The following is a 57,356-nucleotide window of genomic DNA, read 5'->3' on the forward strand; positions in this document are numbered from 1 at the left end:
AGCTGATACCGCCGGCCGTTGCACCAACGCCCCCCCCCCCCGAACCAGACGGGGGCCGGGCGGGCCTCGGCCGCCCGGGGCGGGGCCGGGCCCGCGACCCGGGGGTGAGCGGGCCCCCCCCCCCCCCCGGGACCGTGTGCCGCGTTCCGCGACCCGTCAGCCGCCGGTGGCGGGGGACTTCTTGGCCGCGGGCGGGATCGGCTGGTCGCTCCGCAGGGCCTCCCACAGCTGGCCGGCCTGCGGCTCCGCGACGATGACGCGGTTCGGGTCCACCTTGTCGTAGGCGACCGGCATCATGATCGTCTCCATGGTGTCCGGATCGACGCCCTTCATGCTCCGGGCGAAGTCCGAGAGGCCCCCCAGCGAGCCGAGTTGCGAGTCGGTGGTCAGCGCCTTGGTCCCGGCGTCGGCGAGCTTGTAGAGCCGGGCCGGGTTCCCGAGGGCGTCCTGCTTCTTGATCTCCGCCAGCATCGCCATCATGAACTGCTGCTGCAGCCCTATGCGCCCGAGGTCGCTGCCGTCGCCGTAGCCGTACCGGGTGCGGACGAACTTGAGCGAGTCCGTGCCGTTGAGGCGGTGGGTGCCGGCGTCCAGCCGCAGGCCGCCCTTGCCGCCGCTGATCGGCTTGTCGAGGGTGACCGTCACCCCGCCGAGCGCGTCCACCAGGTCCTTGAACCCGGCGAAGTCCACCTCGACGAAGTGGTCGACGCGGATGCCCGATATCTGTTCGACGGTCTTGACGACGCAGGCGGGGCCGGCGAGGGAGTAGACGGAGTTGAACATGACCCGGTTCGCGCTCCGCACCGTCTTGCCGTCGGCGTCCTTGCACTCGGGCCGGGTCACGAGGGTGTCGCGCGGGATGCTCACGGCGGTGGCCTTCTTGCGGCCCTCGGGGATGTGCACGAGCATCGCGGTGTCCGAGCGGGCGCCGCTGACGTCGCCGTGGTCGAGCTCGGCGTTGGCGCCCGCGCGCGAGTCGGAACCGATGACGAGGATGTTCTGCGCGTTCGGGGCGACCTTCGCGGGCCGGTTGTCCACACCGATCGCCTGGTCCAGGTCGACGCTGTCGATGTTGCCGTTGAGGTGGCTGTACGCCCACCAGCCGGAGCCGCCGGCGACGAGCAGCAGGGCGAGCAGGGACAGGGACAGGACGAGGAGCACCCGCTTCCTGCGGCTGCTCCTGCGCGGGGCCTTGCGGGAACGCGGCGTTTCGTCGGTTGCCTGAGTCATGCCGTTGGTGTCCTCTGATCCCGGGTGGGCGGCGGTCGTGAGATGGTGCCCGCCGTCAAAGGGAGGCGCGGCCGGCCGGTCTGTACGTGCGGCGGACCCGGAGCCGGGTGGTGAGATCGCCCGCGCGGCGTGTTGCCGGGGCCACTATAGGCAAACGCGTACGTCGAACGGGAGTGCCCGAAAACAGCTGCCCGTCCGTGAAGGGTCCACGGACGGGCAGCCGGATGCGCCGGGGTACGGCGCCGAAGGGTTACGCGGGAACGCTGGCCACGCCCGGGGCCAGGAACTTCTTGCCGTTCACGCGCTCCGAGACGCCCTCGCGGTCCAGGTACGGCGTGACGCCGCCCAGGTGGAAGGGCCAGCCGGCGCCCGTGATGAGGCAGAGGTCGATGTCCTGGGCCTCGGCCACGACACCCTCCTCGAGCATCAGGCCGATCTCCTGCGCCACCGCGTCCAGGACGCGGTCGCGGACCTGCTCCTCGGTCAGGACGGTGTCGCCCTGGACGAGGAGCGCGGCGACCTCGGGGTCGAGCTCCGGCTTGAAACCGTTCTCCGCCTTGTAGACGTAGAAGCCGCGCTTGCCGGCCTTGACCACGGCGGCCAGGTTCGGCGAGACGGTGAAGCGCTCCGGGAAGGCGCGGTTGAGGGTCTCGGAGACGTGCAGACCGATCGCCGGGCCCACGAGCTCGAGGAGCACCAGCGGGGACATCGGCAGACCGAGCGGCTCGATGGCCTTCTCGGCGGTGACCACCGGGGTGCCCTCGTCGATGACGTTCTGGATCTCGCCCATGAAGCGGGTCAGGATGCGGTTCACGACGAACGCCGGGGCGTCCTTGGTGAGGACCGCGGTCTTCTTCAGCTTCCGTGCGACACCGAAGGCCGTGGCCAGCGAGGCGTCGTCGGTCTGCTCGCCGCGGACGATCTCCAGCAGCGGGAGGATCGCGACCGGGTTGAAGAAGTGGAAGCCGACCACGCGCTCCGGGTGCTGGAGCTTGGAGGCCATCTCCGAGACCGACAGCGAGGAGGTGTTGGTGGCGAGGATCGCGTGCGCCGGGGCGACCGCCTCGACCTCCGCGAACACCTTCTGCTTGACCGACATCTCCTCGAACACGGCCTCGATGATGAAGTCCGCGTCCGCGAAGCCCTCGGCCTTGTCCAGGACGCCCGTCACCAGGGCGGTCAGGCGGTTGGCCTTGTCCTGGTTGATGCGGCCCTTGCCCAGCAGCTTCTCGATCTCGGCGTGGACGTAGCCCACGCCCTTGTCCACGCGCTCCTGGTCGATGTCGGTGAGGACCACCGGCACCTCCAGGCGGCGCAGGAAGAGCAGCGCCAGCTGCGAGGCCATCAGGCCCGCACCGACGACGCCGACCTTCGTGACCGGGCGCGCCAGCGCCTTGTCCGGGGCGCCGGCGGGGCGCTTGGCGCGCTTCTGGACCAGGTTGAAGGCGTAGATGCCGGAGCGCAGTTCGCCGCCCATGATGAGGTCGGCCAGGGCCGTGTCCTCGGCGTCGAAGCCCTTCTGCAGGTCGCCGTCCTTGGCCGCCTCGATGATCTCCAGCGCGCGGTAGGCGGCCGGGGCCGCGCCGTGCACCTTGGAGTCGGCGATGGCACGGCCGCGGGCGACCGCGGTGTCCCAGGCCTCGCCGCGGTCGACCTCGGCGCGTACGACCTCGGTCTCGCCCTTGAGCACGCGGGCCGTCCACAGGAGCGACTGCTCCAGGAAGTCCGCGCCGTCGAACAGCGCGTCCGCGATGCCGAGTTCGAAGACCTGCTTGCCCTTGAGCTGGCGGTTCTGGTTCAGCGAGTTCTCGATGATCACCGAGACCGCGCGGTCCGCGCCGATCAGGTTCGGCAGCAGGGCGCAGCCGCCCCAGCCGGGAACCAGGCCGAGGAAGACCTCGGGCAGGGAGAACGCCGGGATGGCCTTGGAGACGGTGCGGTAGGTGCAGTGCAGACCGACCTCGACACCGCCGCCCATCGCCGCGCCGTTGTAGTACGCGAAGGTCGGGACCGCCAGCGCCGCGAGGCGCTTGAAGACGTCGTGGCCGCCCTTGCCGATGGCGAGCGCGTCGTCGTGCGTCTTCAGCAGCTCGACGCCCTTGAGGTCGGCGCCGACCGCGAAGATGAACGGCTTGCCGGTCAGGCCCGCACCGACGATGGAGCCCGCGAGGGCCTCCTGCTCGACCTGGTCGACCGCCGCGTTCAGGTTGGCGAGCGACTGCGGGCCGAAGGTGGTCGGCTTGGTGTGGTCCAGGCCGTTGTCCAGCGTGATGAGCGCGAAGCGCCCGGCGCCGAAGGGCAGGTCCAGGTGGCGGACGAGCGCGCGCGTGACGACCTCGTCCGGGAACAGCTCGGCCGCGCCCTTCAGGAGTTCAGTGGTGGTGCTCACTTGCTGTCTCCCTCGGCGGTGAAGTTCGGGTTCTCCCAGATGACCGTGGCGCCCATGCCGAAGCCGACGCACATGGTGGTCAGGCCGTAGCGGACCTCCGGCTGCTCCTCGAACTGGCGGGCCAGCTGGGTCATCAGGCGGACGCCGGAGGAGGCGAGCGGGTGGCCGAAGGCGATGGCCCCGCCGTACTGGTTGACGCGGGCGTCGTCGTCGGCGATGCCGTAGTGCTCCAGGAACGCGAGGACCTGGACCGCGAAGGCCTCGTTGACCTCGAAGAGGCCGATGTCGTCGATCGTCAGGCCGGCCTGGGCGAGCGCCTTCTCGGTGGCCGGGATCGGGCCGTAGCCCATGACCTCCGGCTCGACACCCGCGAAGGAGTACGAGACCAGGCGCATCTTGACCGGGAGGTTGTTCTCGCGGGCGAAGTCCTCGGACGCGATGATCGCGGCGGTGGCACCGTCGTTGAGACCGGCGGCGTTGCCCGCGGTGACCTTGCCGTGGGTACGGAAGGGGGTCTTGAGGTTCGCCAGGTTCTCCAGGGTGGTCCCCGGACGCATCGGCTCGTCGGCGGTGACCAGGCCCCAGCCCGTCTCACCCGCCGCCTCGTTGTTGTTGCGCACCGAGATCGGCACCAGGTCCAGCTGGATCTTGCCGTCGGCGTACGCCTTGGCGGCCTTCTCCTGCGAGCGCACGGCGTACTCGTCGACGCGGAGCTTGGTGATCGACGGGTACCGGTCGTGCAGGTTCTCGGCGGTCATGCCCATGAACAGGGCGGACTCGTCGACCAGCTTCTCGGAGACGAAGCGCGGGTTCGGGTCGACGCCCTCGCCCATGGGGTGGCGGCCCATGTGCTCGACACCGCCGGCGAGGGCGACGTCGTACGCGCCGAAGGCCACGCCGCCCGCGACGGCGGTCACGGCGGTGAGCGCGCCGGCGCACATGCGGTCGATGGAGTACCCGGGCACGGACTGCGGGAGGCCCGCGAGAATGCCGGCGGTACGGCCCAGCGTCAGGCCCTGGTCGCCGATCTGCGTGGTCGCGGCGATGGCGACCTCGTCGATCTTCGCGGGGTCCAGGTCCGGGTTGCGGCGCAGCAGCTCCCGGATCGCCTTGACGACGAGATCGTCGGCGCGGGTCTCGTTGTAGATGCCCTTCGGGCCCGCCTTGCCGAACGGGGTGCGGACGCCGTCGACGAAGACGACGTCCCTGACGGTACGAGGCACGTTGGCTCTCCTCCAGGTGCGGGTGTGCACTGCTGCGCGGGGGCGTGCTCATTACTGAGCGCCCGCTCACCTCTCCATGCTACTTGTCGGTAACCGGCATGCACAGCCCTCCCGGGAGGAGCGGCGAAGGTCACACTCCGCCGCGGCGGCGGGACGCGGCCCCACGGTGCGGCCGGGAGGCGGCCCGGGGGCGGGCGGCGCCCCGCACGGCGGCCGCGATGGGGGAGGAGGTGCGGACCGTGTCCGCCAGGAAGGCGAGGCGGCGGACGCCCAGGGTGCGCAGCGCCGGGCCGTGGTCCACGGCGACCACGGCGGCGGCGCCGGCGAGCAGGACCTGCCAGGCGAGCGTGGCCGCACGGCGCGCGGGTACGGGGAGCGGGGCCAGCGCCTCCCGCAGCCGCAGGCAGTGGAAGGGGACGTGGCGCTCCTCGTCGGCCAGGATGCGGCCCGCGACCTCCGAGGTCAGAGGATCCGCGCTGCCGTCCCGCACGGCCCGGTAGTACCGCAGGGCCACCACCTCCGCGATCATCAGCACCAGCAGCTCCACCCGCAGCCCCAGCAGGCGCCGCAGCCGGACGAAGGCCGTGTCGCTCCAGTGCCCGGTCAGGGTCCCGGCGCCCCCGGCGGCCAGCAGCAGGGCGAGCATCCGCGCGTGGTTCTGTTCCTCGGCCACGAAGAGCCGTACGGCCCGCGCGTACACCGGATCGCCCGCGCGGTCGGCCTTGCCGGTCAGTGCGGAGCCGTCCCCGTCCTCACCCACCTGGAACCGCTGCAGGCTGCGTACGAGTTCCGGAGGCAGCGCGGCGCCGCGGCTCCAGTCCGGATCTCCCCGGGCGGCCCGCCGCTCCCGTTCGGCCTCGAAGTCGGCCAGCCACGCCTCGTGTCCCCACCCCTGTTTGATCACGTTCAAAACCTAGTTGGTGTTGAGCGTGTTCAAAAGGAGGCCCGGACGGCTGTAGCGGAACCGGGACACGGCGGAGCCCCCGGCCGCGGGGCCGGGGGCTCTCGGTTCAGGCGCGTGCGTGCCGCGCGGGACGGCCGGCCCCGGTCGGTGGACCGGCCGGCCGGCGCGTCACTCGGTCGTCGCCAGCGCCGTGACCAGCGCCGTCGTGACCTGCTCGATCTGCCACGGGCGGGCGCCGTAGCCGGCCAGGGCCTCCGCCACCGCGTCGGCCTCCAGCCGCAGCGGCGGCTCCCAGCACAGCCTGCGGACGGTGTCGGGGGTGATCAGGTTCTCCTGCGGCAGGTTCAGGCCCTCCGCCAGCGCCGACACGGCCGTCCGGGCGGCCGCCAGCCGGGCCGCGGCCTCCGGGTCCTTGTCGGCCCAGGAGCGGGGCGGCGGCGGACCCGCGGGGGTCGCGCCCGGCTGCGGCAGTTCGCTCTCGGGCAGGGCCTTCGCCCGGTCCACGGCGGCCATCCACTGGTCCAGCTGGCGCCGGCCCATGCGCTGCCCGTAGCCGGGCAGCGCGGCGAGCGCCTGCACGTTCAGCGGCAGCGCGAGCGCGGCCTCGACGATCGCCCCGTCGCCCAGCACCTTGCCCGGCGACACGTCGCGCCGCTGGGCGATCCGGTCGCGGGACTCCCACAGCTCCCGGACGACGGCCATCTGCCGGCGCCGGCGCACCTTGTGCATGCCGGACGTGCGGCGCCAGGGGTCCTTGCGGGGCGGCGCGGGCGGCGCGGCCGCGATGGCGTCGAACTCCTGGTGGGCCCACTCCAGCTTGCCCTGCCGGTCCAGCTCCTTCTCCAGGGCGTCCCGCAGGTCCACGAGCAGTTCCACGTCGAGCGCGGCGTAGCGCAGCCAGGGCTCGGGCAGCGGCCGGGTGGACCAGTCGACGGCGGAGTGGCCCTTCTCCAGCACGTAGCCGAGGACGCCCTCGACCATCGCGCCGAGTCCGACCCGGGGGAAGCCGGCGAGGCGGCCGGCGAGCTCGGTGTCGAAGAGGGAGGTGGGCGCCATGCCTATTTCGCGCAGGCAGGGCAGGTCCTGGGTGGCCGCGTGCAGGATCCACTCGGTACCGGACAGGGCCTCGCCGAGGGTGGAGAGGTCGGGGCAGCCCACCGGGTCGATCAGCGCCGAGCCCGCGCCTTCGCGGCGCAGCTGCACGAGGTACGCGCGCTGGCCGTAGCGGTAGCCGGAGGCGCGCTCGGCGTCCACGGCGACGGGGCCGGTGCCCGCGGCGAAGGCCGCGACCACCTCGGCGAGCGCCGCGGCGTCGGCGACCACCGGGGGGATGCCCTCACGGGGTTCTAGCAGGGGAATCGGCAGCCCGTCGGACGAAACCTCGTCGTCCGGGGGGCCGCCCCCGGTGGTGGTGCGCAGGTCTGCTGCGGTTTCTTGGGCATCGGTCACCGGTCAAGGGTATCCATGGATGCAACGCGCCCGTCGCCGGTACGTTCCGGCGACGGGCGCGAGGAGGAAGGGCGGACGTTCCCCCGGGTTCTCCGGGTGTTGGCCCGGGGTCCCCCGGGCGGTATCGGCCGGGTCAGTGGATGATCCCGGTGCGCAGGGCGACGGCGACCATCCCGGCCCGGTCGCCGGTGCCCAGCTTGCGGGCGATCCGGGCGAGGTGGGACTTGACGGTCAGGGCGGACAGGCCCATCGAGACGCCGATGGCCTTGTTGGACTGGCCCTCCGCGACGAGGCGCAGGACCTCGACCTCGCGGCCGGAGAGCTCTCGGTAGCCGCCCGGGTGGCTCGGGGCACCCGGGGGGCGGCGGTGCATGCGGGCGGCGGCAGCGCCGATGGGGGCGGCGCCGGGCCGGGAAGGGAGCCCGATGTTGGTGCGGGTGCCGGTGACGACGTAGCCCTTCACTCCGCCCGCGAGGGCGTTGCGCACGGCGCCGATGTCGTCGGCGGCGGACAGGGCCAGGCCGTTCGGCCACCCGGCGGCGCGGGTCTCGGAGAGCAGGGTGAGACCGGAACCGTCGGGCAGGTGTACGTCGGCCACGCAGATGTCGCGCGGGCTGCCGATGCGTGGACGGGCCTCCGCGATGGACGACGCCTCGATCACGTCACGTACTCCGAGGGCCCACAAATGGCGGGTCACGGTGGAACGCACGCGCGGGTCGGCCACGACGACCATGGCCGTCGGCTTGTTCGGGCGGTAGGCGACCAGGCTTGCGGGCTGCTCGAGAAGAACGGACACCTAGGCCTCCTGGGGGGAGTGGCGGGACGGCCGGCTCGGGGAAGTGAGCCGGTGCGAACCGTGCGGATGGTCACTGACTCCTTCGGCACGTCACCCGCCCGGCTTTAGGGAATGATCACGATTTGGTGAGTAACAATTCGGGCAATTCGGACGCATGATCGATCATAGGGTGATCAGAAGCCCGCAACGGACGCCCTGTTCTGACACCCCGTCACGGGTTTGACCCCGCCTCCTGCGGTTTTCCGGATGCCCGGGGAGCCCGGTGCGGTCCGCGGGGCCCGGGTGGGGCCCGAAAGGGCTCACGGGGGCTCGCCAGGGCTCACGGGGGCTCGCGGAGCCCCGCGGCACTACCCCTGCGGGTGGTGCGGGCCGCGCCGCTGCGGCAGGGAGACCACGCCCGTCACCGCCTCCGTCGGCCCGACCGGCGGCAGGCCCGCGATCTGGCACAGCAGTTCGCACCAGGCGGCCAGGTGGGACGAGGTGTCCGGCACCCCGCCCACGCCCTCGCGCGGCGTCCACGAGGCCCTGATCTCGATCTGCGTCGCCGGCCGCCGCTCGCCCAGTCCGCCGAAGTAGTGCGACGCGGCCATGGTCACGGTCCCGCTCGCCTCCCCGTACGTCAGCCCGCGCGCGTCCAGCGCCCCCTTGAGCCAGGACCAGCACACCTCGGGCAGGAGCGGGTCCACGGCCATCTCCGGCTCCAGTTCCGCCCGTACGAGCGTCACCAGCCGGAAGGTGCCCTGCCAGGCGTCGTGCCCCGCCGGGTCGTGCAGCAGGATGAGCCGGCCGTCGGCCAGGTCCTCCTCGCCGTCCACCACCGCCGCCTCCAGCGCGTAGGCGTGGGGTGCCAGTCTCTGCGGCGGCTTGGTGGGGTCGATCTCGATCCCGGGCCGTAGCCTCGCCTTCTTCAAGCCGTCGACCGCCCGCCGGAACGGGAGCGGGACCGAGCTCTCCTTCGCGCTGTCCGTACCGTCAGCGCCATCTGAAAATCGTCCCTGAGCCGCAGCCATGCGGGGAAGACTAGGCGGAACGAGCGCCCCCGCGGCGCAGGGACACCCGCGCCGGGCCGGGCACTTCTTCATACGTGCGAAGATTTGAGTCGTGAGCGCCAACACCCGCCCCACGGGCACGCCGAGCCAGACGTACGATTCCGCCTTCCTCAAGGCGTGCCGGCGCGAGCCGGTGCCGCACACCCCCGTGTGGTTCATGCGACAGGCGGGCCGCTCGCTTCCCGAGTACCGCAAGGTGCGCGAGGGCACGCAGATGCTGGAATCCTGCATGCGCCCCGACCTGGTCACCGAGATCACCCTGCAGCCGGTCCGGCGCCACGGCGTGGACGCCGCGATCTTCTTCTCCGACATCGTGGTCCCGCTGAAGGCCATCGGCATCGACCTGGACATCAAGCCGGGCATCGGCCCGGTCGTGGCCCAGCCGATCCGCCGCCGCGAAGACCTCGCACAGCTGCGCGACCTCACCCCTGAGGACGTCTCGTACGTCACCGAGGCGATCGGCATGCTCACGGGTGAACTGGGCTCCACGCCGTTGATCGGCTTCGCCGGCGCGCCCTTCACCCTCGCGAGCTACCTGGTCGAGGGCGGACCGTCCAAGAACCACGAGCACACCAAGGCCCTCATGTACGGGGACCCGCAGCTGTGGGCCGACCTGCTGGACCGCCTCGCGGAGATCACCTCGGCCTTCCTGAAGGTCCAGATCGAGGCCGGTGCCTCGGCCGTCCAGCTCTTCGACTCCTGGGTCGGCGCGCTGGCCCCGGCGGACTACCGCCGCTCCGTGATGCCGGCGTCGGCGAAGGTCCTGGAGTCCGTCGCCTCGTACGGGGTCCCGCGCATCCACTTCGGCGTGGGCACGGGCGAGCTCCTCGGCCTCATGGGCGAGGCCGGCGCGGACGTCATGGGCGTCGACTACCGGGTCTCGCTGGCCGATGCCGTGCACCGCGTCGGCCCCGGCAAGGCGCTCCAGGGCAACCTGGACCCGGCCGTCCTCTTCTCCACCGAAGAGGCCGTCCGCACGAAGACGGACGAGGTCCTCGCCGCGGCGGCCGGCCTGGAGGGCCACATCTTCAACCTGGGCCACGGCGTCCTCCCGACGACCGACCCGGACGCCCTGACCCGCCTGGTGGACTACGTCCACACCCGGACGGCCCGCTGACCCCGGGCTCCGACGACGTCGGCACCGTGCCGCGCATCGCACGGCACGGACCGGCGGCCTCGTGCCGCGTCAGGCAACGTTCGCCCCGTCGGGGCAAACCTTGCCCGACGCGGCACTAGACCCCCGCCGAGCGGACCGCGGCGACCGCCTTGCGGGCCGCCACCAGGACCGGGTCCCAGACCGGGGAGAACGGCGGGGCGTAGCCCAGGTCCAGGGAGACGAGCTGGTCCACCGTCATGCCGGCCGTCAAGGCCACCGCCGCGATGTCGACCCGCTTCGCGGAGCCCGCGCCGCCCACGATCTGGACGCCCAGCAGGCGGCCCGTGCGCCGCTCCGCCAGCATCTTGACCGTCATCTCCTGCGCCCCCGGGTAGTACCCGGCCGTGTTCGTCGAGCGGATGGTGGCGGTGACGAAGCGGAGACCGACCGCCAGCGCGTCGCGCTCGCGCAGCCCCGTACGGGCGATCTCCAGGTCGCAGACCTTGCTCACGGCCGTGCAGACCACGCCGGGGAAGGTCGCGTAGCCGCCGCCCACGCCCGAGCCGATGACCTGGCCGTGCTTGTTGGCGTGCGTGCCCAGCGCGATGTGCCGCATGCGGCCCGACACCAGGTCGAGGACCTCCACGCAGTCGCCGCCCGCCCAGATGTTCTCGTGCCCCCGCACCCGCATCGACAGGTCCGTCAGCAGACCGCCCGACTCGCCCAGCGGCAGGCCCGCCGCGCGGGCCAGCGCCGTGCGCGGCTCCACGCCGATGCCGAGGACGACGACGTCCGCCGGGTACCGCGTGCCCGAGGCCGTGGCCACCGCGCGCGCCCGGCCCTCCTCGTCGGTGAGGATCCCGGTCACCTCGGCGCGCGCGACCGTACGGATCCCCATGCCGTTCATCGCGCCGTGCACCAGGCCGCCCATGTCCGGGTCCAGCGTGGACATCGGCTGCTCGCCCCGGTGCAGCACGGTGACCTCGAAGCCCCGCCCGACCAGCGCCTCCGCCATCTCCACCCCGATGTACCCGGCGCCCACGACGACGGCCCGGCGGCCGGCCGTCCGCTCCAGATCGGCCATCAGGCGCTGCCCGTCGTCGAGCGTCTGCACGCCGTGCACCCCGTGCGCCCCGATGCCGGGCAGCCGGGGACGGACCGGGCGGGCGCCGGTCGCCAGGACGAGCTGGTCGTACTCCGTCCAGTACGCGGCGCCCGAGTCCAGATCGCGGGCCCGCACCCGCTGCCCCGCGACGTCGAGCTCGACGACCTCCGTCCGCGTCCGCAGGTCGATGTCCCGCGCGCGGTGCTCCTCGGGCGTACGGGCGATCAGATCGTCGGGCCCGGCGACCAGACCGCCGATCCAGTACGGGATCCCGCACGCGGAGTAGGAGGTGAAGTGCCCGCGCTCGAAGGCGGTGATCTCCAGCTCCGCCGGGCCCTTGAGCCGGCGGGCCTGTGACGCGGCGGACATGCCCGCCGCGTCACCGCCGACCACCACCAGCCGCTGCGTGCCGTTCGCCATCGCCCGTACCGCCCTTCCCCGCCGCCGTCGTCTGCGGGGCCCAGGCTACGGGCGAACGGGTGTTCAGTCCCGAACCTCGCCCGGAGGGGCGGGCGGGGACGAGGCGGACGTCGCAGACGGAGATGGAGAGGGAGACGGCGTCGGCGTCGGCGCCGGGGAGCCGGCCGCCGGGGGACGCGCCGGCCACAGCGCCCCGGTCTGCGCCGGGACCCGGCGCCCCGCGGCCGTGTCCGGCTTCTCCTTGGCCGGCCGCCACCTGCGGACCTGCCGGAAGACGACCAGCAGCACGGCGCCCGCCAGCAGGAAGGGAGAGGACGCGGCGAGCGCCATCAGCAGGAACGTGACCAGCGTCCCGAAGGCGCGCCAGCCGCCGAACAGGGCGTCCAGGAAGCCGGGCTCCGCCTTCTCGGGTGCCTTCTCCCGCGCCTTCGCCGGCTCCGAGAACGTCAGCGTGATCGTGCCGAGCGAGGTCTGGTCCTTCAGCGCCGTCTGCTGCGCGAGCAGCGACTCCAGATCGGACTGGCGCTTGCTGAGCTCGGCCTCCAGCGTGACCACGTCCGCGAGCCCCGAGGCCTTCTCCATCATCTCCCGCACCCGGGCCACGCTCGCCTGCTGCGTCCTGACCCGGCTGTCGACGTCCGTGACCTTCTGCGTCACGTCCTGCGCCTCGACCTTGCGGCCGAGCAGCTTTCCGCTGCCCTCCATCGCGCCGAGCACCGCGTCGAAGCGGTCGGCGGGCACCCGCAGGGTCACCGTCGAGGTCATCGCCCCGTCGCCGTCGCGCTTGGTGGTCTCGTTGCCCACGTACCCGCCGGCGTTCTCCGCCGCCGTCCGGGCCCCGGCCGTCGCCTTCTGCGCGTCCGCCGTCTCGACCTCCAGCGTCGCCGTGCGGATGACCTGCGCGCGTACGGGGGCCTGCTGGTTCTTGTCCGAGGACGGCGCCGGCGCGCCCGACGCGGCCGCCGCCGGTCCCTGCCCGACGGCCTCCTGCTGCCGGGGGGCCGCCGCGTCCGCCGCCCCCGCCGCCGAGGTCCCGTCGCTCCCGGCGCAGCCGGCGAGGGCGAGCGCCCCCGCCAGCGAGAGTGCGGCCAGGACGGCCACGGGCCGCCGCCGCCCGTACCGTCCCGCCCCGCGCCGTCTGCCGGCGTGCTGTTCTTCGCGCTGGGTGTGCATCGCTGGGTACCCCCGAGGTGTGGACTGCCGCGCTCCTGTCGCCGTTGTGACGCACGGGTCCGCCCCCGGGTTTCGCACGCCCCGTTGCGAGACGGTGCCGAAGCGGTCACGGCCGGGCCTCGGTGATCGCCCGGTGCGCGGTCTGAGACGATGTGTCCATGCACGGAGCGGACACGCGTTCGGACACGCGTACGGACCGGCCGGCCCCGACCGGTCACATCGTCGTCATCGGCGGCGGGATCGCCGGCCTCGCGACGGCCCACCGGCTGCTCGCCGAGGGGGTCCGCGTCACCCTCCTCGAGGCCGGTCCGCACCTCGGTGGCAAGCTGCGCGCGGGCGAACTGGCCGGTCTGCCCGTCGACCTCGGCGCGGAGTCCGTGCTCGCCCGCCGCCCCGAAGCCCTCGAACTGGCCCGCGCCGTGGGCCTCGGCGAAGACCTGCAGCCGCCCGCCACCGCCACCGCCCACCTGTGGACCCGGGGTGCGCTGCGGCCCATGCCGCGCGGCCACGTGATGGGCGTCCCCGGCGACCTGGGTCCGCTCGCGGCCTCCGGGGTGCTCTCCGCCGAAGGCCTCGCCCGGATCGGGGCCGAGGCCGCACTGCCGCCCGCGGAGCTCGGCGAGGACGTGGCCGTCGGCGCGTACGTCGCCGCCCGGCTCGGCCACGAGGTCGTCGACCGGCTCGTGGAACCGCTCCTCGGCGGGGTCTACGCCGGCAACGCCTACCGCATCTCGATGCGGGCCGCCGTGCCCCAGCTCTTCGAGGCCGCCCGCACCCACGCCTCCCTGGGCGAGGGCGTACGGGAACTGCAGCGCCGGGCCGCCGCGGCGGAGCCGGCCGGGGCGGGCCGCCCCGTCTTCTCCGGCATCGACGGCGGCATCGGGCGGCTCCCGGCCGCCGTGGCCGAGGCCTGCCGCGCGGCCGGGGCCCGGATCCTCACCGACACCCCCGCGCGCGAGCTGACCCGTACGGCCACCGGCTGGCGCGTGGTCGCCGGCACCCGGGACGGCACCGAGGTCCTCGAGGCCGACGGGGTGGTCCTGGCCACCCAGGCCGGGCCCGCCGCCCGGCTGCTGGACGGGCTCGCGCCCGCGGCCGCCGCCGAGCTGCGCGGGGTCGAGTACGCCTCCATGGCCCTGGTCACCATGGCGTGGCGGCGCTCCGACCTGCCCGCCGCGGTCACCGAGGGCGGCGCGAGCGGTTTCCTCGTACCGCCCGTCGACGGCCGGACCATCAAGGCGTCGACCTTCTCCAGCAACAAGTGGGCCTGGGCCGGGGCCGATCCCGAGCTCTTCCTGCTGCGCACCTCCGTCGGCCGCCACGGCGACGACGCCGATCTCGAACGCTCCGACGAGGACCTGGTCGGCGTCTCGCTCCGTGATCTCGGCGGGGCCGTGGGCCTCGCGTCCGCCGCCCGTCCCGTCGCCTCCACCGTCACCCGCTGGGACGGCGGCCTGCCGCAGTACCCCGTAGGCCACCTCGACCGGGTGGCCCGGATCCGCACCGCCGTGGCGGCCCTGCCGGGGCTCGCGGTGTGCGGAGCGCTGTACGACGGGGTCGGCATCCCGGCGTGCATCGCCAGTGCCGGCAAGGCCGCCGACGTGGTGATCGCCACGTTGGGCACCCGTGGGGCACCCCTGGCACGGACCACTGATCAGCGCACGGGACAATAGACACATGACTGCACCAGAGAAGATTCCCAACGCGGGGAAGAAGGCGAAGGACCTCAACGAGGTCATCCGCTACACCCTGTGGTCCGTCTTCAAGCTGAAGGACGTCCTGCCGGAAGACCGCGCCGGCTTCGCCGACGAGGTCCAGGAGCTGTTCGACCAGCTGGGCGCCAAGGACATCACCGTCCGCGGCACCTACGACGTCTCCGGCCTGCGCGCCGACGCCGACGTCATGATCTGGTGGCACGCGGAAACGGCGGACGAGCTGCAGGGCGCGTACAACCTGTTCCGCCGTACCAAGCTGGGCCGCGCGCTGGAGCCGGTGTGGTCGAACATGGCCCTGCACCGCCCGGCCGAGTTCAACAAGTCGCACATCCCGGCCTTCCTGGCCGACGAGACGCCGCGCGACTACGTCAGCGTCTACCCCTTCGTGCGCAGCTACGACTGGTACCTGCTGCCCGACGAGGACCGTCGCCGCATGCTCAAGGACCACGGCATGATGGCCCGCGGCTACCCCGACGTGCGCGCCAACACCGTCGCCTCGTTCTCGCTCGGCGACTACGAGTGGATGCTGGCCTTCGAGGCCGACGAGCTGTACCGCATCGTCGACCTCATGCGTCACCTGCGCGCCTCCGAGGCCCGGATGCACGTCCGTGAAGAGGTGCCCTTCTACACCGGGCGCCGCAAGTCCGTCGCCGATCTGGTGGCCGGACTCGCCTGAGACCTCCCCTGGGGGGAAGAGCCGGAGGACCGCTGACCGCGGTTCCGCCGGTGGATCGGGAGGCACTGCCCCCGAATCGACGCAGCCGGAGATCCCGCCCGGAAGTTCAGACGACTGGCGGCAGCAAGGCCCTGGGGTGCCCCTCGGCGTTGGCTGCCCGGTCGTCCAGCGACACCGGTGCGGGCTCCGGATGCGGCGCACACGTGACACGCCGTCCCGGGGTGTCACCCGTCAGCAAGTACCGCTCCACGTGCCGGTCCACGCAGCCGTTGCGTCCGCCGGCCACTCCGTGGGTGCCGGCCCCCTCTTCCGTCACCAGCGCCGCCTCGGATCCGAGCCGCCGCTGGAGCTCCAGCGCGCCCGGGTACGGGGTCGCGCCGTCCCGCTCGGCCGCGACGACGAGCGTACGGGGGAGCAGCGCGGCCGCCGGGCCGCCCACGTCCACCGGCCGCTGCCGCTCGCGCACCGGCCAGTGGGCGCAGGGCAGGTTGAGGAAGGCGTTGGCCCAGGTCTCGAAGGGGGCCGTGCGCGCCAGTTCGGTGTTGTCGCGGTCCCAGGTCTCCCAGTCGGCGGGCCACGGGGCGTCGTTGCACAGGGTCGCCGTGTACGCGGCCGTCGCGTTCTCGCCCTCGGCGGCCGCCGCCGGATCCGGGGCGGCGAGCGCGATCAGCGGACCCGGATCGCCGCGCAGGAACGCCGCCAGCGCCGCCGCGCGGTCAGGCCACACCTCGTCGTAGTACGCGGCCCGCAGGTACGCCGCGTGCAGCTGCCCGCTGCCCACGGTCCCGCCCGTCGGTTCGCGGTCCAGTGCCGCGCGGACGCGCTCGTAGCTCGCCAGCACGGCCCCGGGGGTGGTCCCCAGCCCGTACGCGGCGTGGTGGCGGGCCACCCAGGCGCGGAAGTCGCCCCACCGCCGCTCGAATCCGGCCGCCTGGGCCAGATTGTTCCGGTACCAGACGTGGTCGGGGTCCGGGTCGACGGCCGAGTCGAAGACCATCCGGCGGACGTGCGCGGGGTGGAGCGTGGCGTAGACGGCGCCCAGGTAGGTGCCGTACGAGGCCCCCATGAAGTTCAGCTTCGGCTCGCCGAGCGCGGCGCGCAGCACGTGCAGGTCGCGGACGTTGTTCAGGGTGGTGTAGTACGCCAGGCGGTCCGGGCCGGTCCGGGCGGCGCAGCCGAGGGCGTACGCCGCGGCGGCGGCGGCGCGTTCCGCCTTGTCCGCGGCGTCCGGGGTCCCGGACGGGGCCTTCGTCGGCGCGGACGCGTACCGCGCCGGGTCCTGGCAGGACAGCGGGGGACCGGAACGGCCGATCCCGCGCGGCGCGTAGCCGACGAGGTCGTAGGCGGCGTGGACGCGCCGCCACTCGGGCAGGCCGGCGACGAGCGGGAAGAACATCCCGTTCCCGCCGGGCCCCCCGGGGTTGTACACGAGCGCACCCTGCCGCGCGGCTCCGCCGGCTCCGGTGGCGCGGACCCGGCTGACGGTGATGCCGATCTGGGTTCCGTCCGGCCGCGCGTAGTCGAGGGGGACCCGCAGCGTGGCGCACCGCACGTCCGGGCCGAGCCCCTCGGCGACCGGGCAGGGGCCGAACCGCAGTCCCCCTGCCGTGATCCGGCCGCCGGGGCGGCCCGCCGTCCCGGCGGGGGAGACGGAGGCGTGGGCGGCGGAGGCGGCGGCCGCGGCGTGGGCGGCGGCCGCCCGCCCGGCGACGAGCTCGGCTCCGGCGTCCTCGGCGAGGGTCCCGGCCGGGGCCGGGGCCGGGGGTGCGGCCGGGGGTGCGGCTCCGGCGGCGGGCGGGGCCGGGGCCGGGCCCCCCGGCAGGGCGCGTGCGGCGGGCAGCGCCGGTAGTGACACGGCCAGCCCGAGGACCAGTGCGGCCCGGAGCGCGCGGGGGCTCGATCGGCGCATGACGGACCCTCATCTCATCGGATGCTCCGATGAGATCCGGCCGGCGGCCCCCTGTACAGGATCACCGGCAGGTGTCGCGCTCAATAGCCCCGATGCCGCGCCCCGCGCCCCCGCCTGCCGTACGCGAGCGCCGCCCGGAGCTCCGGTTCGGCGACCGCGCGCAGCCCCCGGAGGGCGACCGCGGTGAGCGAGCCCCGCACGCCCCGCTCCCGCGCCAGGTCCACGAGCAGCCGCTGCCCGGCGGGGGAGGCCCACGGGGAGTGCGCGGGCCCCTCGAAGCGGGCTATGGCCAGACAGCCCAGCGTCAGGATCAGCGGCAGCGCGAACCAGCACAGGATCATCCCCGTCGTGGCCCGCGGCGCCGGCACGCAGAGCGCCGCCGCCGTCATGGCCACGACGAGCCAGCAGGCCTGCCGGACCGACCGGATCCCCTCGCCCATCCCCTGCTTGGCCCCGGCGCGCAGCGCCAGGCCGGCGTCACCCAGCCGTTCCGCGAGGGCCCGGACCGCCGGATCCCGCTCCGCCGCCGTCCGTACGCACACCACCTGTTCCTGCCCGTCCGGCCCGAACGCGCCGAGCACGGACCGCTCGTGCGGATCGCGCCCGACCGGATCGACCACGGTGACCCAGCCGGTGTGCGCGAGCAGCAGCCGCCGCTGACGCTGCATCGACAGCAGCGTCAGGTCGGCCACCCGCTCCGGGCCGCCGGCGAGGTACGCGGCCTCGTACAGGCTCAGCTCGTCGTGGTGGTGAGGGTGCGAGGCGGCGGGCTCCGCGGCCTCGTCGGCGGCCCTCAGGAGGCGGGCGCACGCGAGCAGCGCACCCGCCCAGGCCAGGAGGAGGAACACGACCCAGAACATGCCCGCTTTCTACAAGATGTGGAAGGGCCCGGCATAGGGGTCTGCCGCAGGTGTGAGCAGCTCGTCACGGGTCCGTGATGGACGGTCACGAACTGCTGGAGCAGCTGGAACCGGACGAACTGCTACAACTCGATCCACTGGAACAGCTCGAGGAGCTGCTCCCGCAGCTGCTCCCGGAGGACCCGCAGCTCGACCCCGAGGAGCAGCCGGCCCCGGAAGAACCGCAGCTCGAACCGGATCCGCAGCTCGAACCGGATCCGCAGCTCGCCCCTCCGGATCCGCCGCCGTCGCCGCCCGCGCACCAGACGACGGGGATCGCCTCGGCGCCCGTCGCCCAGACGGTGTCCGTGCCCACGTGACCGGAACTCCTCGTACGCGCACCGGCCTGGGCCGCCGCCAGCCGCGTCCCGCGGACCGCCGGCACCAGTTGCTCGCGCAGATACGGATCGCGCAGGCCGCGCAGCCCGAACAACGAGGTCTGGACGTACGGGCTCTGGTCGGTCCGGTAGTGGGCGCGGATGTCGCGCAGCGCCGCGGCGCCCGGCCGGGTGACGCGCCGGCGGGTGCGGGAGGTACCGGCGATGCCCAGGGCGATCCCGCCCAGCAGGACGGGGAACACCTCGACGATGAACGGCAGGTGGAAGGTCTCGGACTCCTCCTGCAGGGAGAGGGCGAGGGCGACGAAGGTGAGCGGCAGGGACAGCATCAGCAGGACACCGCACGCCACCGCCTGGATCACCCCGTGGCGGCGCCGCGCGCGCCGGCCGACGGGCGGGGCGATCAGCCCGCGGGCGGCCAGCGCGTCGCCGATCTCCTGGACGGCGGGGTCGCGCATGGCGGCGTAGCGGATCTGGTAGAGCCACCCCGACGGAGCGCCCTGCTGGGCCTGGAGCACGGCCCGCTCGGCGGGATCGCCGGCCCGCACCCCCGGTCGTACCTGGACGATCCCCGGTCCGCCGACCACCATCCGGCCGTCGCAGAGCAAGGAGACGAGCGCCGCGTCGACCACGGAGCCGGGGCCGCCCGCCATGAACGCGGCCTCGGACAGGTCGTGCAGGCGGGGGGCCGGGCCGAGGGTGGACGGCCGCGACCGCCGCAGGCCGCGCAGGAGCCGCACGCTGGAGAGGATGACGCCGGCCCAGATGGCGACGGCGCACCAGTCGAAGAAGGTCATGCGGCTCTCCCCGTCAGCGCGCGGGCCCAGCGCACCACGCGGTGCGTCGGCCGCGGCCCGGCCCGGTCCTGCCACCAGCGCGTGAGCCGGCGCCGGGCGGCGCGATCGGCGGGCAGGTCCTGGATCAGCAGGTGCTCGGCGAAGTCGAGTGCGTCGCGCCGGTATCCGGCGGTCAGGGGCCGGTTCCGGGCGTAGCCGAGGAAGGCCTTCCGGTAGGGCTCCTCGCCGCCCAGGATCTCGGGGAGCTCCGGGGCCAGCCGGGCCACGACCCCGGCCCGCTTGGCCGCGAGCGCCCGCGCCTGCACGCGGACGCGCTGCCGGTCGAACCCCTCGGGGACGGGGGTGCCGGCGACGAGCGCCGACAGCAGGGCCGCCTGTCCGATCGCGACCCGTGTCCGGGCCCGTTCGAGGCCCGGCTCCGGCCCGGCGGAGGCGTCCCCGGGTGCGGGATCCGCCGTCGCCGATACCGTCGCCGTCGCCGTCGACCCCGCCGTTGCCGTCGCGCGTCGTTCCCCGGTCCGCGCCGCGGACGCCGCCGCGGCCGCGGTACGGGTGGGGGAGGGGCGGGCGGGCCCCGCGGAGTCCAGGACCCGGCGGATCGCCGCGAGTTCACCCTCCAGCTCCCCGTCCGGCGGGAAGTTGTCGTCCCGTTCCAGCAGCGCCCCCGGCGGGTCCACCCTGGAGCGGAGCTCCGCCAGCACGTCGAGCACGACGTCCGGCACCGGGTGCGCGTGCGTGTCGTGCCAGACCCCGCCCCGCTCCACGCCACCGGCGACGTGGACGTACGCCAGCGCCTCCAGCGGGATGCCGGCCAGGACGGCCGCCGGGTCCTCGCCCCGGTTCACCCGGTTCGTGTGCAGGTTGGCCACGTCGATCAGCAGCCGCACGCCCGTACGCTCCACCAGCTCCGTCAGGAACTGCCCCTCCGTGAGCTCCTCCCCGGGCCAGGACACCAGCGCGGCGATGTTCTCCAGCGCGAGCGGCACCGGCAGCGCGTCCTGCGCGATCCGCACGTTCTCGCAGAGCACGTGCAGCGCGTCCCAGGTCCGTGCCACGGGCAGCAGGTGTCCGGCCTCGAGCGCCGGCCCCGGCACGGCCGAGGACGTCCGTACGAAGGCGATGTGCTCGGTGACGACCGGCGCCCCCAGCACCACCGCCCGCTCGGCGAGCGCGGCCAGCTTCCCCGGGTCCGGGCGGTCGGCGCCGCCCAGCCCGAGGGAGACCCCGTGGGGCACCACGCGGACCCCGCGCTCCAGCAGCCGCCGCAGCGGCTCCGGGAGGTGGCCGGGGCAGATGTTCTCGGCCACCACCTCGACCCAGTCCAGGCCGGGCAGGCCTTCCACGGCGTCCGCGATCTCCGGCCGCCAGCCGATGCCCACCCCCAGGTGTGCCATGGGCTTCATGTCCCCTCGCCCCCCTCATCGGTCCGTCTGCCGATGTCATGGCCCCAGCGGAGTCGAGCCAACCGCCCGGGGAGACGTTCAGAGCAACATTTGAGGTTCCCGTCCCGGCCCGGTCCGAAGGGAACGAGATCCGACCGGGATCAGGCCGGGATCCGACGGGACGGCGCCCGGAAGGCGGAGCCGGGGGCCGAGCCGCGTGAGGGGCGGTCCGCTCAGAGCCGCGCGCGCAGCGCGGGATGGTCCGCGACCACCGTGCACGAGCCCGGTGCGATCTCCGTGAACCCCGCGTCCCGCACCACCGGGAGCCCGCTCCCGGACAGCTCCGCCCACCGCTCGCGCGCCGCCGTCCTCACGGCCAGCCGGAAGCCGCCGTCCCGCCACGCGGCACGTTCCGCGCCGGTCAGCTCCCACCACGCCAGCTGCGCCGCGTGGCCGGCCTGGGCCATGGACTTCCCGGCGGACATGTCCAGGTCCGGGTTGAGCCACAGCACGGGCAGTCCGGCCTCCGGCGGACCGGCCGGCTCCGGGTCGTCCAGATCGGTGCCCGACACCTGGAGCTTGGCCAGCTCCTTGGGCCAGCCGTCGAGCGGGACCGGCGGGAAGACCCGTACCTCCGACACGTCACCCAGCACCGTGAGGCCCGGCAGCGTCCCGGCCTTGCGCCACTCCGCGCCGCGCGCCCGGCGCACCACCTTGCGGATCCGGGCGTCCTGCCAGTCCCGCACCGCCTCGGCCCACTCGCCCTCGCCCGTCGACCGCTCGTCCGTGAGCAGCACCAGCACCGCGCGCGCCGCCGTCTCCAGCGCGTCGGTCCGGGCCGGCGGCGCGGTCTTCTCGATGCGCACGACCAGGGGCAGCACGAACTGCGGCGCCTCGTCGCGTGCGATCCGCTCCGGCCGGAACGGGCTGTCCGACCCGACCGCGGGCACGGGCACGGGCACGGGAGAAGGGGCCGGGGCGGGTGACCCGGCCGGTTCGGAGGCGTCCGCGGAGGGGTGCGTGTGCTCGGTGCTCATCCGGCCAAGGATGCCAGCCCCCGCCCCCGGGGCGCGGCCGCGGGGGTCCCGGCCGGGCGGGGCCGGGCGCGGTGCGCCGCGCACCGACCGGCCCCGGCCCCGGGGCGCCGCGGAGGTGAGTAGGCTCGTGGTCATGGAGCGGACTGAGCACAGGGAACAGGGCGCGCAGGACACCTCGTACTGCCCCGCCCCCGCGGCCCCCGCCGGGCGGGTGGCCGGGCCGCCGTACGCGGACTGCGTGGAGTGCGGCAAGCCCACCGAGTACGGGGTCGCGACACCGGGCGTGGTGCTGTGCCCGGTGTGCGAGTGGCAGGACGCGCAGCGCACGGCCTGCTCCGGCTGAGGACCGCCTCGCTTCCCCGCCTTCCCGCCGCGCGCCGCCGGGCTACTTCCCGATGAGCTCGGACACCTTGACGAAGCGGTAGCCGCGCTTGCGCAGCTCGGGCACGATCGTCCGGACGGCCTCCTCGGTGACGGGCGCCGCGCTGCGCGTGCAGTGCATGACCACGACCGAGCCGGGCTTGACCCCGGACAGCACCTGTTCCGCGACCGCGACCGGATCCTTCGCGAAGGCGTCCCCGCTGACCACGTCCCACTGGACGGCCGTGACCTTGGCGGTGGAGAGGGCGCGCAGCGCCTGGTCGTCGTAGCAGCCGCCGGGGAAGCGGAAGTACGGGACGGTGTTGACGGCCCCGGCCTTGCGGAACGCTTCGAAGGCCCGGTCCACGTCGGCGCGGGCGGCGGCCTCGTCGAGGGTGGGGAGCCCGTAGCAGGGAGCCTTGAAGGCGTGGTGGCTGTACGAGTGGTTCGCGATCTCGAAGTTCGGATCGGTGCCGATGGACTTCGCCTGGTCCGGGTACTCCTCGGCCCAACGGCCCGTCATGAAGACCGTCGAGGGCACCTTGAGCGTGCGGAGCGTGGAGATCAGCTGGGGGTTGTCGAAGTGCTCGCCGTTCGCCGCGCGCGGTCCCTGGTCGGAGGTCATGTCGGCGTCGAAGGTCAGCGCCACCGTCTTGTCGGTGTGCTGCTTCGCCCGCTCGAAGACGGGGGTCAGCCCGCCCGGACCGGGCGCCATGGTCGGCGCCTTGCCCGGAGCGCCGGCCTGCGGGGCCGCCGCCGAGCCGCTCGGGGGGCTCGACCGCGGGGCCGCGGACGCGGAGTCCGCGGCCGGGGCGGAGGCCGCACCGGAGGGCGCCGCGGAGGCTCCCATCCGGGCCCGGCCGCCGGGGTCCGACGTACCGGTGCCGCCCCCGCACGCGGTGAGGGCGGCACTGAGAGCTGCTAGGGCCGCGACGGCAGCCGTCCTACGCACTGAGATGGTCACATAAGCAAAATATATGACTAAGTGGCGGGCCAGCGTGTGCGGCACTCCTTCACGCCGAAGTCACCCTTCGGGTACCGCGGCGCGATGTCCTCCAGATGCTCCAGCGGCGGTGTGCGGACCGCCTACCGCCACGGTCCCGTCACCGCGAAGGTGGTCCCCGGCGCGTACGCGTTGACGTACATCGTCCGGGCGTCGGGGGAGAAGGTGACGCCCGCGAACTCCCCCCACTCCGGGGCGCCCGGCGTGCCGATGTCGTCCGCGTTGCGGGCCACCGGGTAGACCTCGCCGCCCGGGGTCACGCCGAAGACGTACTGCGCGCCGCCGCCGTCCTCACACACCATCAGCCCGCCGTCCGGCGCCAGGCAGATGTTGTCGGGGGAGTCGCCGGGCAGCTGGACGTCGGTGGCCGGGCCGAACACCACGTCGAGCCGGATCCGGGCGCGCAGCGGGTCGTAGAACCAGACCTGCCCGTGGTGGTCGGCGGGGGATCCCTCGCTGCTGCGGGAGTAGCTGGAGACGAAGTGCACGCCGGTGCCGCCCCAGTAACAGCCCTCGAGCTTCTGCGCGTGGGTGATCCCGCCGGGTCCGAAGTCCTGGAGCCGGATCGGGGTCCCGGACGCCGAGGGGTCCGGTACGGGGACCCACTCCACCGGGAACTGGGCCCCGGGCTCGTCCACCACCGCCAGGTTCGGCAGGCCGGGGACCCGCAGGGCCTCCAGCGCGCCGCCCGCGCGCAGGGAGCCGAGGCCGCCGAGGGGGCGGGCCGGCAGGAAGCGGTAGAAGAGGCCGAAGGGTTCGACGAAGGCGTCCTCGGTCTCGTAGACCACGCCGAGGTACGGGTCCACGGCGACGGCCTCGTGCGCGAAGCGGCCCATCGCGGTGAGCGGGACGGCCCCCGAACGGCGCGGGTCGGCCGGGTCGACCTCGAAGACGAAGCCGTGGTCGCGGGTGTAGCCGGCGGTGCCCGCCCGGTCCTCGGTCTCCTCGCAGGTCAGCCAGGTGTTCCAAGGGGTGCGGCCGCCCGCGCAGTTGACGGCCGTACCGGCGAGGGCGACGCGCTCGCCGGTGACCCGGCCGGCCGGGTCGAGATCGAGGACGGTGCAGCCGCCGCGTGCGTGCGGGTCGTACGTGAGCCCTTCGACGAGGGGTACCCGCAGGGCGGCCGTGGTCCGGTTCTCGTGGTTGCGCACGAGCCGGACGCCGCTTCCGCGGTCTCGCTCGTGTCCGCCGTGTCCGCCGTGTCCGGCGTCTCCCGCGGCGAAGGCGGCCATGCCGTCGCAGTTGGCGGGGACGGTGCCCTCGCCGGAGCGCAGCGGGTCCCCGGCGCGGGAGAGCACCCGGTAGCCGAACCCGGCGGGCAGGTCGAGCAGCCCGGTGGGATCGGGTACGAGCGGGCCGTAACCGCGGGCGGCGGCCGGTGCGGCGGCTCCGCCGGAGGGGAAGAGCGCGCCGAGTGCTCCGCTGAAGGCGATGCCGCCGGCGGCGAGCAGGCTGCGCCGGCTGAGCGCGTTCGGCGGCATCGGCGGCATCGGACGGACGGCGCGCATCGGCAACTCCCGGCGGTGGGGCAGGACGTACGACCGGGCCGTGGTATCACGCGGCGCGGTGGCGGGAGCCGCGACGCGGTGGCGGGGTCACTCCGTCGGCGGCAGGGGTACGGGAGCCGGGTGCAGTTGTTCGAGTCCGTGGACGAGGAGGGCGAGGCCGAAGCGGAATTCCTCGTCGACGGGGACGGAGGTGAGGGCCGGGGCGGCTTCGGTCAGGGCGGGGTAGGCGGCGGGGTCGAGGCGCCCGTAGAAGGCGGCGAGCCGCGGACCGTTCTCGGGGGCCGCCGCGGGGCCGTGCTGCTGCGCGGCGAAGCCGATGACGTAGTGGCCGACGGCGGTGAACGCGCGGGCGGCGAGGTCCACGGGCAGGCCGTGCCCGAGGAGGGCGCCCAGGACGCGCTCGCGCTGGGCGAGGCCGTGCGGGCCGACCGGCACCTGGGCCATGAGCAGGGGCAGGACGTCGGGGTGCCGGCGCAGGGCCCCGTAGAGCCGGTGCGCCGTCGCCGTCAGGGCCCCCTGCCAGGTGGCGCCGGGGCCGGCGTCCGTGTCGGCGTCGGTGTCGGCGTCGCGGCCGGAGCCTGCCGCGGGGGCCGCCGCGCCGGACAGGTCCGTCAGGTCGGCTTCGCCGAGTACGCGGTCGACCACGTACGCCAGGATCTCGTCCTTGCCGGCGAAGTGGCGGTAGAGCGTGGCGGTTCCGGAGCCGAGGGCGTCGGCGAGCATGCGCAGGGAGAACTGCTGGGCGCCGTGTTCGTCGACGAGGCGCAGCGCGGTGTCGATGACCCGGCCGGTGTCGAGTGCGGGCCGTCCACGGCGGGGGCCCTCCGGGGTGGCGGGAGGGACGGGGCGCGTGGCCCACCAGTCCGGGCTGCCCGGAAGGGCCGGCGGGTCGGCAGCCATGGAGCCGGCGCCTTTCGGTGGTGTGCGGGCGGTGTCCCGGCCACCGTACCGGCAGGACCGTGCCGGGCCGGTCCGGGGGCGGTCCGGGGGCGGTCCGGGGCGGCCGGGGGAGCGGCCCGCCCGGGGCCGCCCACCGGGGCGGAGCCCGTGTCAGGCCGCCCGGCCACCCGGCGTCATGGAGCGGACGGCGGCGCTCAGGCCCGGCTCGGCGCCCGGGGCGGAGGTGTGCCCGATGGAGCCGATGTAGCCGTCGGGCCGGACGAGCACCAGGGTGTCCTCGGTGATGCCGTAGAGGGCGAGCAGGGCCGCCTCCTCGGGGGTGCGGGCGGAGGTGTGCGCCACGGCGGTGCGGCGCAGCAGCGGAGCGCCCTGGGCGGGCCAGGCCAGGCGGTCCAGCCCGGCCGCGGCGCGCGCGCCGAAGGCGAGGGCGGTGAAATGGGGGCCCCTGAACAGGTCGAACAGCCGTCCCCGTCCCGGTCCCGCCGCGCCGACGGGGTCCGCGGGGCCGGGCAGGAGGGCGTCGGGGGCGCGGTCGCCGCAGCGCAGGGTGGCGGTCCGGGGGCCGTCGGCCGGGGCCAGCGGACCGCCGGCGACGGAGAGGTACAACTGGTGCTCTTCCTGGCCGCGGGTGAGCTGGCTCGGACGGACCCGGCGCAGGCCCTCGTACAGCTCGCTGGAGCGTCCCAGGACGCGCGCGGCGACGGGCCGGCGCTCGCCCTCGTAGCTGTCCAGGAGCGGCTCGGGAGCCCCGGCCAGCACCTGCTGGAGCTTCCAGCCGAGGTTGTGGGCGTCCTGGACGCCGGTGTTCAGGCCCTGTGCCCCGGCGGGGGTGTGGACGTGGGCGGCGTCCCCGCACAGCAGGAGGCGGCCCCGGCGGTAGTGCTCGGCGAGGCGGACGTTCGGGCGGAAGACGGAGGACCAGGTGACGTCGCGCAGGGTGAGGGAGCGGCTCACGCGGCGGCGCAGGAGGGCGGCGAGGGCGGTCTCGGTGAGGTCGGCGGGTCCGGCGGGGTCCTCGGGACGCAGGTGGAACATCAGCTGGAAGCGGTCGCCGCCGGGCAGCGGACAGGCGGCGACGGTGCGACCGCCCGGACGGGGCCACACGTGCCAGCGGTCGCGGGACAGGCCGTCGACGGCCGCGTCCGCGACGATCATGCGGTCGGTCTCGTCGGTGGAGCCCTCGAAGCGGATGCCCGCGGCCTTGCGGACGGTGGAGGCGCCGCCGTCGGCGCCCACGACGTAGCGGGCCCGCAGGGGCCGGCCGGCGTCGGGCGTCACCACGGCCGTCCCGGCGCCCTGGTCGATCCGCGTGACGCCGGTGCCGAAGGCGATGCGCACGCCGAGGCGTTCGACGGCGTCGCGCAGCAGCGCGGTGGTGGCGTACTGCGGCAGCAGCAGGATGTCGGGGTAGGGGGTGGCGGCGCTCTCGGGAGCGGACCGGTGCATGCGCCAGGTCTTGGTGAAGGGGCCCAGGTGGAGGCCCATCGGCGGATAGGGGGCCCCGGCGGCGCGGGCCCCGTCCGCGATGCCGAGGTCGTCGAACACCTCCAGCGTCCGCGGCTGGATCCCCTTGGCGCGCGATCCCCCGAAGGTCCCCGGCGACCGCTCCAGGAGCCGTACCGCGACTCCGCGGCGGGCCAGGTCGAGGGTGAGGGCCAGGCCGACGGGCCCGGCGCCGACGACGATCACATCGGCGTCCACGGTCGCGTTCGTAGCGTTCACTGCGCTGCCTTCCGTTCGGTGCGTCACCCACGCGGTAATAACGGCAACACTGTATCCATAATTATCGCCCAGGACGGCCGCGCGCGGATCCGGCCCCGCACGCACCCCGGCCCCGGAGGCGGAGCCTCCGGGGCCGGGACGGTGGAACGGGGTGGCGGCGGTACGGCGCCGCCGGGGGTCAGACGAGGGTGGCCGTCAGGGTGATGGTCGTCCCCGTCAGGGCCTGGCTGACCGGGCAGTTCTTCTTCGCGTCCTCGGCGGCGGCGACGAACGCGTCGCTGTCCAGGCCCGGGACCTCACCCTCGACGGTGAGGTGGATCCCCGTGATGCCCTTGCCCGGCACGAAGGTGACGGCGGCCGAGGTGGTCAGCTTGGCGGGCGGGTTGCCCGCCTTGGCGAGGCCGTTGGAGAAGGCCATGTTGAAGCAGCTGGAGTGCGCGGCGGCGATGAGCTCCTCCGGGCTGGTGCGCCCGTTCGCCTCCTCGTCGGTCCGCGCGGGCCAGGAGACGGGGTAGCTGCCGAGGCCGGACGAGTCGAGCGTGACGACGCCCTTGCCTTCGAACAGGTCGCCTTCCCAGACGGCGTGGGCGTTGCGTGTGGCAGCCATGGTGGATCCCTTCACGGAAGTGGAAACGGCCGGCCCGGAAAGCGGGCCGGCGTTCCCCAACTTACTGGGACACCAGGGGCTTCGCGTCGCGTGCCAGGGCGGTGAGCCGCGAGATGGCCCGGAAGTACTTCTTGCGGTAGCCGCCGTTCAGCATCTCGTCACTGAACAGTTCGTCGAAGGGGACGCCGGAGGCCAGGACCGGTACCTCGCGGTCGTAGAGCCGGTCGGCGAGGACCACGAGGCGCAGCGCCGTCGACTGGTCCGGGACCGGGCCGACGTCGGTCAGGCAGACGGCCGTGATGCCGTCGGTCAGGGCCCCGTAGCGGCTGGGGTGGACCCGGGCCAGGTGCTCGAGGAGGCCGGGGAAGTCGTCGAGGCTCGCTCCGTCGGTGGCGTACGCGGCCTTCGCCACCTGCTCGTCGGAGAAGGGCGCCGGGGCCTCGGGCAGGCCGCGGTGGCGGTAGTCCTGGCCGTCGATGCGCAGCGGCCGGAAGTGGGCGGAGAGCCCCTGGATCTCCCGCAGGAAGTCGGCGGAGGCGAACCGGCCCTCGCCGAGCTTGCCGGGCAGGGTGTTGGAGGTGGCGGCCAGCGCCACGCCCTGCTCGACCAGGCGGCTGAGCAGGGAGGAGACGAGGACGGTGTCGCCCGGGTCGTCGAGCTCGAACTCGTCGATGCACAGGAGGCGGTGTCCGCCCAGGGTCTGCACGGTCTGCTGGAAGCCGAGCGCGCCGACGAGGTTGGTCAGCTCCACGAAGGTGCCGAAGGCCTTGAGTGCGGGCTCGGCCGGGGTGGCGTGCCAGAGGGAGGCGAGGAGGTGGGTCTTGCCCACGCCGTAGCCGCCGTCGAGGTAGACCCCGCGCGGGGCGGTGGGGGCCATCGGCTTCTTCGCGAACCAGCGGCGCTTGCCCGCGCCGGTGGCGTGGGCGCCGCCCAGTCCCGCGGCGAAGCCGGCGAGGACGGAGACGGCCTCGGACTGGCTCGGCTGGGCCGGGTCCGGGTCGTAGGTGTCGAAGCGCACCGAGTCGAAGCGCGGCGGCGGCACCATCTCGGCCACCAGCCGTTCGGCGGGCACCCGCGGCTCACGGGCGCACAGGGACTGCGGTCCCGCGTCGGCTATCGGGGGCCGCCCGGAGGCTGACGCTGAGGGCGAGAGTGATGTTGACACAGCTCATCACTCTACGGGGCGTGGCACACTGCACCGATGCGACGCCTGTTCCCTGTGACCGATCAGACATCAGCAGACCAGACCGACCGGGAGTGGTCGCTGGACGAGCTCGCCGAGGCGTACGCGTACCCCTCCCTCGGCCCGGACGGCCACTGGACCCGGGCCAACATGGTGTCCACGCTCGACGGCGCGGCCCAGCACGACGGGCGTTCGCAGCCCATCTCCGGCGAGACCGATATGAAGATCTTCGGCACCCTGCGGGCGCTGGCCGATGTGGTGGTCGTCGGCGCGGAAACGGTTCGCCAGGAGGGGTACCGCCCCGCGCGGGCCCGGGAGGCCTTCGCGGACCGCCGCGCGGCCTCCGGCCAGGGGCCCGCCCCCGCCATCGCCGTGATCACCGCCAGCCTGGAGCTGGACTTCTCGCTGCCCCTGTTCACCTCCCCGCTCGTGCCCACCCTGGTGGTCACCGGGGCCGCCGCCCCGGCGGGGCGCGTGGCCGAGGCCGTCAAGGCCGGGGCCGAGGTGGTGGTGGCCGGCGACGGGACCGCGGTGGATCCGGCCCGGGCCGTACGGGAGCTCGCGGACCGCGGGCTGCGCCGCCAGCTCACCGAGGGCGGACCCCGGCTGCTGGGCCAGTTCGTGGCCGCCGACGCACTGGACGAGCTCTGCCTGACGATCTCGCCGATGCTCACCGCCGGCGACGCCCAGAGGATCTCCGGCGGGCCGTCCGTCACGGTTCCGCACCGGCTCGCGCCGGCCTGCGTACTGGAAGAGGCCGGGTTCCTTTTCACGCGTTACCGTCGGATCTGAGGCAAGAAGCGGAATTTGTTGTTCCGCTTGGCTTCCGCGGGGCAGATGACTGGGCAGGTATATCCGCGCAAGGCTCCGTGCGACAGCGGGGCAGGATGGTTTCCGCAGGGGCCGCCGGCCGGCCGGCCCCGGCCCACGAAGGAGAGGGCGTCCGTGTTCACGAGCGTTTTGATGATCGAGCAGCCGCTGACCCCGGTCGACGTGGACTTCGTCACGACCCTTCACGGAGACGAGTCGGTCTCCTTCGTCGTCCTCATGCAACCCCGCGGCGACCGTGACCGGCTGCTGCGCGCCATCGACGACGTAGCGCTCGGTGAGCTGCCCGAGGCCATCCGCGAGGGTGACGAACCGGAGGGCGACGCCGCCCGGGGACCCGCCGAACTGGCTCTCGAACACTCCCTCGCGTCGCTGCGCACCAAGGGCGCCAAGGCCGTCGGGCAGATCATCGAGGACCACCCCCTCGACAAGCTGAAGGCGGTGGTGGACGAGACCGGCGCCGACGAGGTGATCGTTCTGACCGCCCCGCACTACGTGGAGGAGTTCTTCCACCGGGACTGGGCTTCGCGGGCGCGGCACAAGGTCGGCGTTCCGGTGCTCAAGCTCTTCGCCCACAAGGAATAGGGTGGGCAGCAGCCGGACCGCCGTGTCCGGCTGCCCGCACGCACTCGAACCTGGAGCTACCTGAATGAAGCCCGGCCTGCCGACCGCCATGGAACGGCCCCACTTCATCGGCATCGGCGGCGCCGGCATGTCCGGCATCGCGAAGATCCTCGCGCAGCGCGGCGCGAAGGTGGCCGGCAGCGACTCCCGTGACTCCGAGACCGCCCAGGCGCTGCGCGTCCACGGCGCCACGGTCCACATCGGGCACGAGGCCGGTCACCTCGCCGACGACGCCACCTGCGTGGTCGTCTCGAGCGCGATCCGCGCCGACAACCCGGAGCTGGCCCGCGCCGCCGAGCTCGGCATCCCGGTCGTGCACCGTTCCGACGCCCTGGCCGGCCTGATGGACGGCCTGCGGCCGATCGCCGTCGCCGGCACCCACGGCAAGACGACCACCACCTCGATGCTGGCCGTCTCCCTCTCGGCGCTGGGGCTGGACCCCTCGTACGCCATCGGCGGGGACCTGGACGCCCCCGGCTCCAACGCCCACCACGGCGAGGGCGACATCTTCGTCGCCGAGGCCGACGAGAGCGACCGCAGCTTCCACACGTACACGCCGCAGGTCGCGATCATCCTCAACGCCGAGCTCGACCACCACGCCAACTACGCGTCGGTGGAGGAGATCTACGCGTCCTTCGAGACCTTCGTCGGCAAGATCCCCGACGGCGGCACCCTGGTCATCGCCCACGGCCAGGCCGGAGCCGCCGAGATCGCGGGCCGGGTCCGCGGCAAGGACGGGCTGAACGTCGTCACGTACGGCGAGGAGCCCGAGGCCGACGTCCGGATCGCGAAGATCACCCCGCGCGGCCTGACCAGCGAGGTCACCGTCGTCATCGACGGCCGGATGCTCACCTTCACCGTCTCGGTGCCCGGCCGCCACTACGCGCACAATGCCGTCGCGGCCCTCGCCGCCGGTGTCGCGCTCGGCATCCCGGCGCACAACCTGGCCTCCGCCCTCGGCAAGTACACCGGGGTCAAGCGCCGCCTCCAGCTCAAGGGCGAAGCGGCCGGCGTCCAGGTGATCGACTCCTACGCGCACCACCCCACGGAGATGACCGCCGACCTGGAGGCCATCCGCGGCGCCGCCGGGGACTCCCGCATCCTGGTCGTCTTCCAGCCGCACCTCTTCTCCCGCACCCAGGAGCTCGGCACGGAGATGGGCACGGCCCTCGCCCTCGCCGACGCCTCCGTCGTGCTCGACATCTACCCCGCGCGCGAGGACCCGGTCCCCGGGATCACGAGCGAGATCATCATCGACGCCGCCCGGGCCGCGGGCGCCGACGTCACCCCCGAGCACGACAAGGACGCCGTCGCCGACGTCATCGCGGGAATGGCCAAGCCCGGCGATCTCGTTCTCACCATGGGTGCGGGCGACGTCACGGACCTCGGGCCGGTCATCCTGGCCCGTCTGGCGGGCTGACGGGCCCCGAGCGGTGCCCGGTCGGTTCCGAGTCGGTTTCGAGGGAGCGGGAGAGTCATGTCGTACGAGGTAGAGAAGACGGACGAGCAGTGGCAGGCCGAGCTGACCCCGGCCGAGTACCAGGTGCTGCGCCTGGCCGGTACCGAGCCCGCCTTCCGCGGTGAGTACACGGACACCAAGACCGAGGGCGTCTACGCCTGCCGCGGCTGCGGCTCCGAGCTGTTCCGCTCCACGGAGAAGTTCGAGTCGCACTGCGGCTGGCCGTCCTTCTTCGACCCGAAGGACTCCGACGCGGTCGAACTGAAGGCGGACGTCGCGCACGGCATGGTCCGCACCGAGGTGCTCTGCGCGACGTGCGGCTCCCACCTGGGCCACGTCTTCGAGGGCGAGGGCTACCCGACGCCCACGGACCAGCGCTACTGCATCAACAGCATCTCCCTGCGGCTCACCCCCGCGGGCGGGACCGCGGGAGCCTGAGCGGAGCGGCGGCCCGCCGGTCCGCACGGCTCACCGGAGCCGGGACGGCCCGCCGCGGCAGCCAGTCCTGGATCTCCGGGTCCGGCAGGCCGGCGCCGGGCACGGGGGAGAACCCGCCGAGGCACGGCAGGAGCCGGCCCGGCGGGTTCCGTGCGTCCGCGCGGAGCTGGTGCTCGGCGGCGGCGATGGCCCAGGGCCGGGTGCGCCGGCAGTCCAGAAGGGCGCTGCGCGGCGCCCACGGGGCGGTGCCCCCGGAGAGCCGGTCCACTGCGTGGGCGACGTCGACCGCACCACGCACCGTGCGAAAGGCCCGGAGCACGTCCAGCTCCTGCCGGGTGAACCCGTCGCGGCCCCTGCGGACGGCCTCCTCGAGGACCACGAGGATCTGATCTCCCGGATGCGTACGGCGTCCTCGGCGGCGGCCCGGTGCGGATCCCGGTAGGCCTTGCCCGTCTCGCCCTGCCATCCCGCCTCGATCCGGTCGGCGAGCGCGTCCGTGCGCCGCACCTGGCCGTCGAGGTGTCGCCGCACCGCGTCCAGGCCGGCATCGCGTGCCACGGCCGCCGCCTCCCCTCGCTCGCTCCGGCCTCACGACAACGCCGACACGCGTGCCCGTGAGGCGAGTTGACGCAGCCGGGGCGGGTGTGCGGCACGGGACGAAAGGCGATCCCGGAGCCATGAAACGCCCTACGAGGTCTTCCGTTCTCCAGGTGTACGGCCCACTGTCACGCAAGCAATGCCGACCGGTACCCCGGGGCCGCTGTCCTTGGGGCGCCCCGGGCGCTGCCGCACAGCTTCCCTCCAGCCCCGCACCGTCTCACCCCGCAGAGGTCGTCGACACCATGGCAGAACTGAACCGCCGCAGGTTCCTGCAGATAGCGGGCGGCTCGGCCGCCGTCGCGATGCTGAACGAGAGCATCGCGCGCGCCGCCGCCATCCCGGCGCAGGGCAGCACCGGAACGATCCAGGACATCGAGCACATCGTCGTGCTCATGCAGGAGAACCGTTCCTTCGACCAGTACTTCGGCTCGATGAAGGGCGTACGGGGCTTCGGCGACCCGCGTCCGGTCCTGCAGGACAACGGCAAGTCCGTCTTCTACCAGTCCAACGGGGTGAAGGACGTCCTCCCCTTCAACCCGCAGGTCAACGACCTCGGCATGCAGTTCGTCGAGGGCCTCAACCACGACTGGGCCGGAGGCCACGCGGCGTACAACAACGGCAAGTACGACAAGTGGGTCCCGGCCAAGACGGCCACGACCATGTCGTACATGACGCGGAACGACATCCCGTTCCACTACGCCCTCGCCGACGCCTTCACGGTCTGCGACGCCTACCACTGCTCCTTCATCGGCGCCACCGACCCCAACCGCTACTACCTGTGGTCGGGTCACACGGGCAACGACGGCGTCGGGGGCGGCCCGGTCCTCGGCAACCAGGAGGCCGGCTACGGCTGGAAGACCTACCCCGAGCGCCTGGAGTCGGCCGGGGTGTCCTGGAAGATCTACCAGGACATCGGCGACGGCCTGAACGCGGCCGGTTCGTGGGGCTGGATCAGCGACGCCTTCCGGGGCAACTACGGCGACAACTCGCTGCTGTACTTCAACGCGTACCGCAACGCCCAGCCGGGCAGCGCCCTGTACGAGAAGGCGCGGACGGGCACCAACGCCAAGGCGGGCGAAGGCTACTTCGACAAGCTGCGCGCCGACGTGGTGAACGGCACCCTGCCCCAGGTCTCGTGGATCGCGGCGCCCGAGGCGTTCAGCGAGCACCCGAACTGGCCGACGAACTTCGGCGCCTGGTACATCGCGCAGGTGCTCGACGCGCTGACCGCGAACCCGGCGGTATGGGCGAAGACGGCCTTCTTCATCACCTACGACGAGAACGACGGCTTCTTCGACCACGTCGTGCCGCCGTACCCGCCGGCCTCCTCGGCCTGGGGCCTGTCGACCGCGGACGTCACCAAGGACCTCTACGCGGGCGGCGGCGGGTACGCGGCCGGCCCCTACGGGCTCGGCCCGCGCGTCCCGATGATCGTGGTCTCCCCCTGGAGCAAGGGCGGCTACGTCTGCTCCGAGACCTTCGACCACACCTCGGTGATCCGCTTCATGGAGAAGCGGTTCGGGGTGCAGGAGCCCAACATCTCGCCGTGGCGGCGCGCGGTGTGCGGCGACCTGACCTCGGCCTTCGACTTCAGCAGGGCCGACGCGTCCCCGGCGGCCCTGCCGCCCACGGCCGGGTACCTCCCGCGGGACCACAACGCCCACCCGTCCTACCACCCGGTCCCGCCGGTCACGGGCACCCTGCCCAAGCAGGAGGCCGGCGCCAAGCCGACGCGCGCGCTGGGCTACGTCCCCTTCGTGGACGGCAAGGCCACGGTCTCCACGGGCCAGTTCACCCTGACCTTCTCCTCGGGGCCCTCCCTCGGCGCCCACTTCCACAGCACCTCGGGCAACCGCACGGACGGCCCGTGGCCCTACACGGTCGAGGCGGGCAAGACCCTCGCCGACACCTGGAGCACGAGCGGCTCCACCGGCAACCAGGTCAACCTCACGGTCTGGGGCCCGAACGGCTTCCTGCGCACCTGGAAGGGCCCGGCGAAGAAGGCCGGCCCCGAGGTCACCGCCCGCCACGACGGGACCTCCGGCAACCTGGTCCTGTCCCTGGCCAACGGCGGCACGACGGCCGTCAACCTGACCGTCACCAACGCCTACGGCGGTTCGGCCCAGACCTTCAAGGTCAACCCGGGCGCGACGGTCCCGTACACGGTGGACCTGCGCGCCACGGCCCGCTGGTACGACGTGAAGGTCGTCTCCGACGCGGACACCACCTTCCTGCGCCGCTTCGCCGGGCACGTCGAAACGGGCGCCACGGGCGTCTCGGACCCGGCGATCAAGACCGTCTGACCCGGTCGTCCGGTACGCGCAGCAGCCGCCGTTCCAGGACCGGGAGGTCCTGGGGACGGTGGCTGCGGGCGTGCCGGAGCAGGAGGTCGCGGGCCGTGTCCGGGACGCGGCGGCGCTTGGGGTGGCGGGTGGTGAACTCCTCGCTCGCGAAGAACCGCACGGCCGCGCCGAGTCCGTCGCGGTCGGTCTCCCGGACCGCCCACGCCAGGTCCGCGGTGGCGGCGCCCACGAGCAGGCGCCGAGGAGCCAGCTCCGCGAGGACCGAGGCCGCGTCCGTGGGGGTCGCGCGTACGGCGCCCTGCCAGGAGAAGGCGGCGGACAGCCGGATCCCGGCCGGCGGCGCCGGATCCCCGCCGAGGGCCAGGGCCCGCGCGTAGGCGCGCAGCGGCTCCGGGGCGTCGGCCGCCCACCGGGCCCGGTGCCGGGCCGGGATGCCGTCGGACGCGCCCGGATCGAGGAGCCGGGAGAGCGGCCCGGGCCGGTGGGGCGGGACGTGGCGGATCGCGGGGTCGCCCGGGTGGTCGAACGGGTCGGCCTCGCCCTCGCAGCAGGTGAAATCGATGTCGGAGCGGGGCGGCGCCCCCCGCTCGGGGGACCGCTCGGGGACCTGCTCGGCGGGCCAGACGGCGAGGACCTCCGCGAGCTCGCCCGCGTCGGTGATCTCGTAGCGCGACGGGTGGTGCGGGTGAGCGTCACGGCTTGCCCCGTCGCGGACCCGGACGCACCGCACGGCAACGGATGGTGTCGGTTTCACGGTCCGATCGTAGGGCCGGCGGGCAGGACGTACGGCGCCATTTCGAGGAGCCGGGGCGGGGGGTCAGGGCGGGCTCAGGCGGCCCACCAGCCACTCCAGTGCCGCCGGGACCTCGCGGGACCAGGTCTCGTCGCGGCCGCCGCGGTCCAGGACCATCGACGACACCCGGGCGGGCGGCCGCACCGCCTCGATGAACTCCTGCGTCCGCGCGTACGGGTCCCCGCCCGCCCGGCCGCTCGCGACCAGGAGGGACACCGGCGGCTGCGGCAGGTTCCGCAGCCGCCACAGCAGGTCGTTCTCCTGCCGGTAGCGCGGGTCGCCCCCGAACAGGTCGCCCGTGGCCGCGTCCTTCGCCGCCGCGTAGGAGGCCGACAGCCCGGCGGCCGCCCGGTACGCGTCCGGCGTGCGCAGGGCCAGCTTCAGCGCGCAGTAGCCGCCCACCGAACGGCCCATCACGCCCCACCCCCGGGCGTCGCGCGTGAGCCCGTAGTGCGAGGCCACCGCCGCGCGCAGGTCCTGGGCGAAGAAGGTCTCCACCCGGGGCCCGTCCGGCACGTCCACGCACTGCGTGTCCCTGGGGGGCGCCACCGTCGGAGTCGTCAGCACCAGGACCGACGGCCGCATCCTGCCCGCCCGCACCGTGTCCAGCGCCAGCCGCGGGTAGCGGAACAGGTCGAGCAGCACCCGCGTCGTACTCGGGAACCCGCTCATGACCAGCACCACCGGGAACTCCTCCCGCCGCCGGGCCGTGGCCGGCAGGTACTGGGGCGGGAGGTACACGTAGGCCTGCGCCGACAGCCCGCTGTGCGCCCCGCGGAGCGTGACCGCCTCGACCCGGCCGATCACCGCCGGGTCGTCCGAGCCCTCGTACCGCCAGGAGCGCGTGCCCCGCACCAGCAGCCCGTCCCGCCCCGACGGGTCCGTGCCCGCGGGCGCCGGCCCGTCGAGCCGGGAGGACCGCAGGTCGCGCCAGGAGCCGTAGAAGCCGTACGAGGAGTTCACCGCGAGCAGCAGCGGCACCCCCATGGTCAGGGTGATCGCCAGTTGCAGCCCGGCCCGCCCCAGCACCGCCCGCGCACCCCGTCCCGCGAGCCGGGGCCACAGCCACACCGTGCCCCCGAACACCGCGGCCGCCAGGAGGACGGCCAGGAGCAGCGCCGGGGTGCCGGCGATGCCGAGGGACACGGCGAGGGCGACCCGGATGTCGCTCTTCATGGCGCCGATCCTGCCAGGACGCGTGGCGCCCGGCACGGCGGCGCGGGCGGGCGCGGGTGGGGGAGGGGGGCGGCCACAAGGGCGGGGAGAGGGCGGGGAGAGGGAAAGCCCGTAGGGGGTACGAGGAGAACCTCGTACCCCCTACGGGATCAACAGGGTGAGTGACGGGACTTGAACCCGCGGCCACCTGGACCACAACCAGGTGCTCTACCAACTGAGCTACACCCACCACGACGGGCGGCGGAACCACCCGGTCGATGTGCATGCACAGCATAGCCGATCAGCGCGGTCCTCCCGCGACGCCTTATCGGGCGGCACCACGGGGCGGCCCGGGGGGACGGCGTCCGTGCCGGGCTCCGGTCCGGCGCGGCCCCTGCCCTCCGCGCGCGGCTCACGGCAGGATCCCCGTATGGACCACGATTCCGATCACGAGGCCGTTCGCGGGCCCGCTCAGGACCGCTCCCACGACCGCTCCCACGACACCGATCCCTTCACGGCGGCCGACTACGCCGCCCGGATGGCCGCCGCCGCGCAGTCCGCCGCCGACGCGGGCCTGGCCGGTCTGCTGATCTCGCCCGGGCCCGACCTGACCCACCTCACCGGCTACCGGCCCGTCGACACCGAGAGGATGACCCTGCTCGTCCTCGCCGCCGGCCAGGAGCCCGTGCTCGTCGTCCCCGCGCTGGAGGCCCCCGACGCGGCGAAGGCGCCCGGCGCGGGTGCGCTGACCCTGCGCGACTGGACCGACGGGAAGAGCCCGTACGCCGCCGCCTCCCCGCTGCTCGACGTGGCCGGGCGCTTCGGGGTCAGCGACAACACCTGGGCGCTGCACCTGCTGGGCCTGCAGAAGGAGTTGCCGACGACCTCGTACGTCTCGCTGTCCGACGGGCTGCCCATGCTGCGGGCGGTCAAGGACGAGCGCGAGCTGGCCCGGCTCGCGGCCGCCGGAGAGGCCGCGGACGCCGCGTACGCGCAGATCCTGCACGTCCCCTTCGCCGGCCGGCGGGAGAGCGACGTCGCCGCCGACCTGGCCGCGCTGCTGCGCGTCCACGGCCACTCCCAGGTCGACTTCACCGTCGTCGGCTCCGGTCCCAACGGCGCCAACCCGCACCACGAGGCCGGCGACCGGGTCATCCGGCACGGGGACATGGTCGTCCTCGACTTCGGCGGGCTCAAGGACGGCTACGGCTCGGACATCTCCCGCACCGTCCACGTGGGCGAGCCCACGGAGGAGGAGCAGCGGGTCCACGACATCGTCCGCGAGGCCCAGTTGGCGGGCGTGGCGGCCGCCCGGGCGGGCGCCGCGTGCCAGGACGTGGACCGCGCGGCCCGTGCGGTGATCACCGAGTTCGGCTACGGCGAGCAGTTCATCCACCGCACCGGCCACGGCATCGGGGTCACCACGCACGAACCGCCGTACATGATCGAGGGCGAGGAGCAGCCCCTCCTCCCCGGCATGTGCTTCTCCGTGGAGCCGGGCATCTACCTTCCCGGGCGGTTCGGCGTCCGCATCGAGGACATCATCACGGTCACGGAGAACGGCTGCCGCAGCTTCAACAACGCCTCGCGGGAGATGGCGGTCGTCGAGTAGGACCACGGCCCGCCGGGACCCGGGGCCCGCCCCGGGTCCGCTCCGGCCGGGACCCGGCTCCGGCCCGGTCCCGGCCGGCCGGAGCGGACCCCCGGGCGGCGGGCCTCACGAGCCGAGGATCACCACCGACTCCGCCGGCACGTGGACCCGCCCGTCGGCGTCCGGGTGCGCGACGGGGATCCAGGCGGCCAGCACCCGTACGCCGTTGCGGCCCAGCGCGACCGTGGCCGGCTCTCCGGCGAGGTTCACCACCACGCGGATGTCGCCCCGGCGGAAGGTCAGCCAGCGGCGCTCCTCGTCGTGGGCGGTGCGGATCGCCGCCAGATCGGGATCGCGCAGGTCGGAATGGGTGCGGCGGAGCGTGATCAGGGTGCGGTACCAGTCCAGCAGGCGGGCGTGCGGCTCCTGGCCGGGCTCGGACCAGTCGAGGCAGGAGCGGTCCCGGGTCGCGGGGTCCTGGGGATCGGGGATCTCCTCGGGCTTCCAGCCGTGCTCCGCGAACTCGCGGCGCCGGCCCGCCCGCACGGCCTCGGCGAGCTCGGGGTCGGGATGGTCGGTGAAGTACTGCCAGGGAGTGCCCGCGCCCCACTCCTCGCCCATGAACAGCATCGGCACGAACGGCCCGGTCAGTGCCACCGCCGCCGCGCACGCGAGCAGTCCGGGGGAGAGGGAGGCGCCGAGCCGGTCGCCCAGGGCCCGGTTGCCGATCTGGTCGTGCGTCTGGGTGTAGCCGAGGAACCGGTGCGCGGGGGTGCGGCCGCGGTCCAGCGGGCGGCCGTGGTGGCGGCCCCGGAAGGAGGACCAGGTCCCGTCGTGGAAGAAGGCCCGGGTCATGGTCTTGGTGAGGGCGCCGAGCGGGGCCTCGGCGAAGTCGGCGTAGTACGCCTGGGATTCACCGGTCACCGCGCAGTGCAGCGCGTGGTGGAAGTCGTCGTTCCACTGCGCGTGCAGACCGATGCCGCCGGCCGCGCGGGGGGTGGTGGTGCGCGGATCGCACTGGTCGGACTCGGCGACCAGGAACAGCGGCCGGCCGGTCTCGGCGGCCAGCGCGTCGACGGCCGCGGCCAGTTCCTCCAGGAAGGTCAGCGCCCGGCCGTCGGCGAGCGCGTGGACGGCGTCCAGCCGGAGCCCGTCGATCCGGTAGTCGCGCAGCCAGGCGAGGGCGCTGCCGAGGAAGTACGCGCGGACCTCGTCGGAGCCGGGCGCGTCCAGGTTCACCGCGGCACCCCAGGGGGTGTGGTGGGAGTCGGTGAAGTACGGCCCGAAGGCGGGGAGGTGGTTTCCGGACGGGCCGAGGTGGTTGTGGACCACGTCCAGCACCACGCCGAGCCCGGCGGCGTGCGCCGCCTCCACGAACCGGGCCAGCCCGGCCGGGCCCCCGTACGGCTCGTGCACGGCCCAGGGCGCGACCCCGTCGTACCCCCAGCCGTGGCGGCCGGGGAAGGAGCAGACCGGCATCAGCTCGACGTGGGTGACCCCGAGGGCGGTGAGGTGGGGGAGACGGCCGACGGCCGCGTCGAAGGTGCCCTCGGGGGTGAAGGTCCCGATGTGCAGCTCGTACAGGACGGCGTCCTGGAGGGCCGTGCGGGGAGCCCCGACGGGGGCCGCGGGCGCCAGCGCCTCGAAGTCGACCACCGCGGAGAGGCCGTCGGGGCCGTCGGGCAGGCGGCGGCCGCGGGGGTCGGGCCGTACGGGCCCCGGGGTGCCGTCCGAGCCTTCGCGCGGGTCGCCGCCGTGGCCGGGGCCGCGGCCGGCGTCGTGTCCGCCTCCGGGGGCGTCGCCGGGGTCCTGGCCCGTGTCCGCGCCCAGCACGAACCCGTACCGGGAGCCGTCGGCGGCCGGGGCGTCCACGACCCACCAGCCCTCCCGGTCCGGATCGCGCGTCATCTCGTACGCGGCCCCGTCGAGTCTCAGTCCGACCCGGCCCGTCAGACCTGTCAGCGGTGCCCACACCTCGAACTTCACGGACGGTCCCCTCGTCTCGCGGCGGTACCCCAACCTGCGTGTCCGGGCCATCATCCCCGGCGCGGCGGGGGAGTTCTGGACACTCTGCCCCCGGCGGGCCGACAATCACCCTGTGACGTCCAGTTTCGAGTTCCCCGCCTACCCCGTTCCGCGCCTGTCCGACGCCGAGCGGGACAGGGCGCTGAGCCAGCTCAGGGAGGGCGCGGCCCTCGGCAAACTGTCGCACGACACCTTCCTGCGCCGCATGGAACTCGCCCTCGTCGCCCGCCGTTCCGAGGACCTGGCGGTGCTCACCGCCGACCTGGAGGGCCGGCAGGGCGCCGAACACCCCTGGACCCGCCGCCTGTTCGGCTTGGTGGGCCGGGCCTCGGCGGTGTCGGTCGGCGTCCGGCGGGCCTGGGCCGCCGAGAAGCTGCCCAAACTGCTCCTCCCGCACCCCAGCGCCCAGCCGCTGCGGATCGGCCGCGATCCGGGCAACGGGCTGCGGCTCAGCCACGAGACGGTCTCCCGGGCGCACGCGGAACTGAGCATGAAGGACGGGGTGTGGGTGGTCACGGACCTCGGCTCCACCAACGGGACCACCGTGAACGGGCGCCGGGTGACCGGCTCCGCCCTCGTCCGGGACGGCGACCAGATCGGCTTCGGCCGGATGTCGTTCCGGCTGTCGGCTTCCTAGCGGGGTCCACCGCCGGGTCCGGACGCGAGGGCCCGGGACCCGGGTGGAGGGCGTAGGGGCCCGGCGCGGAGGATGGCGTCCATGACTCGCATGGAACACGTCCCCGCCGCGGCGGCCCCGGAGACCGGAGCCGCCCCATCCGTCGTACGACCCGCGCGCCCCGGGGACCTGTCCCGGCTGATCGAACTCATGCGCGCGCACATGGTGTACGAGAAGTCCGAGCCCCGGCCGGCCGGCCTCGCCGACCGGCTCGGCCCCCTGCTGTTCGCCGAAGCGGCCCGGCTGTGGGTGCTGCTGGCCGAGACCCCGGACGGCGAGGTCGCCGGATATGCCGCCTGCTCGGCCCAGTTCTCCTTCTGGGAAGCCCGCGAGTACCTCCACATGGACTGTCTCTACCTCGCCGAGGAAGCCCGGGGCCACGGCCTCGGCGCCGCCCTGATGGACGCTGTCCGCGACCTGGCCGGCGAGCTGGGCCTCGGCCACGTGGAGTGGCAGACGCCCGACTGGAACGAGGGCGCGATCCGCTTCTACGACCGGCTCGGGGCGACGAGCCTGCCGAAGCTCCGGTACACGCTGGTGACGGCCGCCGAGTAGAGCGGGCGTCCCGGCCGGGCGACCGCCGGCCGGGCGGTCACCTGCCGGCCGCCACGAGGCGCTCGTAGGCCGCCAGGACCACGCGCGACTGGTGCTCCACCTGCGTGGCCACCGGGACCCAGCGGGCCTGGAAGCGGGCCGCGAACTCCTCGCACCACCCCGTGACGAGCCGGTCCACGGCCGGCGCCGCCGGATGGTCCTGCGCGCGCAGCACCCGCAGGAGCATCGCGGCGGCGCGCAGCGACAGCCGGCGGCCGAAGGCGTCGATGCTCCCGACGTAGGCGGCCGTCGCTTCGGCGGGGGCCCCGGGGCCCGTCCACTCGAGGGCGATGCGGGGGATCAGCGCGAGCGTCCAGTCCACCGCGCGCAGCAGGGCGTCGGCGGCCGGATCCGTACCGCCCGCCGCGGCCTCCCGCACAGCGGTCACCTGCGCGGCGTCGGCCGTGAGCCGGGCGGCGAGCACGCGCAGGGCACCGCGCGGGTCGGGGTGCGGGGCCGGATCGTCCACCAGGTCCGAGGCCCACATGGGGACTTCGACGATCGCGGTCGTACCGGCGTGGCGGTGGGCGCGGTACCAGGTGCTCAGACGGGTGTCCTCGGGAGGGTTCGCCGGGACGGCCGTGGCGGCCGGGATGTCCCCGGCGTCCCCGGTGTTCGCGGCGGCCGGGTCGTCCGGGGCGTCCGGGTCGTCCGGATCGGGCATCACGAAGATCCCCGCCCCGGGGGAGGGCCAGCCGGACGCGTCGGACGCGCTCGTCTCCACCGGGATGCGCAGCTCGGCGGCCGACGCCCCGAAGGGCTCGGCGAGGCCGGGGATGTCCCGGGTGAGCTGCACCCAGGAGCCGCCGAGATCGGTGCCGTGCAGGGAGACCTGGAGGGCGGGCCGGAGCTCGTCGATGAGGTGGGTGAGGGCCAGGGTCTCCGGGGGGAGGCGGTCCGGGGGCAGTAAGGACGGCGCCCACTCGGGCTGTTCGGGTCCGGGTGGTCGGAAGAAGTTCCGGTGGTAGTCGAGGAGCGAGAGGGGGCGGGGCGTGCGGTGCAGGGCCGCGCCGTCGGGGTCGGCGCAGAGCAGGAAGTGCCAGGTGGTTCCGGTGGGGGGCACGCGGATCAGGTGCCGGGCGAGCGCGAGGGCGGTGGCCCCGCCGACGGGCTCGTTGGCGTGTGCGCCGGCGACGACGAGCACGTTGGGCGTGGCTGCCCCCGCCCCTGCCGCCGTCCCCGTCCCCGTCCCCGTCCCTGCCTCCGCCTCTGCTTCGGCCGTGGTCGTTGCCGTCGCCTCGGTCGGGGACCCTACGGAGAGCACCCAGAGCGGCTCCCCCGCCCGGGAGGTGCCGGCCTGGCGGAGCCGGACGCGGTCGGGGTGCTCATCGGCGAGCGCGCGGGCGGCGAGGGCGAGTTCGTGAGGGGTGGGGTAGCAGATGTCACGGATGAGGGTCACAGGTGATCCCTTTCCCGTGGGGGGTGCGGGCTAGGCGTCCCGGGTGGCGTTGCGTGGTCGTCCCCGCCTCCGGAGCCGGGAACCGCCACGCGCCGCGGAAGGGCGCGAGCCCCGGAGGCGTGCGCCGTCGAAGGCCGGGCCCCGAGGCGCCGGAGCCCCTCGGGGACCTTGTGCGCGCGCCGTGTTCACACGGCCTCCGGCCCATCGCTCAGCCTTTGGTCCAGCTTCGAGAGATGGGGATTGGTGGGCTCGCGCTGGAGCCCCATCCGGACGACTTCGGCAGCCCGTGTCATGTCCTTCGAGGCGATGTGAAGCCAGGCGAGCCTGCTCAGCTCCGTGGGAGTGGCTTCGCCGATCCGGGCCTCCATGAGGCGCACGATACTGGCGATGATCATGCTCTTCGAGTCCGGGTCCAGACTGAGGGCCTGCTGCTTCTGGGCGTGCGCGAAGCAGCTGGCGGCGTTCGCGATCTCGGAGTACTCGCCTCCCGGGACCTCCGCCAGGTTGATGCGTGCGTTCAGCTCCTGGAGGAGGTCGCCCAGCTGGCGGTTGATCTCGATGAGCTTGCGCCATCCGTCGAGATCGTCGCTGTTCTTCTCCAGGAAGCGCACGATGCTCCGGCGCGCCTCGCGCAGGTCCTCCTCGCCGGGGCTCTCGAGGTAGAAGTCGGCGATCCTCAGCCAGGCCGGGGCGTAGCGCTCGGCCACGTACTCGAGTGCGCGCATCTGCGTCCTGTAGTCCTGGCCGGACTGCCTCCTGGAGGCGATGACGCGGACCATCCGCTCCACTCGGGGACCCATCCCCTTCGCCACGTCCGTCGCCTGCATGGGGCCGAACTGCTGGATCAGTTCGGTGTCGGCGATGACCAGCGGCCGGAAGGGGCTCACCTTGAGCTTGCTCTGGCCGAAGACGGTGGCCGTCATGGGGGTCCTGATGAACTCGTCCCCGCCGTCGTCCGTGATGACTTCGATCATCGAATAGCGTTCCAGCTGGTCGAGCGCGTCGTCCACGTCGATGGACTCGTTCTGCGGCCTGATGAGGGCGGCCTCCAGGGCCAGACGGGGAACGAGCGAACGCCAGTTGGCCAGGGTCAGGAACACCCGCTGCGCGGCCGGGGTGAGGACTCCGTAGGACCGCTCGAAGAGGGCGCGCAGGGAGTCCTCCTTGTTGAGGAAGAGGCGCTTGACGGGCACCGCCCGCCCCTCGCGCTTCGTGTCTCCCAGGAGGATCTTGGCGAAGTAGGGATGTCCGTCCGTTTCCTCGTACAGCGAGTCGATGTAGCTGTGCGTCATCAGGCTCTCGATCCCGAGCTTGCGTGACGTGGTCATCACCAGGTCCTCGAACTCGCCCCTCTTGAGTCCTCGGATCTCCACCGGGAAGTCGGCCTTGAAGTCCCGCATGCGTGTGGTGATCAGCACCTTGTTCGGGCAGCGCACGCACGCGTCGATGAACTGGTACAGCTCCAGCGGGTGCGACGCCGTCTCGAAGTTGTCGAACACGAGGAGGAGCCTCTTGTCCTCGTCGCGCTCGGCCATGCTCGCGGCCAGGTACTCCGCCGGTTTGAACCCCTTGACCTGGGACTCGGCCGGGTTCATCAGCGAAACGAACTGCTTGGCGATGTCCTCCTTGGAGAGGACCGCGGGGCGTACCGGCTTGGGGCCGGTGGCGAGGAGGTCGATGTCCCGGGCACTGAACCACAGGATGGCGAAGTAGTCGCCGTCCAGCGCGAGCCGGTGCAGCACCTCGAGCGCCAAGGACGTCTTTCCGATCCCGCCGCGGCCCACCAAGGTGACGACGGGGTGCCGGTCGTCCTTCAGGAGGCCGATGACTTCTTCCTCGAGGTCCGGCCTCTTGATGTATTCGGCCAGGCTCGGGGGAACGTTCGCGAAGGACCGGCCTTGGAGGTCGAGGTTCGGCAGGCCCTCGGTTTCGCTGGCCGGCAGCGCTTCCGGAGGGGTCTGGAAGTCCGCGGCGTCCCGCCTGATCCTCACGTCCGAGATGTAGGAAAGCATTTCGAACGTCGGCGCCGCACCCTCGCGGTAGCCGCCGTTGGCGACAAAGAAGTCCAGGGCGTCGACATCGCTCCCGACGAGAGGGAGCGGCTTCAGTTCGGAATCGAAAGCGATATAGGCGCCGTCGTCGTACGTGTGCTCCTTCTCCGACTTCAGATAGGAGAACTCCGACGCGTCACCCCCGATGGCGGTGACCCGGTACTTTCCGGAAAGGTTGCGGTGGAGGTAGACCCAGGGGGCCGAGAAGATGGAGGAACCCGTGATGATGGAAAGAATGGCCTGCTGGAGGTGAGGGGCGGACGCCGAGCATTTCGAGGTCGTGATCGCGCCGTGGCCCCGCGTCCTGTTCCGGAGCGCCGCGAAGCTCTTCACCCACCACTGCAGGTTGGCCTTGCGCGGGGCGGCCTCGAGATCGGCGTCGATGACCCGGCCGGCCTGGCTCAGGGCGTCGATGGCCACGCGCTGCCAGGACGCGTGGCCGTGCGGGAAGTTCTCGGTGAACTCGCGGGCGAAGGGACGGGCGGTGCTCACGATGTGGGCGCTGGCCGGTCCCGTGAGTACCTCGCTGAGCGCCCTCGACCATTCGCCGATGCCGTCCGCCCGGACGAGTTGGTAGGCAATCTTGTACCGCTGCCGGTCGCGATCGTTCTCCACGCCCGCGAGCAGGGCGGACGTGGTCAATTTTATGACGAGCTCGCCCAGCAGCATGAGGTCGTGAAAATAGGCGGTATCCGAATCCTGCCTGCTCTGATCCGCGCGTTCCCACATGCGGTTGAGGATTTTGGAATCGAGAGAGTGCACAGAATGCCCCTTGCCGCACTTATCGTGCCGACGCATGCAGAGACGGGTCATCCTATGGCTCTGACTGGGGGTCAGCAAGCCGCTTTGCGCACCTTCCGGGGATAGATATATCCACCCCGATGGGCCGCTCGCGCGGAGCGCCCGCCCGCCCGTTCGGCGCGTGCCGTCAGGGCCCCCGGCGCACCGCCACGGGCGCCGGGAACGCGCGGATCGTGGCGGTGCGCCGGCTGCGGCCGCGCTACTCCTCGCGCCGCAGGACGGCCACGGGGCGGGTGGCGTCCAGGAGCTCGGACAGGCGGACTTCCCCCGACAGCGGGGGCGCCGCGTGGAGGAGGGAGCGCCAGCGGCCCGGGGGCAGGCGGAGGGCCGTGTCGCCCCAGCCGCCCGCCAGCGCCAGGCGGTGGGACAGCCGGGTGGCCACCGCCAGCAGGGCGGGGGAGCGGGTGAAGGCGACGCAGTGGTCCGCCGCCGGGCCCCGGGCGGCCAGCGGGGCGTAGCCGGTGAACAGCTCGGGCCGGCTCCGCCGCAGCCGGAGCAGCGTCGCGGTGAGGGCGAGCTTCTCCTCCGCCGTGCCGCGCGGCGCCGCCCCCGCGTCCAGCCGGGCCAGGGCCGCCCCGGGGAACTCGGCGGGCCGCCGGTTGTCGGGATCCACCAGGGCCCGGTACTCCGTCTCGCAGCCCTGGTAGACCTCCGGCACCCCGGGCATCGCCAGGTGCAGGAGCGCCGCGCCGAGCACGTTCGCCCGGGCCGCCGCCGCGAGCGGCCCGGGCAGCTCCGGGGCCGCGGCGGGCACGTACCGCGTGAGCGTGGCCTCGTACGCCGCGTCCTGCTCGGTCCAGGTCGTGTGCAGGGCGGCCTCGCGGACCGCCTTCAGCAGGGCCTGCTCCAGCCGCTCGGCCCGCTCCGGTCCGTCGTCACCGAGGCCCAGCGCCGTCTGCCAGGCTACCCAGGCGAGTTGGGGATCCGCCCCGTCCGCCCCGTCCGGCCTCTCCGGTCCCCCGTCCGCCCCGTCCGTCGTGGGGGGCCTGAGCCCCGGTTCCTGCGACAGCACCGAGATCCGGGCCCGGACGTCCGCGCTGCGCTTGGTGTCGTGCGTGGTCAGCACCGTCCCGGTCGCGGGCCACCGCCGGTCCAGCTCGGCGCAGTACGTGTGGAACCCGGCCGGCGTGACCGCCGGGTTCCCGGGGTCCCCGCCCACCTCGGTGGCCGACAGCAGCGGGGCGTAGCGGTAGAACGCCCTGTCCTCCAGGGACTTGGCGCGCAGCGCGGCGGAGGTCTGGGCGAAGCGGGCCGCGAAGACGGGATCGAGGAGCACGAGGTCCCGTACGCCGGCCACCGCGGCCGGCCCCGAACGCGCGGCGGCCGCCGCCAGCGCCTCGGGCGAGAGCTCCCGCTCGCCCGGGTAGGGGCGGTAGACGGGGTAGGCGATCAGCAGCTCCCGCACGGCGGGCGCCCGTGCCGGTCCGGCCAGCCGCTCCAGCGTCGCCAGCTCGGCGGCCAGGTCCCCGGTCAGGACCTCCCGCGCGCCCGCCCCGGCGGTCGCCGTCCACGACGGCTGTCCGGTCGACTCCCGGAAGCCGTCGGCGAGTTGCTCCGCCCCGGCCGGGTCGGTGAGCACCCCGTCCACCCGGTACAGCGCGTCGTACCCGGTGGTCCCGGCCACCGGCCAGGAGTCCGGCAGCCGCTCGTGGCGGGCCAGGATCTTCTCGACCACCACCCAGCAGCCGTCCCCGACGGCCTCCCGCAGCCTGCGCAGGTAGCCCTCCGGGTCGGCGAGCCCGTCGACGTGGTCGATCCGGAGTCCGGCCACCACCCCGTCCCGGACCAGCTCCAGCACCTTGGAGTGGGTGGCGGCGAAGACGCCGGGATCCTCGACGCGGACCCCGATCAGCTCCGAAATGGTGAAGAAGCGCCGGTAGTTGAGGCTCGTCCTGGCCTCCCGCCAGTACGCCGGCCGGTACCACTGGGCGGCGAGCAGCGCCGCCGGCTCCAGCTCGGCCGTGCCCCGGCGCAGCGGGAACTCCAGCTCCCCGATCCGCAGGACGGCCCGGTCGCCCCGCCCGTCGACCTTGAGCTCCCCCGGATCCAGCGGCTCGCCGAGCACCGGCAGCAGCAGCTTCCCGCCGCCCGCCTCCCAGTCGATGTCGAACCAGTGTGCGTACGGCGAGTCCGGCCCTTCCCGGGCCACCTCCCACAGCGGCCGGTTCAGCCGGAGGGGCGCCGGCACCGCCATGTGGTTGGGCACGATGTCGAGGACGAGGGCGAGGCCGTGCGCGCGGGCGGTGGCGGCCAGCTCCCGCAGTCCGCCCTCCCCGCCGAGCTCGGCCCGCACCCGGGTGTGGTCGGTGACGTCGTACCCGTGGGCCGATCCGGGCACGGCCTCCAGCACCGGGGAGAGGTGCAGGTGCGACACCCCGAGTGAGGCGAGGTACGGCACCACTGCGCGGGCGTCCGCGAAGGTGAACTCCGGGCGCAGCTGTAGTCGGTAGGTCGCCGTCGGGGTGCCGGCAGACGGAGCATCGGATTCCGGTGCGTTGGATTCAACGCCTGTGTGCGCGGGCTGGCTCATGAGAACGTACGTACCCAGGATGCCGGATTCCGTGCCATGACCCAATGCATCCGGGTGACTGCACCGGGTTAACGTGACGCAGGTGTTCGGAACCGTCACCACCTATCGTCACGTCATCGCCCTGACCGGGCCCCTTCTCCCGATCGTCTCCTTCCTCGCCCGACTGCCCGTCGCGATGTCGCAGTTCGGAAGCGTTCTGCTGGTCGCGCAGACCAGTGGATCCCTCGCCACCGCCGGCATCGTGGGCGGCACGCTCTCCGCCGGACAGGTGGTCTTCGGGCCCGTTCTCGGACGGCTCGCCGACCGCCACGGACAGCGTCCCGTCGTCCTCGGCGCCGCCGCGGTCAACGCCGCCGCGACCGCCGCTCTAGTCGCCGGGGCCCTCGCGGACCTCGCCACCCTCCCGCTCGCCGCGCTCGGCGCCGTCACCGGCGCCTCCGTGCCGCTGATCGGACCGCTCGCCCGGACCCGCTCCGTGGCCCTGGCCCACCGCGCCAAGGCCGGCGAGAGCGTCGTGGGCGCCGTCCACTCCCTCGAAGGAACCCTGGACGAGGTCTCCTTCGTCTTCGGTCCGGCCCTCGTCGGCCTCGCCACCCTCGTCCTGCACCCCGCCGTCGCCCTCGGCGGCGCGGCCGGCCTCGTCGCCGTCTTCGGAACCCTCTACGCGCTCCACCCGACCGCCGCCGTCACGGCCGGGGTGTCCGCGCGGGTCCGCGAGGAGAAGGAGCGGTCCCGGGTCCGGCCGCCCCGCGTCGTGTACGCCGTGCGCGGCTCCCTCGCCCTCCAGGGCGCCATGTTCGGCGCCTGCCAGGCCGGGATCGCCGCCCTCACCGCGGAGTTGGGCGTTCCCGGCCAGGCCGGCATCGTCTACGCCGCCATGGGCGTGGTCAGTGCCGTCGTCGGCCTCTCGCTCGGTGCGCTGCCCGCCCGCTTCGGACTGCGGCTGCGCTGGCGGGTGGCCACGGCCGCCGCGCTCGCGCTCTCCCTGCCGCTGCTCCTCACCGACACCCTGGGGCCGCTGTACGCGGTGGTCACCGTGCTCGGGGCCGCCTACGCCCCGCACCTGATCACCGCCTTCGCGCTCACCGAGCGGGCGGTCGAGCCCTGCCGCCTCGCCGAGGCCATGGCCTTCGCGGCCAGCTCGCTCGTCGCCGGGCAGGCCGCCTCGCTCGCCGTCTCCGGGCGGCTCGCCGAGTGGTACGGGCCCGCCTCGGCCTTCGCGGTGGCCGTGGGGGCGGCCGCGCTGTGCCTGGTCCTCGCCCTCGTCACCCGCGTGCCGGCCGCCCGCACCCACGCCCCGGCGGCGCCCGCCCCGGATCCGGGCGCCCTCCCGGGCGCCGCCTACGCCGGGCGCTGAAGCACCACCAGACTCCGCCCGGGCAGCGTCACCCGGTCCCCGGCCGCGTACTGCGGCCCGGTACCGGGTGCCAGTACGTCCGCCCGTGCCGTGTCCACGACCAGGCGCCACTGCGCGCCGTGCCCGGCCGGGACGGTGAAGTCCTGCGTCTCCGCTGCCGCGTTGAACATCAGCAGGAAGGAGTCGTCGGTGATCCGCTCACCACGGGTGCCCGGCTCCGAGATCGCCTCCCCGTTGAGGAACACGGCCAGCGCCCGCGCCTGCTGCGCCTGCCAGTCGCGGGCCCGCATCGGCTCGCCGTGCGGGGTGAACCAGGCGATGTCGGACAGGTCGTCGTGCGTCCCCTCCACGGGGCGGCCGTGGAAGAAGCGGCGCCGCCGGAACACCGGGTGCTCGCGCCGCAGCCACACCATCTGGCGGGTGAACTCCAGCAGCGCGGGCGCCGGTTTGCCGGGCTCCGGCCAGGTCACCCACGACAGGTCGTTGTCCTGGCAGTAGGCGTTGTTGTTGCCGCCCTGGGTACGGGCGAACTCGTCGCCGTGGCTGAGCATCGGCACGCCCTGCGACAGCATCAGCGTGGCGATGAAGTTGCGCATCTGGCGTTCGCGCAGCTCCCCGATCTCCGGGTCCTCGGTCGGCCCCTCCACCCCGCAGTTCCAGGACCGGTTGTGGGTCTCGCCGTCCCGGTTCCCCTCGCGGTTCGCCTCGTTGTGCTTCTCGTTGTACGAGACCAGGTCGTTCAGGGTGAAACCGTCGTGGCAGGTCGCGAAGTTGATGGAGGCCAGCGGCCGGCGCCCGTCGTCCTGGTAGAGGTCGGAGGAGCCCGTCAGCCGTCCCGCGAACTCCGCGAGCGTGCGCGGCTGCCCGCGCCAGAGGTCCCGCACCGTGTCCCGGTACTTGCCGTTCCACTCGGTCCACAGCGGCGGGAAGTTGCCCACCTGGTAGCCGCCCTCGCCCAGGTCCCAGGGCTCCGCGATCAGCTTGACCTGGCTGACCACCGGATCCTGCTGCACCAGGTCGAAGAACGAGGACAGCCGGTCCACCTCGTGGAACTGGCGGGCCAGCGTGGCCGCCAGGTCGAAGCGGAAGCCGTCCACGTGCATCTCGGTGACCCAGTAACGCAAGGAGTCCATGATCAGCTGGAGGACGTGCGGGGAGCGCATCAGCAGCGAGTTCCCGGTGCCGGTGGTGTCCATGTAGTGCCGGGGGTCGTCCGCCAGCCGGTAGTACGAGGCGTTGTCCAGGCCGCGGAAGGACAGCGTCGGGCCCAGGTGGTTGCCCTCGGCGGTGTGGTTGTAGACCACGTCGAGGATCACCTCGATGCCGGCCTCGTGCAGCGCCCGTACGGCCGACTTGAACTCCAGCACCTGCTGGCCGCGGTCGCCCGAGGCGTAGCCGTTGTGGGGGGCGAAGAAGCCGATGGTGTTGTAGCCCCAGTAGTTGCTCAGCCCGTCGTCCACCAGCCGGTGGTCGTTGACGAACTGATGGACCGGCATCAGTTCGAGCGCCGTCACGCCGAGCTTGGTGAGGTGCCCGATGACCGCTGGGTGCGCGAGCGCCCCGTACGTGCCGCGCAGCTCCTCGGGAAGGTCCGGGTGGCGCATGGTCAGGCCCTTGACGTGGGCCTCGTAGAGCACGGTGTGGTGGTACTCGTGGCGGGGCGGCCGGTCGTTGGCCCAGTCGAAGTAGGGGTTCACCACGACCGAGCTCATGCTCTTGGGGGCCGAGTCCAGGTCGTTGCGGGAATCGGGGCGGCCGAAGTGGTAGCCGTACACCTCCTCGCCCCACTCGACGCTGCCGGCGACGGCCCGCGCGTAGGGGTCCAGGAGCAGCTTCGCCGCGTTGCAGCGGCGGCCGCGCTCGGGCTCGTACGGGCCGTGCACCCGAAATCCGTAGCGCTGACCGGGCATGACGCCGGGCAGATAGGCGTGCCGGACGAAGGCGTCGGTCTCGCGCAGCTCGACGGCGGTCTCCGACCCGTCGTCATGGAGCAGGCACAGCTCGATGCGTCGGGCGGCTTCCGAATAGACCGCGAAATTGGTGCCGGCGCCGTCGTACGTGGCGCCGAGCGGATAAGCCTGTCCCGGCCAGACCTGCATAGATAACGACTCTTCCGTTCTGTGTCGGGGTGATCCGGCATGGACCGCGTCACTGCCAGATCTTCCCCGAAAGAGGGGTCTCACGCGGGGACTTGGGGAGGGTCCTACCGGGTGACCCGGACAGCTGATAGGAGGGTCAAGGGACAATGGGGAGGTCAGATGATGCGCGCATCGGATAATGGGCCGATGCTCCGGCGGTGCGGCGGGCCACCGGTTCGCACGGGGGCCGCATCGGGCTGCAGGGGGCCGTGCGCGCGGAGTACCCTTCCGTGATCACTGGAGACGGGCGTCCAGACGCGGGAGGCGGTGCACGGGTGAGCTCGGGAGGTCTGGAGCTGCCCCCTGGTGACGGCGGTCACGAGGGCGGCCCGGCGGACACCGCGGGCGGGGCTCCCGGCGGGATGCCCGCCGGCGCGGTCTCGCTGGCCCCGCCGGAGGCCGGGAGGACCGGGAAGGCGCCGGCCGGATCCGGAGCCGAGCTGGACTGGGGCGCGGAGGCCTGGAGCGAGGTCCGGGTACGCGCCCAGCGCGCCGGCCGCGCCTACATCTGGCTGAACCTCGTCGAACAGCGGCTGCGTGCGGTGGTCGGAGCCGTGCTCCGCCCGGTCTACGAACCCGTGCACTCCGCGGACGACTGGGTCGTCGCGGCCGCCGGACCCGCCGGCCAGGAGTGGGTGCAGCGCGCGGTCGCCGTGCGGGAGGTCAGCCGGCGCAAGGGCTACCTGCTGGACTCCGCCGACGACAACGTGCTCAGCTTCCTCACCCTGCCGCAGTTGCGGGAGCTGATGGTCCAGCACTGGCCCTGCTTCGAGCCGTACTTCGACGACCGGCGCGACATCGAACAGGCGCTGGACGAGCTGGAGGTCACGCGCAACGTCGTCTCCCGCAACCGCGCCCTGTCGCGGGCCGTCCTGGAGCAGGCGGAGCGGGCTTCGGCGCGGCTGCTGGAGGTCCTGGGCGGCGGCGCGGGCTCGCCCTCCGCCGACCGGCTGCCGATCGACGCCGTCGAGGACCTGGTCGGCGACCGGTACGCGGACGTCATCTCCGTCCACCCCGACCGGGTGCGGCTGCAGCGCCAGCTCCCGGCGGAGGACCTCTTCGGCGGCGCGCGCCGCCTCGACGCCATCGGCATAGGCCTCAACCTGCTGGTCCAGAACTTCTCGGGCCGAAGACTCGTACGGCTCGCGGAGGCCGGCTGCCGGGTGCGGCTGCTGTTCCTCAACCCGGCGAGCAGCGCGGTCAAGCGGCGCGAGCGGGAGCTGGGGCTGCGCAAGGGGGAGCTGAGCCGGTCGGTGGAGATGAACATCCTGCACGTGCGGCGGGTGCGGGCCGGACTGCGGGACGCGTCGGGCTTCGAGATCCACGTCTTCGACGAGACCCCGCGCTTCACGGCCTACCTGGTCGAGGGCGAGTCCTCGGGCATCGCGGTGGTCCAGTCGTACCTGCGCCGGGCGCGGGGCATGGAGGCGCCGGTCCTGCTCCTGCGGGGCGGCGGGCGCGGGGGGTCCCGGGACACCTCGCGCGAAGCGGACCACGGGTTGTTCCCCACGTACCGGGAGGAATTCGAATCGATCTGGCAGGACTCCCGGCCGGTCTCCTGACGCAGGGACCCCCCGCTCCTCCGGGGGAGCGCACCGCCCGGCGGCCCCGGGGGCCGCGGTGTCAGTGGCCCGTGGCAGGCTGAAAGCCGTTGACCGAAGGTACGGGTAGGGGTGGGGGCGCGTGATGGGGGACTGGCACGGCGGTGTGCTGATCGGGTTCGACCTGGAGACGACCGGCACGGAGCCGGGGGAGTCGCGGATCGTGACGGCCGCGGTGGTCGAGGTGCGGGACGGCGAGGTGCGCGGACGGCGGGGCTGGCTCGCGGACCCGGGGATACCGATCCCGGAACAGGCCTCCGCCATCCACGGCATCAGCACGGAGCGGGCGGTCGCCGAAGGCCGCCCCGTGCGCGAGGTCGCGGACGAGGTCGCGGCGGCCCTGGTGGACCACTGGCGGGCGGGCGCGATCGTCGTCGCCTACAACGCGGCCTTCGACCTGACCCTGCTGTCGGCCGAGCTCGCCCGCCACGGACTTCCCTCGCTCGCCGACCGGCTGGGCGGCGCGGAGACCGGCCCCGTGGTGGACCCGCTGACCATCGACCGGGCCGTCGACCGCTACCGGCGCGGCAAGCGCACGCTGGAAGCGGCCTGCGGGGTCTACGGGGTCACCCTCGAAGCCGCGCACGACGCCGGGGCGGACGCGCTGGCCGCGGTCGGCGTGGCCCGCGCGATAGCCGCCCGCCACCCGGAGGTGGCCGCCCTCACCCCGGCCGCGCTGCACGCCCGCCAGGGCGCCTGGCACGAACGCTGGGCCCGCGACTTCCAGGCGTACCTGCGGGGGCAGGGCACCCCGGACGCGGTGATCGACACGGCGTGGCCGCTGCGGGGGCTCGTGGCGGCGTAGGACCCCGGTCCCCGTCCCTGCCGGGCTGCGCGGCCCCTTCCGGGCCGGCGCCGGCCGGATCACGGCACTAGAACGGGTGCCAGCGGGTTTCCGTGTCCCCTTCGCGCAGGGAGGCGACCCGGCGGCGGAATTCGGCCAGGGCCTTGGGGTTGGCCGGGGCGTGCTGGGAGACCCAGGCGCAGCTGGCCGTCTCGCGGGCGCCGCGCAGGACCGCGCAGCCCTCCCAGCCGCGCACGTCCCATCCGTACGCCGTCGCGAACGCCTCGTAGGACGCGCCGGGCAGCCCGTAGCGGTCGCGGGAGAGCGCCATCACCACGAGGTCGTGCTCGCGCAGGTCGCTGGAGACCGTCTCCAGGTCGACCAGGACCGGCCCCTCCGGGCCCACATGGACGTTGCGGGGCAGCGCGTCGCCGTGGATCGGGCCCGGTGCGAGGTGCGGGGTGAGGGCGGCGACCTGGCCGGCGTACCCGTCGCGGCGGGCCCGCAGGTACGCCGCGTCCGCCGGGTCGATGGCGTCGCCCGCCAGCCGGAGCCAGCGCTCGACCCCGCCCAGCAGGTCCCGCGGGGGCAGGGCGAAGGGGGGCGCGGGCAGGGCGTGGATCCGGCGCAGCAGCGCCGCGAGGTCCTGCGGTCCGGCCGGGCGGACCGCGTCCGGGAGCCGGTGCCACAGTGTCACCGGGTGCCCGTCCACCAGCAGGGGCTCCGGCTCGGCCGCGCGGACCGCCGGGACCCCGCACCGCGCGAGCCAGCCCGCCACGGCGAGCTCGAGTTCGGCGCGGGGCAGCAGCGCCGCCTCCCGGCCCACCTTGGCGACGAGGCCGTCGCCGAGAGCGAAGACGGCGTTCTCGCCGAGGGCCAGCAACTGCGGAGTCCCGGCCCGTGCGGTGAGGCCCGCCGCCGTCAGTACGTGCCTGGCCCGTGCCTCGTCCATGCCGTTCTCCGCCGTCCGTCCTGGTCCGCCGCCTCGTCCCGGGCGGGCCCGGGCGTCCTTGATCGGCCAAGTCTCGCACCCGGGCCAGGTCTTTCGTTCTTTTCGGTTGCACGAGACGTCTCGTCTCGTTATCTTCGTCTCATGACCTCGACCGCGAAGCCCGCCCACATCGCCATGTTCTCCATCGCCGCCGCCGGCCACGTGAACCCGAGCATCGAAGTGATCCGCGAACTGGTCGCCCGCGGCCACCGCGTCAGCTACGCGATCCCCGCCGCCTACGCGGACAAGATCGCCGAGACCGGCGCCACGCCGGTGATCTGGAACTCGACCCTCCCCACCGAGGACGACCCCGAGGCGTGGGGCACCGAGCTCATCGACAGCATCGAGCCCTTCCTCACCGACGCGGTCCAGGCCCTCCCGCAGCTCGCGGCCGCCTTCGAGGGTGACGAGCCCGACCTCGTCATCCACGACATCACCTCCTACCCGGCGATCGTCCTCGCCCACCGCTGGGGCGTCCCCGCCGTCTCCCTCTCCCCGAACCTGGTCGCCTGGACCGGCTACGAGGAGGAGGTCGCCGCGCCGATGACCGCCGCACTGCGCGCCTCCGAACGCGGCCGCGCGTACTACGCCCGCTTCCGCGCCTGGCTCGACGAGAACGGCATCGACGAGGACAGTGACCGCTTCGTGGGCCGCCCCCGCCGCAGCATCGTGCTCATCCCGCGCGCCCTCCAGCCGCACGCCGACCGGGTCGACGACTCCGTGTACACCTTCGTCGGCGCGTGCCAGGGAGACCGGAGCGCCACCCAGGGCACCTGGCGGCCCCCGGCGGCGGCGGAGGCCGCCGGGAAGAAGATCCTGCTGGTCTCCCTCGGTTCCACCTTCACCAAGCAGCCGGCCTTCTACCGGGCCTGCGTCGAGGCCTTCGGGGACCTGCCCGACTGGCACGTGGTGCTCCAGATCGGCAAGTTCACCGACGAGGCCGAGATCGGGCCGGTCCCCGCCAACGTCGAAGTCCACCGCTGGGTTCCCCAACTGGACATCCTGCGACGGGCCGACGCCTTCATCACCCACGCGGGCGCGGGCGGCAGCCAGGAGGGACTGGCCACCGGCACCCCGATGGTCGCGGTCCCGCAGGCCGTCGACCAGTTCGGCAACGCCGACATGCTGGTCGCCCTCGGCGTCGCCCGGCACGTCCCGATGGCCGAGGCCGACGCCGCCACCCTGCGCGAGGCCGTCCTCACCCTGGCCGCCGACCCGGAGGTGGCGGCCCGGGCGCGGGCCGTCCGCGCGCGGATGGCCGCCGAGGGCGGCACGCGGCGGGCCGCGGACCTGATCGAGGCCGAACTGCCCGCACCGGCCGGGCCCGCCACCCCGACGGCCTGACCTCACCCGACGGCCTGACCTCTCCCGACCGCCCCGGGCGCGATGTCAGCGGAGGGTCCTATCGTTCCCACATGACCACTCGGAAGTACGCGGCGCTCCTGCGGGGCATCAACGTCGGCGGGAACAAGAAGGTCCCGATGGCCGAACTGCGCCAGGTCCTGCACGACCTGGGACACCAGGACGTGCAGACGTACCTGCAGAGCGGCAACGCCGTCTTCGGCAGCGCGACGGAGCGGGCCCCGGAGGCCCTGGCCCGCGAGCTGGAGGCCGCCATCGAAGCCCACTTCGGCTTCCGGGTCGCCTGCCTGGTGCTCGACGCCGCCCACCTGCGCGCCGTCGCCGAAGCCTGCCCCTTCCCGGCCGCCGAGCTGGAGGGCAAGCAGCTCCACGCCACCTTCTGCTCC

The 57,356-nt window shown here is 73.8% G+C and carries 45 protein-coding genes, 1 tRNA gene and 1 pseudogene (1 of these 47 only partly in view); 17 read left to right on the forward strand and 30 right to left on the reverse strand.

All coding sequences use genetic code 11. The annotated features are described in order from the left end of the window. Window positions 1-156: 156 nt before the first annotated feature. The 7 genes from ACWF9Z_RS10825 to ACWF9Z_RS10855 form a co-directional block, all read right to left on the reverse strand. Entirely contained in the window at window positions 157-1,230 is a 1,074-nt protein-coding gene (locus tag ACWF9Z_RS10825; protein ID WP_453600092.1) for an LCP family protein, read from the reverse strand. Window positions 1,231-1,480: 250 nt separating this feature from the next. Further along, window positions 1,481-3,619, reverse strand: a complete 2,139-nt coding sequence (locus ACWF9Z_RS10830; protein WP_453600095.1) for a 3-hydroxyacyl-CoA dehydrogenase NAD-binding domain-containing protein — start codon at window positions 3,617-3,619, stop codon at window positions 1,481-1,483. Next, window positions 3,616-4,842 (reverse strand): thiolase family protein, encoded by a 1,227-nt coding sequence (locus tag ACWF9Z_RS10835; protein WP_453600097.1) that lies wholly within the window; start codon window positions 4,840-4,842, stop codon window positions 3,616-3,618. The genes ACWF9Z_RS10830 and ACWF9Z_RS10835 overlap by 4 nt, the downstream gene beginning before the upstream one ends. Before the next feature lie 130 nt (window positions 4,843-4,972). Continuing rightward, complete coding sequence (locus ACWF9Z_RS10840) at window positions 4,973-5,746, reverse strand: ferritin-like domain-containing protein (protein WP_453600100.1); 774 nt, start codon at window positions 5,744-5,746, stop codon at window positions 4,973-4,975. A 168-nt stretch (window positions 5,747-5,914) separates the two neighbouring features. Further along, window positions 5,915-7,195, reverse strand: coding sequence for an HRDC domain-containing protein (locus tag ACWF9Z_RS10845; RefSeq protein ID WP_453600103.1), 1,281 nt, complete (start codon window positions 7,193-7,195; stop codon window positions 5,915-5,917). Between the two features lie 133 nt (window positions 7,196-7,328). Continuing rightward, window positions 7,329-7,991 carry a response regulator transcription factor gene (locus tag ACWF9Z_RS10850; RefSeq protein ID WP_214956508.1) on the reverse strand — a complete coding sequence of 221 codons (663 nt, stop codon included), beginning with the start codon at window positions 7,989-7,991 and terminating at the stop codon, window positions 7,329-7,331. Between the two features lie 347 nt (window positions 7,992-8,338). Further along, window positions 8,339-9,001 (reverse strand): DUF3000 domain-containing protein, encoded by a 663-nt coding sequence (locus tag ACWF9Z_RS10855; protein WP_453600106.1) that lies wholly within the window; start codon window positions 8,999-9,001, stop codon window positions 8,339-8,341. 91 nt (window positions 9,002-9,092) lie between these two features. Here ACWF9Z_RS10855 and hemE point away from each other — a divergent pair, with 91 nt between their 5' ends. Then, complete coding sequence (gene hemE, locus ACWF9Z_RS10860) at window positions 9,093-10,157, forward strand: uroporphyrinogen decarboxylase (protein ID WP_453600108.1); 1,065 nt, start codon at window positions 9,093-9,095, stop codon at window positions 10,155-10,157. A gap of 115 nt (window positions 10,158-10,272) precedes the next feature. Here the strand turns inward: hemE and ACWF9Z_RS10865 are convergent, their stop codons facing one another. Together ACWF9Z_RS10865 and ACWF9Z_RS10870 are read right to left on the reverse strand one after the other, a co-directional pair. Continuing rightward, the gene (locus ACWF9Z_RS10865; RefSeq protein WP_453600111.1) at window positions 10,273-11,661 is read right to left on the reverse strand and encodes an FAD-dependent oxidoreductase; all 1,389 of its coding nucleotides are present in this window, start codon (window positions 11,659-11,661) and stop codon (window positions 10,273-10,275) included. 63 nt (window positions 11,662-11,724) lie between these two features. Continuing rightward, on the reverse strand, window positions 11,725-12,834 hold the full coding sequence (locus ACWF9Z_RS10870; RefSeq protein ID WP_453600114.1) for a DUF4349 domain-containing protein: 1,110 nt from the start codon (window positions 12,832-12,834) through the stop codon (window positions 11,725-11,727). Window positions 12,835-12,992: 158 nt separating this feature from the next. Between ACWF9Z_RS10870 and hemG the strand changes: the two genes are divergently transcribed. Continuing rightward, on the forward strand, window positions 12,993-14,507 hold the full coding sequence (gene hemG, locus ACWF9Z_RS10875; RefSeq protein WP_453600117.1) for a protoporphyrinogen oxidase: 1,515 nt from the start codon (window positions 12,993-12,995) through the stop codon (window positions 14,505-14,507). Between the two features lie 4 nt (window positions 14,508-14,511). After that, entirely contained in the window at window positions 14,512-15,225 is a 714-nt protein-coding gene (gene hemQ, locus ACWF9Z_RS10880) for a hydrogen peroxide-dependent heme synthase (RefSeq protein ID WP_356649690.1), read from the forward strand. Between the two features lie 106 nt (window positions 15,226-15,331). On the opposite strand, the gene ACWF9Z_RS10885 is transcribed toward hemQ, so the two are convergent. From ACWF9Z_RS10885 to ACWF9Z_RS10905, 5 genes are all read right to left on the reverse strand, one after another. Further along, window positions 15,332-17,134 (reverse strand): alpha/beta hydrolase, encoded by a 1,803-nt coding sequence (locus ACWF9Z_RS10885; protein ID WP_453600120.1) that lies wholly within the window; start codon window positions 17,132-17,134, stop codon window positions 15,332-15,334. 80 nt (window positions 17,135-17,214) lie between these two features. Continuing rightward, window positions 17,215-17,994, reverse strand: coding sequence for a TIGR04222 domain-containing membrane protein (locus ACWF9Z_RS10890; RefSeq protein ID WP_453600123.1), 780 nt, complete (start codon window positions 17,992-17,994; stop codon window positions 17,215-17,217). 85 nt (window positions 17,995-18,079) lie between these two features. Beyond that, window positions 18,080-19,168, reverse strand: coding sequence for a TIGR04222 domain-containing membrane protein (locus tag ACWF9Z_RS10895; RefSeq protein WP_453600125.1), 1,089 nt, complete (start codon window positions 19,166-19,168; stop codon window positions 18,080-18,082). Further along, a complete protein-coding gene (locus ACWF9Z_RS10900) occupies window positions 19,165-20,571 on the reverse strand; it encodes a multinuclear nonheme iron-dependent oxidase (protein ID WP_453600128.1) in 1,407 nt (468 codons plus the stop codon). Before ACWF9Z_RS10900 ends, ACWF9Z_RS10895 begins: the two co-directional genes overlap by 4 nt. A 212-nt stretch (window positions 20,572-20,783) precedes the next feature. After that, a complete protein-coding gene (locus ACWF9Z_RS10905) occupies window positions 20,784-21,587 on the reverse strand; it encodes an aminoacyl-tRNA hydrolase (RefSeq protein ID WP_453600130.1) in 804 nt (267 codons plus the stop codon). Window positions 21,588-21,720: 133 nt separating this feature from the next. Between ACWF9Z_RS10905 and ACWF9Z_RS10910 the strand changes: the two genes are divergently transcribed. Then, entirely contained in the window at window positions 21,721-21,930 is a 210-nt protein-coding gene (locus ACWF9Z_RS10910) for a hypothetical protein (protein WP_453600132.1), read from the forward strand. A gap of 42 nt (window positions 21,931-21,972) precedes the next feature. Here the strand turns inward: ACWF9Z_RS10910 and ACWF9Z_RS10915 are convergent, their stop codons facing one another. The 6 genes from ACWF9Z_RS10915 to zapE all read right to left on the reverse strand — a co-directional run bounded on the left by ACWF9Z_RS10915 (window position 21,973) and on the right by zapE (window position 28,852). Then, entirely contained in the window at window positions 21,973-22,911 is a 939-nt protein-coding gene (locus tag ACWF9Z_RS10915) for a polysaccharide deacetylase family protein (RefSeq protein ID WP_453600134.1), read from the reverse strand. 122 nt (window positions 22,912-23,033) lie between these two features. Then, window positions 23,034-24,440, reverse strand: a complete 1,407-nt coding sequence (locus ACWF9Z_RS10920) for an alkaline phosphatase PhoX (RefSeq protein WP_453600308.1) — start codon at window positions 24,438-24,440, stop codon at window positions 23,034-23,036. A gap of 105 nt (window positions 24,441-24,545) precedes the next feature. Further along, entirely contained in the window at window positions 24,546-25,358 is an 813-nt protein-coding gene (locus ACWF9Z_RS10925; RefSeq protein ID WP_453600137.1) for a TetR/AcrR family transcriptional regulator, read from the reverse strand. 150 nt (window positions 25,359-25,508) lie between these two features. Beyond that, on the reverse strand, window positions 25,509-27,080 hold the full coding sequence (locus tag ACWF9Z_RS10930) for an FAD-dependent monooxygenase (RefSeq protein ID WP_453600140.1): 1,572 nt from the start codon (window positions 27,078-27,080) through the stop codon (window positions 25,509-25,511). A gap of 178 nt (window positions 27,081-27,258) precedes the next feature. Continuing rightward, window positions 27,259-27,687, reverse strand: a complete 429-nt coding sequence (locus ACWF9Z_RS10935; RefSeq protein WP_215022642.1) for an OsmC family peroxiredoxin — start codon at window positions 27,685-27,687, stop codon at window positions 27,259-27,261. Between the two features lie 61 nt (window positions 27,688-27,748). After that, a complete protein-coding gene (gene zapE / locus ACWF9Z_RS10940; protein WP_453600145.1) occupies window positions 27,749-28,852 on the reverse strand; it encodes a cell division protein ZapE in 1,104 nt (367 codons plus the stop codon). Between the two features lie 36 nt (window positions 28,853-28,888). On the opposite strand from zapE, the gene ACWF9Z_RS10945 reads away from it, so the two are divergent. From ACWF9Z_RS10945 to msrB, 4 genes are all read left to right on the forward strand, one after another. After that, window positions 28,889-29,662: a pyrimidine reductase family protein gene (locus ACWF9Z_RS10945; protein WP_453600147.1), complete on the forward strand. Its 774-nt coding sequence runs from the start codon at window positions 28,889-28,891 to the stop codon at window positions 29,660-29,662. A gap of 153 nt (window positions 29,663-29,815) precedes the next feature. Next, window positions 29,816-30,283, forward strand: coding sequence for an indole-3-glycerol phosphate synthase (locus ACWF9Z_RS10950; protein WP_453600150.1), 468 nt, complete (start codon window positions 29,816-29,818; stop codon window positions 30,281-30,283). Between the two features lie 64 nt (window positions 30,284-30,347). Continuing rightward, window positions 30,348-31,742 (forward strand): UDP-N-acetylmuramate--L-alanine ligase, encoded by a 1,395-nt coding sequence (gene murC / locus ACWF9Z_RS10955; RefSeq protein ID WP_453600153.1) that lies wholly within the window; start codon window positions 30,348-30,350, stop codon window positions 31,740-31,742. Between the two features lie 57 nt (window positions 31,743-31,799). Continuing rightward, complete coding sequence (msrB, locus tag ACWF9Z_RS10960) at window positions 31,800-32,219, forward strand: peptide-methionine (R)-S-oxide reductase MsrB (protein WP_453600156.1); 420 nt, start codon at window positions 31,800-31,802, stop codon at window positions 32,217-32,219. Here the strand turns inward: msrB and ACWF9Z_RS10965 are convergent. Next, on the reverse strand, window positions 32,188-32,598 hold the full coding sequence (locus ACWF9Z_RS10965; RefSeq protein WP_453600158.1) for a hypothetical protein: 411 nt from the start codon (window positions 32,596-32,598) through the stop codon (window positions 32,188-32,190). The genes msrB and ACWF9Z_RS10965 overlap by 32 nt on opposite strands. Before the next feature lie 463 nt (window positions 32,599-33,061). Between ACWF9Z_RS10965 and ACWF9Z_RS10970 the strand changes: the two genes are divergently transcribed. Beyond that, the gene (locus ACWF9Z_RS10970) at window positions 33,062-35,122 is read left to right on the forward strand and encodes a phosphocholine-specific phospholipase C (RefSeq protein WP_453600161.1); all 2,061 of its coding nucleotides are present in this window, start codon (window positions 33,062-33,064) and stop codon (window positions 35,120-35,122) included. On the opposite strand, the gene ACWF9Z_RS10975 is transcribed toward ACWF9Z_RS10970, so the two are convergent. From ACWF9Z_RS10975 to ACWF9Z_RS10985, 3 genes are all read right to left on the reverse strand, one after another. After that, the gene (locus tag ACWF9Z_RS10975) at window positions 35,109-35,876 is read right to left on the reverse strand and encodes a hypothetical protein (RefSeq protein ID WP_453600163.1); all 768 of its coding nucleotides are present in this window, start codon (window positions 35,874-35,876) and stop codon (window positions 35,109-35,111) included. The two genes, ACWF9Z_RS10970 and ACWF9Z_RS10975, sit on opposite strands and share 14 nt — an antisense overlap. A 63-nt stretch (window positions 35,877-35,939) precedes the next feature. Next, window positions 35,940-37,091: an alpha/beta hydrolase gene (locus ACWF9Z_RS10980; protein ID WP_453600166.1), complete on the reverse strand. Its 1,152-nt coding sequence runs from the start codon at window positions 37,089-37,091 to the stop codon at window positions 35,940-35,942. 156 nt (window positions 37,092-37,247) lie between these two features. Beyond that, window positions 37,248-37,320, reverse strand: a tRNA-His gene (locus ACWF9Z_RS10985). Window positions 37,321-37,608: 288 nt separating this feature from the next. Here ACWF9Z_RS10985 and ACWF9Z_RS10990 point away from each other — a divergent pair. Continuing rightward, window positions 37,609-38,682, forward strand: coding sequence for an aminopeptidase P family protein (locus tag ACWF9Z_RS10990; RefSeq protein WP_453600311.1), 1,074 nt, complete (start codon window positions 37,609-37,611; stop codon window positions 38,680-38,682). A 105-nt stretch (window positions 38,683-38,787) separates the two neighbouring features. Here ACWF9Z_RS10990 and treZ read toward each other — a convergent pair whose 3' ends face one another. Beyond that, on the reverse strand, window positions 38,788-40,647 hold the full coding sequence (gene treZ, locus ACWF9Z_RS10995) for a malto-oligosyltrehalose trehalohydrolase (protein WP_453600169.1): 1,860 nt from the start codon (window positions 40,645-40,647) through the stop codon (window positions 38,788-38,790). A gap of 112 nt (window positions 40,648-40,759) precedes the next feature. Here treZ and ACWF9Z_RS11000 point away from each other — a divergent pair, with 112 nt between their 5' ends. Then, window positions 40,760-41,323 (forward strand): DUF1707 and FHA domain-containing protein, encoded by a 564-nt coding sequence (locus tag ACWF9Z_RS11000; RefSeq protein WP_453600172.1) that lies wholly within the window; start codon window positions 40,760-40,762, stop codon window positions 41,321-41,323. 81 nt (window positions 41,324-41,404) lie between these two features. Next, entirely contained in the window at window positions 41,405-41,917 is a 513-nt protein-coding gene (locus ACWF9Z_RS11005) for an N-acetyltransferase family protein (protein ID WP_453600174.1), read from the forward strand. A gap of 37 nt (window positions 41,918-41,954) precedes the next feature. On the opposite strand, the gene ACWF9Z_RS11010 is transcribed toward ACWF9Z_RS11005, so the two are convergent. The 3 genes from ACWF9Z_RS11010 to treY form a co-directional block, all read right to left on the reverse strand. Further along, window positions 41,955-43,355, reverse strand: coding sequence for a M14 family zinc carboxypeptidase (locus tag ACWF9Z_RS11010; RefSeq protein WP_453600177.1), 1,401 nt, complete (start codon window positions 43,353-43,355; stop codon window positions 41,955-41,957). A 185-nt stretch (window positions 43,356-43,540) separates the two neighbouring features. Beyond that, window positions 43,541-46,168 (reverse strand): NB-ARC domain-containing protein, encoded by a 2,628-nt coding sequence (locus ACWF9Z_RS11015; RefSeq protein ID WP_453600180.1) that lies wholly within the window; start codon window positions 46,166-46,168, stop codon window positions 43,541-43,543. Between the two features lie 238 nt (window positions 46,169-46,406). Then, complete coding sequence (treY, locus tag ACWF9Z_RS11020; protein ID WP_453600183.1) at window positions 46,407-48,737, reverse strand: malto-oligosyltrehalose synthase; 2,331 nt, start codon at window positions 48,735-48,737, stop codon at window positions 46,407-46,409. A gap of 82 nt (window positions 48,738-48,819) precedes the next feature. Between treY and ACWF9Z_RS11025 the strand changes: the two genes are divergently transcribed. Then, the gene (locus tag ACWF9Z_RS11025) at window positions 48,820-50,094 is read left to right on the forward strand and encodes an MFS transporter (RefSeq protein WP_453600186.1); all 1,275 of its coding nucleotides are present in this window, start codon (window positions 48,820-48,822) and stop codon (window positions 50,092-50,094) included. Here ACWF9Z_RS11025 and glgX read toward each other — a convergent pair. Further along, window positions 50,079-52,193 (reverse strand): glycogen debranching protein GlgX, encoded by a 2,115-nt coding sequence (gene glgX, locus ACWF9Z_RS11030; protein WP_453600189.1) that lies wholly within the window; start codon window positions 52,191-52,193, stop codon window positions 50,079-50,081. The two genes, ACWF9Z_RS11025 and glgX, sit on opposite strands and share 16 nt — an antisense overlap. 314 nt (window positions 52,194-52,507) lie before the next feature. Between glgX and ACWF9Z_RS11035 the strand changes: the two genes are divergently transcribed. Both ACWF9Z_RS11035 and ACWF9Z_RS11040 read left to right on the forward strand, forming a co-directional pair. After that, window positions 52,508-53,794, forward strand: a complete 1,287-nt coding sequence (locus ACWF9Z_RS11035; RefSeq protein WP_453600192.1) for an SAV2148 family HEPN domain-containing protein — start codon at window positions 52,508-52,510, stop codon at window positions 53,792-53,794. Between the two features lie 124 nt (window positions 53,795-53,918). Further along, a complete protein-coding gene (locus ACWF9Z_RS11040; protein ID WP_453600195.1) occupies window positions 53,919-54,638 on the forward strand; it encodes an exonuclease domain-containing protein in 720 nt (239 codons plus the stop codon). Window positions 54,639-54,705: 67 nt separating this feature from the next. Here the strand turns inward: ACWF9Z_RS11040 and ACWF9Z_RS11045 are convergent, their stop codons facing one another. Continuing rightward, complete coding sequence (locus ACWF9Z_RS11045) at window positions 54,706-55,569, reverse strand: phosphotransferase enzyme family protein (protein ID WP_453600198.1); 864 nt, start codon at window positions 55,567-55,569, stop codon at window positions 54,706-54,708. Window positions 55,570-55,675: 106 nt separating this feature from the next. On the opposite strand from ACWF9Z_RS11045, the pseudogene mgt reads away from it, so the two are divergent. Then, window positions 55,676-56,952 (forward strand): annotated as a pseudogene (gene mgt, locus ACWF9Z_RS11050) (macrolide-inactivating glycosyltransferase). A 71-nt stretch (window positions 56,953-57,023) separates the two neighbouring features. Next, window positions 57,024-57,356, forward strand: the 5' portion of a protein-coding gene (locus ACWF9Z_RS11055; RefSeq protein ID WP_453600201.1) for a DUF1697 domain-containing protein. The gene runs 222 nt beyond the window's last position; 333 of the gene's 555 nt are visible here — the first part of the coding sequence; the start codon lies at window positions 57,024-57,026; its stop codon lies off the right edge, out of view.

This window comes from Streptomyces sp. NPDC054961 (assembly GCF_053609145.1).

What these genes read in the sequence shown, in the direction of transcription:
- ACWF9Z_RS10825 (WP_453600092.1), bottom strand. Translation starts at nt 1,230, where the DNA reads ATGACTCAGGCAACCGACGAAACGCCGCGTTCCCGCAAGGCCCCGCGC.
- ACWF9Z_RS10855 (WP_453600106.1), bottom strand. Translation starts at nt 9,001, where the DNA reads ATGGCTGCGGCTCAGGGACGATTTTCAGATGGCGCTGACGGTACGGAC.
- ACWF9Z_RS10865 (WP_453600111.1), bottom strand. Translation starts at nt 11,661, where the DNA reads ATGGCGAACGGCACGCAGCGGCTGGTGGTGGTCGGCGGTGACGCGGCG.
- ACWF9Z_RS10870 (WP_453600114.1), bottom strand. Translation starts at nt 12,834, where the DNA reads ATGCACACCCAGCGCGAAGAACAGCACGCCGGCAGACGGCGCGGGGCG.
- hemG (WP_453600117.1), top strand. Translation starts at nt 12,993, where the DNA reads ATGCACGGAGCGGACACGCGTTCGGACACGCGTACGGACCGGCCGGCC.
- hemQ (WP_356649690.1), top strand. Translation starts at nt 14,512, where the DNA reads ATGACTGCACCAGAGAAGATTCCCAACGCGGGGAAGAAGGCGAAGGAC.
- ACWF9Z_RS10885 (WP_453600120.1), bottom strand. Translation starts at nt 17,134, where the DNA reads ATGCGCCGATCGAGCCCCCGCGCGCTCCGGGCCGCACTGGTCCTCGGG.
- ACWF9Z_RS10890 (WP_453600123.1), bottom strand. Translation starts at nt 17,994, where the DNA reads ATGTTCTGGGTCGTGTTCCTCCTCCTGGCCTGGGCGGGTGCGCTGCTC.
- ACWF9Z_RS10895 (WP_453600125.1), bottom strand. Translation starts at nt 19,168, where the DNA reads ATGACCTTCTTCGACTGGTGCGCCGTCGCCATCTGGGCCGGCGTCATC.
- ACWF9Z_RS10900 (WP_453600128.1), bottom strand. Translation starts at nt 20,571, where the DNA reads ATGAAGCCCATGGCACACCTGGGGGTGGGCATCGGCTGGCGGCCGGAG.
- ACWF9Z_RS10905 (WP_453600130.1), bottom strand. Translation starts at nt 21,587, where the DNA reads ATGAGCACCGAGCACACGCACCCCTCCGCGGACGCCTCCGAACCGGCC.
- ACWF9Z_RS10910 (WP_453600132.1), top strand. Translation starts at nt 21,721, where the DNA reads ATGGAGCGGACTGAGCACAGGGAACAGGGCGCGCAGGACACCTCGTAC.
- ACWF9Z_RS10920 (WP_453600308.1), bottom strand. Translation starts at nt 24,440, where the DNA reads ATGCCGCCGATGCCGCCGAACGCGCTCAGCCGGCGCAGCCTGCTCGCC.
- ACWF9Z_RS10925 (WP_453600137.1), bottom strand. Translation starts at nt 25,358, where the DNA reads ATGGCTGCCGACCCGCCGGCCCTTCCGGGCAGCCCGGACTGGTGGGCC.
- ACWF9Z_RS10935 (WP_215022642.1), bottom strand. Translation starts at nt 27,687, where the DNA reads ATGGCTGCCACACGCAACGCCCACGCCGTCTGGGAAGGCGACCTGTTC.
- ACWF9Z_RS10945 (WP_453600147.1), top strand. Translation starts at nt 28,889, where the DNA reads ATGCGACGCCTGTTCCCTGTGACCGATCAGACATCAGCAGACCAGACC.
- murC (WP_453600153.1), top strand. Translation starts at nt 30,348, where the DNA reads ATGAAGCCCGGCCTGCCGACCGCCATGGAACGGCCCCACTTCATCGGC.
- msrB (WP_453600156.1), top strand. Translation starts at nt 31,800, where the DNA reads ATGTCGTACGAGGTAGAGAAGACGGACGAGCAGTGGCAGGCCGAGCTG.
- ACWF9Z_RS10970 (WP_453600161.1), top strand. Translation starts at nt 33,062, where the DNA reads ATGGCAGAACTGAACCGCCGCAGGTTCCTGCAGATAGCGGGCGGCTCG.
- ACWF9Z_RS10980 (WP_453600166.1), bottom strand. Translation starts at nt 37,091, where the DNA reads ATGAAGAGCGACATCCGGGTCGCCCTCGCCGTGTCCCTCGGCATCGCC.
- ACWF9Z_RS10990 (WP_453600311.1), top strand. Translation starts at nt 37,609, where the DNA reads ATGGCCGCCGCCGCGCAGTCCGCCGCCGACGCGGGCCTGGCCGGTCTG.
- ACWF9Z_RS11005 (WP_453600174.1), top strand. Translation starts at nt 41,405, where the DNA reads ATGACTCGCATGGAACACGTCCCCGCCGCGGCGGCCCCGGAGACCGGA.
- treY (WP_453600183.1), bottom strand. Translation starts at nt 48,737, where the DNA reads ATGAGCCAGCCCGCGCACACAGGCGTTGAATCCAACGCACCGGAATCC.
- glgX (WP_453600189.1), bottom strand. Translation starts at nt 52,193, where the DNA reads ATGCAGGTCTGGCCGGGACAGGCTTATCCGCTCGGCGCCACGTACGAC.
- ACWF9Z_RS11040 (WP_453600195.1), top strand. Translation starts at nt 53,919, where the DNA reads ATGGGGGACTGGCACGGCGGTGTGCTGATCGGGTTCGACCTGGAGACG.
- ACWF9Z_RS11045 (WP_453600198.1), bottom strand. Translation starts at nt 55,569, where the DNA reads ATGGACGAGGCACGGGCCAGGCACGTACTGACGGCGGCGGGCCTCACC.